This window comes from Nocardioides sp. IC4_145, assembly GCF_011250565.1.
Taxonomy (GTDB): Bacteria; Actinomycetota; Actinomycetes; order Propionibacteriales; family Nocardioidaceae; genus Nocardioides.
On record NZ_JAANMS010000041.1, the window covers coordinates 1 to 43,697 of the forward strand.

Annotated in this window: 46 protein-coding genes; 21 read left to right on the plus strand and 25 right to left on the minus strand. The window is 74.1% G+C overall.

Features of this window, described 5'->3' with window-relative positions; genetic code table 11:
- Positions 1-1,768: hypothetical protein (locus G6553_RS15960; protein WP_166195130.1), on the plus strand; the 1,768-nt coding region annotated here is incomplete at its 5' end.
- A gap of 40 nt (positions 1,769-1,808) precedes the next feature.
- Here G6553_RS15960 and G6553_RS15965 read toward each other — a convergent pair.
- From G6553_RS15965 to dut, 4 genes are read right to left on the minus strand one after another with little or no spacing between them, the layout of a single operon-like run.
- Positions 1,809-2,513, minus strand: coding sequence for a DUF3159 domain-containing protein (locus G6553_RS15965; protein ID WP_166195133.1), 705 nt, complete (start codon positions 2,511-2,513; stop codon positions 1,809-1,811).
- The gene (locus G6553_RS15970; protein WP_166195136.1) at positions 2,510-2,863 is read right to left on the minus strand and encodes an OB-fold nucleic acid binding domain-containing protein; all 354 of its coding nucleotides are present in this window, start codon (positions 2,861-2,863) and stop codon (positions 2,510-2,512) included. The genes G6553_RS15965 and G6553_RS15970 overlap by 4 nt, the downstream gene beginning before the upstream one ends.
- Positions 2,860-3,492, minus strand: a complete 633-nt coding sequence (locus G6553_RS15975; RefSeq protein ID WP_166195138.1) for a DUF3710 domain-containing protein — start codon at positions 3,490-3,492, stop codon at positions 2,860-2,862. The genes G6553_RS15970 and G6553_RS15975 overlap by 4 nt, the downstream gene beginning before the upstream one ends.
- Positions 3,493-3,520: 28 nt before the next feature.
- Positions 3,521-3,997 (minus strand): dUTP diphosphatase, encoded by a 477-nt coding sequence (gene dut, locus G6553_RS15980; protein WP_166195141.1) that lies wholly within the window; start codon positions 3,995-3,997, stop codon positions 3,521-3,523.
- 51 nt (positions 3,998-4,048) lie between these two features.
- Here dut and G6553_RS15985 point away from each other — a divergent pair, with 51 nt between their 5' ends.
- Together G6553_RS15985 and G6553_RS15990 are read left to right on the plus strand one after the other, a co-directional pair.
- Complete coding sequence (locus tag G6553_RS15985) at positions 4,049-4,564, plus strand: DUF3093 domain-containing protein (RefSeq protein ID WP_347565756.1); 516 nt, start codon at positions 4,049-4,051, stop codon at positions 4,562-4,564.
- A gap of 20 nt (positions 4,565-4,584) precedes the next feature.
- On the plus strand, positions 4,585-4,881 hold the full coding sequence (locus G6553_RS15990; protein ID WP_166195144.1) for a DUF4235 domain-containing protein: 297 nt from the start codon (positions 4,585-4,587) through the stop codon (positions 4,879-4,881).
- A gap of 85 nt (positions 4,882-4,966) precedes the next feature.
- On the opposite strand, the gene G6553_RS15995 is transcribed toward G6553_RS15990, so the two are convergent.
- The 3 genes from G6553_RS15995 to G6553_RS16005 all read right to left on the minus strand — a co-directional run bounded on the left by G6553_RS15995 (position 4,967) and on the right by G6553_RS16005 (position 7,383).
- Positions 4,967-5,257 carry a DUF4193 domain-containing protein gene (locus tag G6553_RS15995; protein ID WP_154611873.1) on the minus strand — a complete coding sequence of 97 codons (291 nt, stop codon included), beginning with the start codon at positions 5,255-5,257 and terminating at the stop codon, positions 4,967-4,969.
- A 120-nt stretch (positions 5,258-5,377) separates the two neighbouring features.
- Positions 5,378-6,238, minus strand: a complete 861-nt coding sequence (locus tag G6553_RS16000; protein WP_166195147.1) for an inositol monophosphatase family protein — start codon at positions 6,236-6,238, stop codon at positions 5,378-5,380.
- The gene (locus G6553_RS16005) at positions 6,235-7,383 is read right to left on the minus strand and encodes a ferrochelatase (RefSeq protein ID WP_166195150.1); all 1,149 of its coding nucleotides are present in this window, start codon (positions 7,381-7,383) and stop codon (positions 6,235-6,237) included. Before G6553_RS16005 ends, G6553_RS16000 begins: the two co-directional genes overlap by 4 nt.
- 78 nt (positions 7,384-7,461) lie before the next feature.
- On the opposite strand from G6553_RS16005, the gene G6553_RS16010 reads away from it, so the two are divergent.
- The 4 genes from G6553_RS16010 to G6553_RS16025 all read left to right on the plus strand — a co-directional run bounded on the left by G6553_RS16010 (position 7,462) and on the right by G6553_RS16025 (position 12,867).
- Complete coding sequence (locus G6553_RS16010) at positions 7,462-8,643, plus strand: MFS transporter (protein ID WP_166195153.1); 1,182 nt, start codon at positions 7,462-7,464, stop codon at positions 8,641-8,643.
- 81 nt (positions 8,644-8,724) lie between these two features.
- Complete coding sequence (locus tag G6553_RS16015; RefSeq protein ID WP_347565758.1) at positions 8,725-10,026, plus strand: D-arabinono-1,4-lactone oxidase; 1,302 nt, start codon at positions 8,725-8,727, stop codon at positions 10,024-10,026.
- A gap of 72 nt (positions 10,027-10,098) precedes the next feature.
- The gene (locus G6553_RS16020; protein WP_166195158.1) at positions 10,099-12,045 is read left to right on the plus strand and encodes a matrixin family metalloprotease; all 1,947 of its coding nucleotides are present in this window, start codon (positions 10,099-10,101) and stop codon (positions 12,043-12,045) included.
- Positions 12,046-12,201: 156 nt separating this feature from the next.
- Entirely contained in the window at positions 12,202-12,867 is a 666-nt protein-coding gene (locus G6553_RS16025; protein WP_166195160.1) for a DUF998 domain-containing protein, read from the plus strand.
- Here G6553_RS16025 and G6553_RS16030 read toward each other — a convergent pair.
- The 5 genes from G6553_RS16030 to G6553_RS16050 form a co-directional block, all read right to left on the minus strand.
- Positions 12,821-13,213 (minus strand): ASCH domain-containing protein, encoded by a 393-nt coding sequence (locus G6553_RS16030; protein ID WP_347565759.1) that lies wholly within the window; start codon positions 13,211-13,213, stop codon positions 12,821-12,823. The genes G6553_RS16025 and G6553_RS16030 overlap by 47 nt on opposite strands.
- Positions 13,210-13,911, minus strand: a complete 702-nt coding sequence (locus G6553_RS16035) for a VOC family protein (RefSeq protein WP_166195241.1) — start codon at positions 13,909-13,911, stop codon at positions 13,210-13,212. Before G6553_RS16035 ends, G6553_RS16030 begins: the two co-directional genes overlap by 4 nt.
- Before the next feature lie 16 nt (positions 13,912-13,927).
- Positions 13,928-14,782 (minus strand): ABC transporter permease, encoded by an 855-nt coding sequence (locus G6553_RS16040; protein ID WP_166195162.1) that lies wholly within the window; start codon positions 14,780-14,782, stop codon positions 13,928-13,930.
- Positions 14,779-15,780, minus strand: a complete 1,002-nt coding sequence (locus G6553_RS16045; protein WP_166195165.1) for an ATP-binding cassette domain-containing protein — start codon at positions 15,778-15,780, stop codon at positions 14,779-14,781. Before G6553_RS16045 ends, G6553_RS16040 begins: the two co-directional genes overlap by 4 nt.
- Positions 15,781-15,914: 134 nt before the next feature.
- Entirely contained in the window at positions 15,915-16,532 is a 618-nt protein-coding gene (locus G6553_RS16050; RefSeq protein WP_166195168.1) for a trimeric intracellular cation channel family protein, read from the minus strand.
- 88 nt (positions 16,533-16,620) lie between these two features.
- Here G6553_RS16050 and sepH point away from each other — a divergent pair, with 88 nt between their 5' ends.
- Positions 16,621-17,604 (plus strand): septation protein SepH, encoded by a 984-nt coding sequence (sepH, locus tag G6553_RS16055; RefSeq protein ID WP_166195171.1) that lies wholly within the window; start codon positions 16,621-16,623, stop codon positions 17,602-17,604.
- Between the two features lie 139 nt (positions 17,605-17,743).
- Here the strand turns inward: sepH and G6553_RS16060 are convergent, their stop codons facing one another.
- Entirely contained in the window at positions 17,744-18,568 is an 825-nt protein-coding gene (locus G6553_RS16060; protein ID WP_347565761.1) for a sulfurtransferase, read from the minus strand.
- Between the two features lie 79 nt (positions 18,569-18,647).
- On the opposite strand from G6553_RS16060, the gene G6553_RS16065 reads away from it, so the two are divergent.
- The 5 genes from G6553_RS16065 to G6553_RS16085 all read left to right on the plus strand — a co-directional run bounded on the left by G6553_RS16065 (position 18,648) and on the right by G6553_RS16085 (position 23,939).
- Entirely contained in the window at positions 18,648-20,003 is a 1,356-nt protein-coding gene (locus tag G6553_RS16065) for a hypothetical protein (RefSeq protein WP_166195174.1), read from the plus strand.
- Positions 20,004-20,026: 23 nt separating this feature from the next.
- Positions 20,027-20,680: a thymidine kinase gene (locus G6553_RS16070; protein ID WP_166195177.1), complete on the plus strand. Its 654-nt coding sequence runs from the start codon at positions 20,027-20,029 to the stop codon at positions 20,678-20,680.
- A 58-nt stretch (positions 20,681-20,738) separates the two neighbouring features.
- Complete coding sequence (locus G6553_RS16075) at positions 20,739-22,406, plus strand: AMP-binding protein (protein WP_207619874.1); 1,668 nt, start codon at positions 20,739-20,741, stop codon at positions 22,404-22,406.
- A 28-nt stretch (positions 22,407-22,434) separates the two neighbouring features.
- Positions 22,435-22,938: a hypothetical protein gene (locus tag G6553_RS16080; RefSeq protein WP_166195179.1), complete on the plus strand. Its 504-nt coding sequence runs from the start codon at positions 22,435-22,437 to the stop codon at positions 22,936-22,938.
- A gap of 134 nt (positions 22,939-23,072) precedes the next feature.
- Complete coding sequence (locus G6553_RS16085) at positions 23,073-23,939, plus strand: PRC and DUF2382 domain-containing protein (protein WP_166195181.1); 867 nt, start codon at positions 23,073-23,075, stop codon at positions 23,937-23,939.
- Between the two features lie 59 nt (positions 23,940-23,998).
- On the opposite strand, the gene G6553_RS16090 is transcribed toward G6553_RS16085, so the two are convergent.
- The 4 genes from G6553_RS16090 to G6553_RS16105 form a co-directional block, all read right to left on the minus strand.
- The gene (locus tag G6553_RS16090; RefSeq protein WP_166195183.1) at positions 23,999-24,178 is read right to left on the minus strand and encodes a hypothetical protein; all 180 of its coding nucleotides are present in this window, start codon (positions 24,176-24,178) and stop codon (positions 23,999-24,001) included.
- A gap of 107 nt (positions 24,179-24,285) precedes the next feature.
- The gene (locus G6553_RS16095; RefSeq protein WP_166195186.1) at positions 24,286-24,756 is read right to left on the minus strand and encodes a DUF2382 domain-containing protein; all 471 of its coding nucleotides are present in this window, start codon (positions 24,754-24,756) and stop codon (positions 24,286-24,288) included.
- On the minus strand, positions 24,753-25,409 hold the full coding sequence (locus tag G6553_RS16100) for a hypothetical protein (RefSeq protein ID WP_166195189.1): 657 nt from the start codon (positions 25,407-25,409) through the stop codon (positions 24,753-24,755). Before G6553_RS16100 ends, G6553_RS16095 begins: the two co-directional genes overlap by 4 nt.
- A gap of 320 nt (positions 25,410-25,729) precedes the next feature.
- Positions 25,730-26,440 (minus strand): GAF and ANTAR domain-containing protein, encoded by a 711-nt coding sequence (locus G6553_RS16105; RefSeq protein ID WP_166195191.1) that lies wholly within the window; start codon positions 26,438-26,440, stop codon positions 25,730-25,732.
- A 318-nt stretch (positions 26,441-26,758) separates the two neighbouring features.
- Between G6553_RS16105 and G6553_RS16110 the strand changes: the two genes are divergently transcribed.
- A complete protein-coding gene (locus G6553_RS16110) occupies positions 26,759-27,124 on the plus strand; it encodes a hypothetical protein (protein WP_166195194.1) in 366 nt (121 codons plus the stop codon).
- 219 nt (positions 27,125-27,343) lie between these two features.
- Entirely contained in the window at positions 27,344-27,661 is a 318-nt protein-coding gene (locus tag G6553_RS16115; protein WP_166195196.1) for a DNA gyrase subunit A, read from the plus strand.
- Positions 27,662-27,716: 55 nt separating this feature from the next.
- Here the strand turns inward: G6553_RS16115 and G6553_RS16120 are convergent, their stop codons facing one another.
- Positions 27,717-28,037: a hypothetical protein gene (locus G6553_RS16120; RefSeq protein ID WP_166195199.1), complete on the minus strand. Its 321-nt coding sequence runs from the start codon at positions 28,035-28,037 to the stop codon at positions 27,717-27,719.
- Between the two features lie 220 nt (positions 28,038-28,257).
- Entirely contained in the window at positions 28,258-28,581 is a 324-nt protein-coding gene (locus G6553_RS16125; protein WP_166195202.1) for a DUF2511 domain-containing protein, read from the minus strand.
- Between the two features lie 524 nt (positions 28,582-29,105).
- Here G6553_RS16125 and G6553_RS16130 point away from each other — a divergent pair.
- Positions 29,106-29,897 (plus strand): hypothetical protein, encoded by a 792-nt coding sequence (locus tag G6553_RS16130; protein ID WP_166195205.1) that lies wholly within the window; start codon positions 29,106-29,108, stop codon positions 29,895-29,897.
- Positions 29,898-29,934: 37 nt separating this feature from the next.
- Here the strand turns inward: G6553_RS16130 and G6553_RS16135 are convergent, their stop codons facing one another.
- The 3 genes from G6553_RS16135 to G6553_RS16145 are packed head-to-tail and all read right to left on the minus strand — an operon-like array spanning position 29,935 to position 34,436.
- The gene (locus G6553_RS16135) at positions 29,935-31,089 is read right to left on the minus strand and encodes a nucleotide pyrophosphatase/phosphodiesterase family protein (protein WP_166195207.1); all 1,155 of its coding nucleotides are present in this window, start codon (positions 31,087-31,089) and stop codon (positions 29,935-29,937) included.
- Positions 31,090-31,099: 10 nt separating this feature from the next.
- The gene (locus G6553_RS16140) at positions 31,100-31,684 is read right to left on the minus strand and encodes a DUF5998 family protein (RefSeq protein WP_166195210.1); all 585 of its coding nucleotides are present in this window, start codon (positions 31,682-31,684) and stop codon (positions 31,100-31,102) included.
- Positions 31,685-31,739: 55 nt separating this feature from the next.
- Positions 31,740-34,436, minus strand: a complete 2,697-nt coding sequence (locus G6553_RS16145; protein ID WP_166195212.1) for a bifunctional GNAT family N-acetyltransferase/acetate--CoA ligase family protein — start codon at positions 34,434-34,436, stop codon at positions 31,740-31,742.
- Between the two features lie 72 nt (positions 34,437-34,508).
- Here G6553_RS16145 and G6553_RS16150 point away from each other — a divergent pair, with 72 nt between their 5' ends.
- Genes G6553_RS16150 through G6553_RS16165 form a run of 4 tightly spaced genes read left to right on the plus strand, consistent with a single transcriptional unit; the run spans position 34,509 to position 40,089 of the window.
- Positions 34,509-37,034 carry a DNA topoisomerase IV subunit A gene (locus G6553_RS16150; RefSeq protein WP_166195215.1) on the plus strand — a complete coding sequence of 842 codons (2,526 nt, stop codon included), beginning with the start codon at positions 34,509-34,511 and terminating at the stop codon, positions 37,032-37,034.
- Positions 37,035-37,038: 4 nt separating this feature from the next.
- Positions 37,039-37,770, plus strand: coding sequence for an LppX_LprAFG lipoprotein (locus tag G6553_RS16155; protein WP_207619875.1), 732 nt, complete (start codon positions 37,039-37,041; stop codon positions 37,768-37,770).
- On the plus strand, positions 37,767-39,566 hold the full coding sequence (locus G6553_RS16160) for an MFS transporter (RefSeq protein ID WP_166195220.1): 1,800 nt from the start codon (positions 37,767-37,769) through the stop codon (positions 39,564-39,566). Before G6553_RS16155 ends, G6553_RS16160 begins: the two co-directional genes overlap by 4 nt.
- Before the next feature lie 22 nt (positions 39,567-39,588).
- Complete coding sequence (locus tag G6553_RS16165; protein WP_166195223.1) at positions 39,589-40,089, plus strand: carbonic anhydrase; 501 nt, start codon at positions 39,589-39,591, stop codon at positions 40,087-40,089.
- Between the two features lie 32 nt (positions 40,090-40,121).
- Here G6553_RS16165 and G6553_RS16170 read toward each other — a convergent pair whose 3' ends face one another.
- Entirely contained in the window at positions 40,122-41,813 is a 1,692-nt protein-coding gene (locus G6553_RS16170; protein ID WP_166195225.1) for a glycoside hydrolase family 3 N-terminal domain-containing protein, read from the minus strand.
- A gap of 58 nt (positions 41,814-41,871) precedes the next feature.
- On the minus strand, positions 41,872-42,447 hold the full coding sequence (locus tag G6553_RS16175; RefSeq protein ID WP_166195228.1) for a TetR/AcrR family transcriptional regulator: 576 nt from the start codon (positions 42,445-42,447) through the stop codon (positions 41,872-41,874).
- 77 nt (positions 42,448-42,524) lie between these two features.
- On the opposite strand from G6553_RS16175, the gene G6553_RS16180 reads away from it, so the two are divergent.
- On the plus strand, positions 42,525-43,166 hold the full coding sequence (locus tag G6553_RS16180) for an NAD(P)H-dependent oxidoreductase (protein WP_166195231.1): 642 nt from the start codon (positions 42,525-42,527) through the stop codon (positions 43,164-43,166).
- A 142-nt stretch (positions 43,167-43,308) separates the two neighbouring features.
- On the opposite strand, the gene G6553_RS16185 is transcribed toward G6553_RS16180, so the two are convergent.
- The gene (locus tag G6553_RS16185; protein ID WP_166195233.1) at positions 43,309-43,533 is read right to left on the minus strand and encodes a hypothetical protein; all 225 of its coding nucleotides are present in this window, start codon (positions 43,531-43,533) and stop codon (positions 43,309-43,311) included.
- Positions 43,534-43,697 lie beyond the last annotated feature (164 nt).

Sequence of the window (43,697 nt, forward strand, 5' to 3'; positions counted from 1 at the left end):
GTCGCCGACCCCCGTCCCGGTCCCGCCGCCGACCGTCGCCCAGCCGTTCCGGGCCTTCACGCTCAACGTCTGCTACTGCCTCGGCCCGGCCAAGGCGATCGCCGACGTGCGCAAGGTGCTGCCGCTCGGCGACGCCGGCGTGCTCCAGGAGTTCTCCGACGCGGTCGACCGCCGCAACCTCGTCTCGCTGCTGACCGCCGAGGACTGGGGCTGGTACATGCCCACCACCGGCGGCGGCACCATCCCGATCATCTGGGACCGCTCGCGCTTCCGGCTGATCGAGGGGCGCACGATCACGGTCCACCCCGCCGAGAAGGGCGTCACCCCCGCGCGCCACATCAACTCGGTGCGGCTGCGCGAGATCGCCACCGGCGAGGTCTACGGCCTGGTCAACGCCCACACCATCGCCCGCGCCTCCAAGGACGCGCGGCTCAGCGACATGCGCCGCATCCCGCGGCTGCGCAAGCACCTGCAGCTGATGCGCGGCGAGATCGAGCGGCTCTTCGGCACCACCGAGCACGTCTTCGCCGGCGGCGACCTCAACGTCAACTACCTGGCCGACCGCAACCGCCGCAACGCCGGCCTACCGACCAGCGCGCTCGGTGACCTCGTCCGCTTCGACATGCCGCTCGTCGGCTCGCGCGGCACGAAGTCGTTGCTCGACTACACGATGAGCGTGCGCGACGCCGGTGGCCTCCTGCCGACCGACCGGCGCGTGGTGCGCGGCTTCAACTCCGACCACGACGCCGTCGTCGTCACCTACCAGCCGCAGCAGCTGCTCGCCGACGGCCCGGTCTTCAACGACCCGACCGCCGACCCGGCCGACCGCACCGTCGTCCGCGACCGCCAGGTCCGCGCGGTGCGCAACGCCGAGCCCGGCGACACCGTCCGGCTGGCGACCGCCCGCCTCGCCGACCCGGTCCTCGAGGAGGCGCTGCTCGCGGCCGCCGCCGAGGGCGTCGGCGTCCGGGTCGTCGCCGGCGCGACCAGCCCCGCGCTCACCCGGCTCCAGGCCGCGCTCGGCACCGACGCCGCCGCGACGTCGTCCGCCCTCGCCTGCGCCGCGGGATGCCTCGACGGCGGCCGCCACGAGGTCGAGGCGCTGCTCGTCGACCGGCTGAGCCGGACCACCGACCTGACCGTCGTCGCCAGCGCGGCCGCGGTCCCCGCCAGCACCAAGGCCTGGACCACCGGCTTCATCTCGACCGACCCGACGACGTACGACGCGTACGGCGCGGTCCTCGACCAGCTCGTCGCCGCGGCCGCACCCGCGCCGTTGCCCGAGGTGCCGACCGACCCGGCCGCGCCGACCGGGCCCGCACGTGCCCTGGCCGCGATGTCCTACCCCGTCGCCAGCGGCTCCACCGACCCCGTGCTCGACGCGCTGGCCCCGGTCGCGTGTGCGCCGGCCGGCCAGGGCGCCACCCGGGTCCGCGCCGTCGTCCGCTCCTGGGCGGGCGCCCGCGGCCGACTCGTCGCCGACCGCCTCGCCGACCTGCGCCGCGCCGGCTGCGACGTCGCCGTCGTCGTCGGCCCCGGCGTGCTGGGCGGGATCCGCAGCCGCCTGACGACCGCCGGCGTGCCGGTCACCGCCGCAAAGGTCGCCCAGACCACCCTCGTCGTCTCCGGCGGCTCCACCACCCGCGCCTGGGTCGGCGGCCCGCCGTGGACCGACACCGGCGCCACCAGCACCGGCCTCGCCCTCGAGGTCGCCGACGCCGGCGTCGTCGGCCGCTACCTGGACCAGTTCACCCGCCTCACCCGCTGACCCGGCGGTCGACCCCGGCTGGTCAACGGTGCGCCGCGGCTCAGGCGGCGGAGGGGGTGACCGGGGTGCGGTCCCGGCCGAGGACCCACGCCATGCCGGCGAGGGCGGCGAGCTGGAGGGGCCAGCCGAGGGCGATCTTGAGGATGCCGAGGGTGGCGACGACGGTATCGGCGTCCATGGCCCCGCTGTTCCCGGCGAGCCACAGGGGCGCCTGGACGACCACGCGCAGGAAGCACGGGACGACGAGCAGCCAGGTGAGCGTGCTGCAGAGCCGGACGACCTGCCGGTCGTCGTGCCAGGCGGTGGGGTCGCCGGTGACGCTGCCGACCATGAAGCCGACGAGCGGCCACCCGATGAGGCAGGTGAGCGCGAGGACGAGGGTGTAGCCGCCGTTGTAGAGGATGCCGGGCAGGAAGTACGCCAGCGCCTGCTCGTCCTCGCTGCCGCCGCGGCTCGCGGCGAGGCGGACGAAGAGCCAGCCGATGCCGATGCCGAAGAGCGCGTTGAGCGCGAACTGGATCGTCGAGCGCTGCACGAGCCGCACGACGAGCATCACGACCGCCGCCGCGACGCTGATCGTGAGCGCGAGCACGAGCTCGCGGGTGGTGAGCCACAGCGCGGTGAAGAGGATCGTCGGCACGGCGGCCTCGACCATGCCGCGGCGGCCGCCGAGGGCCTTCGCGAGCTGGGCGCGGACGACCGACTCGACGGTCTCGACGGTGGGCTGCTCCTGCTCGGTCGTCATGGGAGGAGCTCGTAGCGGGGGTTGTAGATGACGCGTGCGCCGTCGTGCGTGCCGATCCGCCCCTTCACGTCGATGGAGCGGCCGGGGGTGATGCCGGCGATCTGGCGCCGACCGAGCCACACGACGGTGAGCACGCCGGAGCCGTCGAAGAGCTCGGCCTCCAGGGCGGGCACGCCGCCACGCGGGCGGAGGGTGACGGTCCGCAGCGTGCCGCGCAGGTGGACGCGTTCGCGGTCCGGCGCGGTGGCGACCGTGGAGCAGTCGGGCGCGGCGTACGTCTTGCGCAGGTCGCGCGCGTGCTGGTCGCTGGTGTCGGCCCAGCGGCTCAGGCTGCGTCGCAGGCGGCTCATGCCAGCCGCCTGGCGCTCTCCGGCATGGTGACCGGCAGCGGCTCGCCGGGGGGCACGGCGCCGGCGCCGCGGCGTACGGCGACCGTGGTGATGACGTCCTCCCACTCCTGCGCCTGGGGGGACTCGGGCTCCATCGCCGGGCGGCCCAGCAGCGTCGCGCGCAGCAGCCAGCGGTCGCCGGTGATGCCGATGATCCGCGAGGGCTGGGTCGCGGCCTGGCCGTCGGTGCGGGTGACGGGGAGCTCGCAGAGCAGCTCGGTGCCGAAGCGGCCCTGGCGCTCGCTGGCGGTGCCGCCGCGCTGCGCCATCTCGGCGGCGATCCGCGGCCGCAGCTCGCTCCAGAGGTCGTCGTTGCGGGGCGCGGCGAACGCGCGCAGCTCGAGCGCGCCGTCCTCGCCGGTCAGCAGGACCGCCTGGACCTCGCCCGAGCGCTCGTCGACCTGCAGGCGCAGCTCCCGCCCGGGCACCGCGCCGATGAGCAGCGAGCCGAGGTCGACCCGCTCGCCGTCGCCGGGAGGCAGGTCGGAGGCGTCGTAGGGACCGACCGGAGCCGCGGCCGTCCCGGCCTCGTCGGTCGATCCGCCCTCGCTGGTGGGCTCGACGGACTTGCGGCGGAACTTCACGTGCATCTCCCTCGACTGGCGGGTCAGGGGCGGGTCACGGACGACCGAACCCCCCGGTAGAACCGTAACCTCCGGTCCCCCGCTGCGAGGAAGGCAGGACGTCGACCTCGACGAAGGTCGCGGTCTCCACGCGCTGCACGACCAGCTGCGCGATCCGGTCGCCCCGGTGCAGCTCGACCGGCTCGCTCGGGTCGAGGTTGACCAGCAGCACCTTGACCTCGCCGCGGTAGCCCGCGTCGATCGTCCCCGGCGCGTTCACGACGGTCAGGCCGTGCCGCGCGGCCAGGCCCGAGCGGGGATGGACGAGCCCGACGTACCCGTGCGGCAGGGCGAGCGCGATGCCGGTCGGCAGCAGGGCCCGCTCCCCCGGCGCCAGCGTGACGTCGACGGTGGTGAGCAGGTCGGCGCCGGCGTCGCCGGGGTGCGCGTACGCCGGCAGCGGCAGGTCCGGGTCGAGCCGGATGACGGCGATCTCCAGCGGGCTGTCCGACGTCTGCTGCGGCTCGGTCACGGCCGGACCCTAGAGCATCCCGGCACCGACCGGGATGGGAGGCTGTGTGCCGTGCCCGAGCCTGTCCCGACCCCTCCCGCCGACCGTCGCGAGCTCCACCGCGAGCGGTTGAGGGTGCCGCTGCGCTGGTGGGTCCAGTGGACGATGTTCGTGGCGTCCCTGTGGCTCGCGCTGGTCGTCGCGGTGCCCGGCCCCCTCGCGTGGAGCGTGTCGGCGGTGCTGCTGGCGGTGTCGGTCACCCTGCTCGTGGGGTACGGCGCCGCGCCGGTGGTCGTGTCCGACGGCGTGCTGCGTGCCGGGCGCGCGCGGATCGGGGTGGAGCACCTCGGCGAGGCCCGTGCGCTCGACGCCGCGGAGACCAAGCACGTCCACGGCCCCGGCGCTGACGCCCGCGCCTACCTGCTGCTGCGGCCCTACCTCAAGCGGGCCGTGCGGGTGGAGGTCACCGACCCGGCGGACCCGGCGCCGTACTGGCTGATCGGCACCCGCCGGCCCGACCGGCTCGCCGCCGCCATCACCGCCGCCCGCGAGGGCTACGTGGCCGGTCGCGACGACATGCCGGCCTGAGGCCTGGGTACTGTCCCGCCATGGCATCGGACTCCTCCAAGGTGTGGTCGGTCTTCTCCCTCGTCTCCGCCCTGGGCGCCGCGGCGCTCGCGAAGCAGGGCCTGGACAAGACGTGGCGGGTGGCGACGGGGAAGAAGCCGCCGGAGAACCCGGCCGACCCCGACGTCGAGCTCCGCGAGGCGATCGCCTGGGCGATCGCGAGCGGTGTCGCCGTGGGCATGGCGCGGATGCTCGCCCAGCGCCGGGCCGCGGCGTACTACGCCCGTTCCACCGGCCACCTGCCGCCGGAGCTGCGCAAGGACAACCAGAAGGGCTGACGGCCCTCACCCACCCCGGGCAAGCCCAGAGAAGGCGAAAGGCCCGCGACCACCAGGTCGCGGGCCTCTTGCATGCGGTGTCGTGTCACACGCAGTCGCGGCAGATCATCTTCTTCTCGTCGGCCAGCTGGCTGCGGTGGTGGACCAGGAAGCAGCTCATGCAGGTGAACTCGTCGTCCTGCTTGGGCTTCACCTCGACGGCGAGCTCCTCGTGCGAGAGGTCCGCGCCCGGGAGCTCGAAGGACTCGGCGGCTTCGGCCTCGTCCTCGTCGACCTTCCCGGAGTTCTTGTCGTGGCGACGCGCCTTGAGCTCCTCGATGGACTCCTCGGACTGCTCTTCCTCGTTCTTGCGCGGTGCGTCGTAGTCCGTCGCCATGCGTCGCTCACTCCCCTCGGGCTCGATGTGCCACCAACGGCGCGCCAGATTGTGCACCATCGGCCGGCGGTTGCCCACACCGGGCGGTGGGGCGTGTGCGGAACGTCGCCTGCAGGTGCCCTATTCCCCCGGCGACCAATCCGCCGCGAAGCCCGCGTCCAGGACCGCCGCGAGCAGCTCGTCGAACCCGTGCGCCGGCGCGGCGACGAGCAGGTCGCGGCCCCCTACGCCGGTCATCAGCTGCGTGCGAGCACCCGCGGCGCGGGCCACCAGGCCGCCCGCGGCGTGGTCCCAGAGGTGGACGCCCTCCTCGACGTAGCCGTCGAGCAGACCCTCCGCCACGTGGCACAGGTCCAGTGCGCAGGACCCCAGCCTCCGCACGTCGCGCACGCGCGGCAGGAACCGCACGAGCGCCTGCGCCTGGAGCGCGCGGAGGTCGCTGTCGTAGGAGAACCCGGTCGCGACCAACCGCTGCGCGAGCGGGGTCGGGCCCGCCACGGACAGGGGTACGCCGTCGCGCGTCGCGGTCGCGCGGCCGTCGACGCCGACGTGGGCGGCGTACTCCACCCCGGTCGCGGCGTTGACGACCACGCCGGCGACCACCTCGGGCCCCTCGCCCGAGGTGACCTCGGCGGCGACCGAGACGGCGTACTGCGGGATGCCGTAGAGGAAGTTGACCGTGCCGTCGATGGGGTCGACCACCCACCGGACCCCGGAGGTGCCGGCGCGGTCCTCGCCCTCCTCGCCGAGCACCGCGTCGTCGGGGCGCCGCTCGCGCAGCAGGGAGCGGATCAGCGCCTCGCTGGCGCGGTCGGCCTCGGTGACGACGTCGACGTCGCTGGACTTGGTCGCCGCGACCCCGACCCCGCGCGCGGCGTGCTCGCGGACCACCTCGACGGCCGCCCGCGCCACCTCGAGGGCGACGTCGAGCAGCGCCTCGCCGGTCGGCGGGGAGGCCGGCGGGCTGGCCGGCGCCGTCACTGGTCGATCGGCTCGCGCTCGCCGGTCAGCGTGGGCACGGCGCCGCGCGGGTTGGCGCAGCAGCCGACCGGGCAGCGGTCCCACATCGGGCCGGTGGTCCCGACCGCGGGGCGCTCGACCGCCTCGCCGCGCTCGGCGGCGGCCCGCTCGAGCAGCAGGTCGCGGACCGCGCGGACGAACCGCGGGTCGGTTCCGGCCGTGCCCGCGCGCCGGGCGGGGAGCCCGAGCTCCTCGGCGGTGGTCATCGCCTCGGTGTCGAGGTCGTAGATGACCTCCATGTGGTCGGAGACGAACCCGACCGGGACCATCACGACCGCGGGCACGTCCTGCTCCGCGAGCGCGGTCAGGTGGTCGTTGACGTCCGGCTCGAGCCACGGGACGTGCGGGGCGCCGGAGCGGGAGCAGTAGACGAGCTCGTGCGGGTGCTCGCGGCCGGTCTCCTCACGGACCCGCTCGGCGACGACGGCGGCGACGTCGAGGTGCTGGCGGACGTAGGCGCCCCCGCCCTGCTCGGGCGGGCCGCTCGCGTCGTTCATCTGGGTCGGGATCGAGTGGGTGACGAACGCCAGGTGCGCGCCGTCGCGCACGTCGTCGGGCAGGTCGGCCAGGGCGGCGAGCGTCGCGTCGACGACCGGCTCCACGAACCCCGGGTGGTTGAAGTAGTGGCGCAGCTTGTCCAGCCTCGGCGCCGCCGGGGAGTCCTCGGGGAGGGCGTCGACGGCGGCGAAGAGGTTCTCGCGGTACTGCCGGCAGCTCGACCACGACGAGTAGGCGCTGGTCATGAAGCACGCGGCACGGCGGACGCCGTCGGCGGCCATCTGCGCGAGCGTGTCGGTGAGGTAGGGGTCCCAGTTCCGGTTGCCCCAGTAGACCGGGATGTCCACGCCCGCCTCGGCCAGGTCCGCGCGCAGGTCCTCGAGGAACGCGCGGTTCTGGTCGTTGATCGGCGACTTCCCGCCGAAGAGGTAGTAGTGCTCGCCGACCTGCTCGAGCCGCTCGCGCGGGATGCCGCGGCCGCGGGTGACGTTCTCCAGGAACGGCACCACGTCGTCGGGCCCCTCCGGGCCACCGAAGGAGACGAGCAGGAGGGCGTCGTACGGCGTGGGATCGGTGCTGGATTCGGCGGCGGGGCCGGGGCTGGACATGGCCACATCGTAGGGAGAGCGACCAACGCTCCCGCGATTGGTCGGCGCCTCGCGGACGGCTCTAGGTTGACCTCCGCCATGACCGCCCTCGCCACCTACCGCCGGGTCCTGGCGCACCCCGGCGCGGCACTCTTCAGCGCCACCGGGCTGGTCGCCCGGCTGCCCATCTCGATGGTCGGCCTGGGCATCGTGCTGCTCGTCGAGTCGTCGACGGGGTCCTACGGCCTCGCCGGGGCGGTGTCGGCGGCGTACATGGTCGCCAACGCCCTGCTCGCGATCGTCCAGGGCCGCCTGCTCGACGCGCTCGGCCAGGGGCGCGTGCTGGCGACGGCGAGCGTCGTCTTCGGCGTCGCGATGGTCGCGGTGGTCACCTCGGTGGAGGCGGGCTGGCCGCTCGCGTCGACATACGTCGCCGCCGCGTTCGCCGGCGGCTCGCTGCCGCAGATCGGCTCGTGCGTCCGGACCCGCTGGTCGTTCGTGCTCGACGCGCCCGAGGACAAGCAGACGGCGTACGCGCTCGAGGCGGTCGCCGACGAGGCGGTCTTCATCCTCGGCCCGATCCTGGTCACCCTGCTCGCGACGACGGTCGACCCGGTCGCGGGGCTCGCGGTGGCGATCGTCGCCGGCGTGGGCGGCAGCCTCGCCTTCGCCTCCCAGCGCGCCACCGAGCCGCCCCCGCACCGCCACGACCGCACGACCGGCGCCCGGCCGCCGCTCCCCTGGCGCACCGTCGTGCCCCTGGCGATCGGCAGCGCCGCGCTCGGCGTGCTCTTCGGCGCCGCCGAGGTGACGACGGTGGCCTTCGCGGAGGAGCAGGGCAACGAGGCGTACGCAGGCGGGCTGCTCGCCCTCTGGGCGCTCGGCAGCCTCGTGGCCGGCTTCGTCACCGGCACGATCGCGTGGAAGCGCGGGCCGGCCGTCCGGGTCCGGTGGGGCGCGGCCGCGATGGCCTGCGCGATGGCCCCACTGTTCCTCGTCGACTCGGTCTGGCTGATGGGCCTCGTGCTGCTCGCCGGCGGCCTGGCGATCGCCCCCACCCTGGTGGCGACCATGTCCCTGACCGAGCGGGTCGTGCCCTCGAGCCGGCTGACCGAGGGCATGGCGATCATGCAGACCGGCCTCGTCGCCGGTGTCGCCCCGGGCGCCACGATCAGCGGCTTCGTCGTGGACCACTCCGGCGCCTCCGCCGCCTACCTGGTCAGCCTCGTCGCAGGCCTCGTCGCCGCCCTCGCCGCCCAGACCCTCCCCCGCGACTCCTGACGCCCGCCTCGGCTGGTCGAGGAGGGTCGCCAGGCCCGTCTCGAGACCCGCGCAGCCGGTGCGCCGGATAGGTTGCGCTCCGTGGAGTGGAGCAACTGGTCGGGGCTGGAGCAGGCGCGCCCGAGCCGGGTCGTGCGGCCCGGCGACGTCGCGGGGATCGTCGCGGAGGTCGAGCGTGCCCGGGAGCGCCGCAGCACGGTGAAGATGGTCGGCACCGGCCACTCCTTCACCGGCATCGCCGCCCCCGAGGAGACGATGCTCGTGCCGTCGGGCATGGCGGGGATCGTCGCGGTCGACCGCGAGGCGATGACGGTCACCGCGCTGGCCGGCACCCGGCTCCAGGACCTCAACGAGGCGCTCGAGCGGCTCGGGCTGAGCCTGCACAACATGGGCGACATCGCCGAGCAGACCCTCGCCGGGGCGGTCTCCACCGGCACGCACGGCACGGGTGGCCTCGCGGGCGGGCTCGCCGCGCAGCTGGCCGGGCTCGAGCTGGTCACCGGCACCGGCGAGGTGGTCCGCGCGACGGCCGAGGACGACCCGGAGCTGCTCGACCTGGCGCGGGTCGGGCTGGGCGCGCTCGGGGTGCTGACGACGCTGACCTTCCGGGTCGAGCCGCTGTTCCTGCTGGAGGCCCGCGAGGAGCCGATGGCGTGGGACGCCGCGCTGGCGACGTACGACGAGATGACGGCGAGCAGCCACCACGTCGACCTCTACTGGTTCCCCCACACCGACCGGACGATGGTCAAGCGCAACGACCGCCTGGCCGCCGACGTCTCCGAGGCCGAGCCGCTGGCGCAGTGGCGCTCGTGGCTGGACGACGACTTCCTGTCCAACTCCGTCTTCGGCGTCCTCAACGCCGCGGCCAACCGCGTGCCGGCCGTGATCCCGCGGATGAACCAGGTCAGCGCGCGCGCCCTCTCCGCCCGCACCTACAGCGACGTCGCGCACCGGGTCTTCACCTCGCCGCGGAAGGTCGTCTTCCGCGAGATGGAGTACGCCGTGCCGCGCGCGGACGGCCTCGAGGTGCTGCGGGAGTGCCGCCGCGTCATCGACGCCTCCGACGTGCGGGTGACCTTCCCGGTGGAGGTCCGCTCGACGCCGGCCGACGACGTGGCGCTGTCGACCGCGTCGGGGCGCGACTCGTTCTACCTGGCGTTCCACACCCACCGCGACGCCGACCACTGCCGCTACTTCGCGCTGGTCGAGCCGGTGCTGCGCGCGGCCGGCGGCCGCCCGCACTGGGGCAAGGTGCACACGATGGCGGCCGAGGACCTCGCGCCGGCGTACCCGCGCTTCGCCGACTTCCTCGCGCTGCGCGACCGGCTCGACCCCGACCGGGTCTTCGCCAACGCCTACCTGCGGCGCGTCCTGGGCGACTGAGGCCGTCCCTCGATCTGGGGATGTCGCGCCCCCGCGGGCGATCCGGCGGGCTGCCGGACGCACCGTCGGCGGATGAGGTCGAGCAGCGGGGGTCGAGGAGCCGGCACGTCGAGGACGTGGCGTGGTCGCATCGGGTCGGCCGGGTTCATCGGGTTGGTCGGGTCGGTGGTCACGGCCTGCCTGGTGGTGGGCGGCGCCGGTCCGGTCACGGCCGCGCCCGCGCGCACCCAGGCGCCGTCGAGCGCCACCGCTGCGCCGGACGGACCGGTCCCGGACCGGATCGACCTGGCCGACGACGTGGTCGTGCCGGCCCCGACCGGCGCTCTGCAGCGCTGGAAGCCGCGCCGCTGGCCGGGCCGCACCATCCGCTACCACGAGACCCTGCCGGCGAAGTGGGACTGGAGCCTCGACCGGGCCGTCGAGCGCTGGAACCGCTCCGGCGGCAACATCCGGTTCGTCGAGGTCCCGCGCTCGAAGGCGCGGCTGACCATCCGGTACGGCGACACCGGCGGGGCGGACGGCGTCGGCACGCTCGGCTACCAGGCGACCAACTACGTCCACCTCGCCCCCTTCTACAAGCAGGCCGACGCCCTTCGCGCGGAGACCCGGGTCTGGGTCGGCCGGCTGCTGGCGCACGAGCTCGGGCACGTGCTCGGCTTCGACCACACCGGCGGTCGGTGCTCGCTGATGTACCCGGTCTTCGACATGGGCGGCTGCCCGCTGCTGTCGGCCACGCCCGGCTCCTACGAGTGCCGGTGGATCGACAAGCCGCTGCTGCGCCGCTTCGTCGCGTGGTACGGCGGCCGGGCGCGCCTCGCCCCGCGTCGCTGCCTCATCGAGCCGCTGCCCGCGCCACTGAGGGACGTGAACTTCTCGGGCGGCCAGCCGGCCGACCGTCCGGTGCGGATCACCTGGCGACCGGTCTCCGGCGCCCGGCCCGGCACGAAGGTCTTCGTCACCGTCTGGAAGGCGCCGACCTGCGGGAGGAGGCCGCGGAGCTGGGACCTCCGCGTGGGGCTCGCGCCGTCGGTGGGCACCTGGAGCGACCCGCGCTACGGCACGGGCGCGTGGTGCTTCGGCGTCGAGGTGGCCAACCGGTACGGCGGTGCCCGCTCCGGCGGCGTACGCCGGATCGAGCGGTGGGCGCCCGTCCCGCCCGCGCCGGCTGTCGGCACCCCGACCTGGGTGGCCTCGGAGAGCGCCTGGCGCTTCACCTGGTCCGGCTCCCCGGGCGTCGACCTGGCCGTCGTCCGCAGCTGGGAGGACCCCACGACCTGTCCGACCGGCACCACCGACTGGATGGCGCTCGACCGCGGGCCGGGGGGTGGCTACCTGCTCCACGCCTCGCGCGCCGCGGAGTGCGTGCTCCTGGTGGCCGTCACCGACTGGGGCACCGTGAGCCCGCCGACGCGGCTGCTCCTCGAGGTCCCCGGCGTCGGCTCCGAACCGCAGGTCGGCACCCCCGCCTGGGTGCCGGCCCGGTCGGCGTTCCGCGTGTCCTGGACGCCGCCCGACCCGGGCACGCGCCTGGAGGTGGTCCGCGGCGACGGGTCCGGCGCCTGCCCCGTGTCGATCGGCGACGGCTGGAGCGAGGCGCTGGAGCAGGACGGGCCGTCCACGTGGCTGGTCCCCACGTGGTCCGCCTCGGAGTGCGTCGCGTTCGTCGCCGTCACGAGCTGGGGCGCCGTCAGTCCCGCGACCACCCTCACCCTGACCGTGCCGCCGCCGACCGTCCGCCCCACGGTCGGCGAGCTGACCTACGACCCGGACGCCGGCAGCGCGCGCGTCGCGGTGGACCTGTCCGAGGACGCCGGCAGGTTGGGGATCCAGGTGCTTCCCGGGTCGTGCCCGGCCACCCCGCCGGCGGACGCGACCTGGTCCGACGGCTTCGCGAACGGCGACGGCACCTGGACCGTGCACCCCGCCTCCGCGGAAGCGCCGAGCTGCGTCCTCTTCGCCGCCCTCTACGACTTCGGACGGCCCGGGCCGGTGGTCGAGCGCGAGCTCGTCGTCCCGTGACGTCGGGCGCGGACGCTCGGACCAGCGGGAACCGGTGGCGCCCGATCGGGGGCCGACCGCTTCTCCGCGCCCCGCGACCGGCCCGATCCCGACCGGGTCCGAGCCGACGCCCACCCGTGCCGCGTGCTCGGCGCCTGACGGTCCTACGGTGGGCCCGTGCCGGCCACCTCGATCCTCCCGTCCGTCGGGTCCCGCGCAGCGCGCTGGGGAGCGCTGGCGCTCCTCGTCCGGCCCACGTACGTCGCGGCGGAGCTGTTCGTCGCGGCAGCGGCCACCGGCGACTACAGCCTCGTCGCCGACTCGATCAGCCGGCTCGGCGAGTCGAGCTGCTCGGCGGGATCCTGCTCGCCGCGCCACGACGTCATGAACGCCGCGTTCGTCGTCTCCGGCGCACTGCTGGCCGGCAGCGGGGCGTTGCTCAGCAAGGCCTGGGGACCGACGGTCACCGGCCTGCTCGTCGTCTCCGGGCTGAGCTCGGTCGCCACCGGCCTCGCCCCCCTGGACCGCGACGTCACCCTGCACGTCGTCGCGGCAACGCCGCTGTTCGTCGCTCAACCGCTCGCGCTGGTGGCCCTCGGCCTGCGGCTGCGCAGCGACCGGCCGCGCCTGGCGCGTGCCCTGGTGGCGACCGGGGCGGTCACCGGCGCGGCAGCGGCGGCGTTCGTCCTGGCCGGCGACGGCGCGGCGGCCGGTGCCCTGGAACGCCTAGCGATCTGGCCCGTGCTCGTCGCCCTGGCCGGCGCGGCCGGGGCCGTGGCACGGCCCCGGGCGGTGCTCAGACCAGCCGGAACCGGAGGCACACGATCGGGGTCTCGTCGGTGACCGGCGTGCCGAGACGCTCCCAGTAGCGGCGGTGCCCGGCGCGCCACTCCTCCAGGTCGGCGTCGCCCTCGCCCTCGGCGTGCGCGAACTCCCACGGGACCTCGGCGAAGGCCACGGTCCCCACCGCGGTGACCTCGACCGTGCCGACCTGCCCTCCGTCGTCGTCCAGCAGCGCGAGCCGCTCGCCGACGTGCTCGAGCTCCTCGCCCTCCTCGTCGTACTCGGCCCGCAGCCCGGCCGTCGCCTGCTTCTCCCCGGCCAGGACGAGCCGGTTGAGCTCCTCGCGCAGCCCGCCGGGCGTCCCGAGCTCGAGCGCACGCAGCCCGCCGACCCGCGGCCAGGTCACGACCCGCCCTCCGGGGACAGCGAGGTGCACACGCACGCCTTGTTGCCGTCCGCGTCCGCCAGGACGACGTACGACGGCGCCTGGCTGTCGTCCACGACGGTCGCGCCGGCGGCGACGGCCGCGGCGATCCGCTCCTCGGCGACCTCGGGCGCCACCCACACGTCGAGGTGGAACCGTTGCCGCGGCTCCTCGTGCGGGTCGGTGCGCTGGAACCAGAGGTAGGGCACCTGCCCGGTCGCGTCCCGCACGTCGTCGTCGATGCTGCCGCGCCCGACGGAGTCCGCCGACCCGGTCAGCAGCGCGGCCCAGACCGGCGCGAGCTCAGAGGCACGGGCCGTGTCGAGGGCGAGCTCGATCGCGGTGATGCCCCGCGGCTCGGGGACCGCGCCGGCCTCGGCCGCGACCGCGCTGAGCACCCGGGCGAGGTCGACGTCGCGCTGCGTCACCCACTCGACGACGTGGTCGACCCCGGTCTCGTCGCGGTAGACCGCGTCCGGGCTGACCAGCCGCAGGTCGACGTGGCCGCGGTCGAGGGTGACCCGGAGGTCGGACGCGGTCCCGGCGGCCGCCTCGGCCACCACGGCGGCCAGCCGCGCCGCCGCCGCGAGGTCCGCGACGGCGTACCGCGCGTGCAACGCCTGGCCGAGCTTGCGCCAGTCCGCGAGCCCGGCGGCGGCGATCTCCGCGTTCCTCAGCATCTGCACCGGCAGCCCCTCAGGTCTTGTTGTTGTAGAGCCGCAGCGCGATCGGCGCGAAGACCGCGGTGATCACCGCCGACAGCAGCACGACCAGGAGGATGTCGCCGCCGTCGGCCGCGTCGTTCATCAGCCCGCGGGCGGCCTCGACGAGCAGGGTGACCGGGTTGACGTCGACGAACGCCTGGAGCCAGCCGGGCATCGTCTCCGGCGGAGCGAAGACCGAGGAGACGAAGGTGAGCGGGAAGAGCACCATCATCGAGGTGCCCATGACAGCGTTCGGCGTGCGGACCTTGAGCCCGACGATCAGCCAGACCCAGGTCAGCGCGACGCAGAAGAGCACGAGCAGCGCGACGGCGGCGACCACGCCGAGCACGCCGCCCGGCGCGCGGTAGCCGATCGCGAGACCGACGGTCAGCACGACCGCCGAGGCGATGACGTACCGCAAGGCGTCGCCGAGCAGCGCGCCGACCAGCAGGGCCGGACGCCACACCGGCAGCGAGCGGAAGCGGTCGAAGACGCCCTTCTCGATGTCGGTGTTGATGGTGAGCGCGGTGTACATCGTGATGAACACGACCGTCTGGGTGAGGATGCCGGGCAGTGCGTACTGGAGGTACTCCCCCGGCGAGCCCGCCATCGCCCCGCCGAAGACGTAGGTGAACATCAGCGTGAACATGATCGGGAACATCGTCACGTCGAAGAGCTGCTCGGGGACGTGCTTGATCTTCAGCAGCGCGCGCCAGCCGTAGGTCATCGACGCGCCCACCGGTCCGGCGTGCCGGGGTCGCTCGGCCCCGCCGACGGCGGCGATGACGGAGGCGTCGAGCGCGGGCGGCTGCGAGCTGGTGGTGTCGGCCCGGGTCGTGGTCGTCATGCCGGGACCTCCTCTGCGGTGGGTCGGGTCGGGTCGTTCGTGGCGGGTGCGGTCTCCTCGGCCGGCCGGCCGGTCAGCGCGAGGAAGACCTCGTCGAGGCTGGGCTGGCCGAGGGAGTACTCGCTGATCAGCAGCCCGTGCTCCCCCGCCCGGTGCAGCGCGCCGGCGACGACGGTCGGGTCGGCCACGCGGAAGGACAGCGAGGCCGGGTCGGAGTCGAGGACCGGCTCGGCGTCGAGCGACTCGGCCAGCAGCGTCGCGAGCGCCGGCCGGTCGGTCGGGTCGGCCACGCGCACCTTGACCGCGCCCGAGCCCACCGAGGCCTTGAGCTGGCCGCTGGTGCCCTCGGCGATCACCCGTCCGTGGTCGATGACGGCGATCCGGTCGGCCAGCTGGTCGGCCTCCTCGAGGTACTGCGTGGTCAGCAGCACCGTCGTCCCCGCCCGCACCAGCGCCCGGACGATCTCCCACACCTGGTTGCGGCTGCGGGGGTCGAGGCCGGTCGTCGGCTCGTCGAGGAACATCAGGTCGGGCCGGACCACGATGGACCCGGCGATGTCGAGGCGCCGGCGCATGCCGCCGGAGTAGGCCTTGACCTGCTTGCGGGCGGCCGCCGTGAGGTCGAACGCCTCGAGCAGCTCGGCGGCCCGCTGCTTGGCCGCCGAGCGGGAGTAGCCCTGGAGCCGCGCGATGAGCACGAGGTTCTCGGTGCCGGACAGGTCCTCGTCGAGCGAGGCGAACTGGCCGGTGAGGGCCACCCGGGACCGGACCTGCGCCGCCTCGTGGACGACGTCGTGGCCCAGCACGTACGCCGTGCCGCCGTCGGGCGGCAGCAGCGTCGCGAGCATCCGGATGGTCGTGGTCTTGCCCGCGCCGTTGGGCCCGAGCACGCCGTACACGCCGCCGGCCGGCACAGCCAGGTCGACGCCGTCGACGGCGCGGGTGTCGCCGAAGGTCTTGACGAGCCCTGAGGTCTCGATCGCCAGGTCGGATGTCATGGGGGTCACGCTGCCACTCCCCACCGACAGTGGGCACTGCATTTCTCGTCCGGTCGCATGCCCGTCCGACCGGCGCCGCCGTCGAGACTCATCGGGGCCGCGGGTCGGAACGGGTCGGAACGGGTCGCAACGGGTCAGACGCTCGCCATCCCCGGCGGCCGCGGCGCCTGCCAGCCGCGCCACAGCGCGAGCAGCCGCCAGGTCAGGCACACCGTGGCGCCGACGACGCTGACCAGCTCGCGCGACAGGTCGAGCTCCACGCCCAGGACCACGACGAAGGCGCCCGCGAGCGCCGGCGTGGCGTACAGCTCGCCCCGGAAGACCACCGGCACCCGCCCCGCCAGCAGGTCGCGCAGGATCCCGCCACCGATCGCGGTCGTCATGCCCAGCAGCGCCGCCGGCACCGGACCGAGGCCGTGGTCGAGCGCCTTGAGCGCGCCCGCGGCGCAGAACAGCGCCAGCCCGAAGGCGTCGAAGACGTTGACCGTGCGCTCCATCCGGCCCAGCGTCGGGTGGTACCCGAAGGTCAGCAGCCCGGCGACGGCCGGCACGACCAGGTAGCGCCAGTCGGCCAGCGCGGCCGGCGGCGCCGCGTCGATCAGCAGGTCGCGCAGGAACCCACCGCCGAGCCCGGTGGTCCCCGCGAGCAGCAGCACCCCGAACACGTCGAGGTCCTTGCGCACCGCGACCAGACCACCGGAGATCGCGAAGACGAAGATCCCGACCAGGTCGAGGACGACGAGCGTCGGCACGCTCGGAGGTTACCGGTCCTCCGGCCGTGGCTGGCGTAGGCTCTGGGCCCACGACCAGCAGGAACGACCGGGCAAGGACCACACACCCATGGCGCACCTCCAGCTCACCGGAGTGAGCGAGGACGGCAAGCGCCTGCTGCTGACCGACGACACCGGTGCCGAGCACGAGCTCGTCATCGACCAGCGCCTCCGCAGCGCGCTGCGCGAGTCCCCGCCGAGACGTATGGAGAAGCAGATGGAGAGCACCCTGCGGCCCCGCGACATCCAGGCCCGCATCCGGTCCGGGGAGTCCGCGGAGGACGTCGCCGCCGCTGCGGGCACCTCGGTCGACAAGATCATGGCGTTCGCCGGGCCGGTCCTGGCCGAGCGGCAGCACGTCGCGGAGCGGGCGCAGAAGTCCTCGGTACGTCGCCGGGCCGGCGAGGCCGCGGGGACGGCGCGCACCCTCGGCGAGGCCGTCGAGGCGCACCTGCGCTCGATGCACGTCGCCCCCGACGGCGTCGAGTGGGACGCCTGGCGTCGCGACGACGGTCGCTGGGCCCTCGTCGCGGCGTACGAGACCTCGAAGCGGAGCGGCATCGCCGAGCTGACCTACGACGTGCCCGGCAACTTCGTCCTGCTCGACAACGACGACGCCCGCTGGCTGGTCGGGGAGGCCCTCCCCGAGCCGGCGCCGGCCCGTGACGACCTCCAGCAGGCCCGCCAGCGGCGGCTCACCACCGTCGACCTCACCGACCAGGAGCTCCCGCTCGGCGACGACGCGATCTCGCTGGTCCACGACGAGCCGGTCGACGCGTTCCGCGACACCGAGGCCCCCACCGAGCCGACCGCCGCCGCCCGCGAGCGCGACCTCGTCGAGCAGGCGGCCGACGCCGCCGCGCTGGACACCCCTGACGAGGCGCCCACCACCGAGCAGCCCGCCGTCACCGCCGAGGCCCCCACCGAGGCATCCGCCGACGAGCCGGCTCAGGAGGAGCAGCCGCCCCCGCGCCGTCCGGTCCGCAAGAGCCGCGGCCGCGCCTCGGTCCCCAGCTGGGACGAGATCATGTTCGGCGGCGGCAAGCAGGACTGACCGCGCGACGCACCCCACGCCTCCACCGCTGGTCGAGCAGCGAAGGCCGCCCGGCGGCCTCAGCGGGCGAGATCCGGTGAGGGACCCACGGCCGCGACCACGGTCACCGGGAGTTTCGAGACGGCGCTGGCGCGCCTCCTCAACCGGCGGGACCCACGACCGGCCGCGACGGGTCGGCCACCCACTCGCTCCAGCTGCCGGGCCACAGCGCGGCGCGGATGCCGGCGACCTCCATCGCCAGGACGTCGTGGGTGGCGGTCACCCCCGAGCCGCAGTACGCCGCCACGTCGGCGTCCGGCGCCACCCCCTCGGCCGCGTAGAGCGCGCGCAGCTGGGCCGGGTCGCGGAAGCGCCCGTCGGCCCGCAGGTTGATGCTGGTCGGCACGTTCACCGCGCCGGGGACGTGCCCGGCGACGGGGTCGACCGGCTCGACCTCCCCGCGGTACCGCTGCGGCTCCCGCGCGTCGACGAGCACCCCGACGTCCAGCACGCCGTCCACCTCGACCACCGGCATCCCGCCCGGCTCCGCGCAGAAGTCCCCCGGCTCCACGATCCCGGACCCGGTCTCGACCGCCCCGCCGGACGCCAGCCACGCGGACCAGCCCCCGTCGAGCACCCGCACGGCCGGGTGCCCGTGGAAGCGCAGCAGCCACCAGGCCCGGGCAGCGGCCCGGCCCGCCCAGTCGTCGAGCACGACCACGGGCCGGTCGCCCGAGACGCCCGCGGCACGCATCGCGGCCTCGAACACCTCGACCGGCGGCAGCGGGTGGCGCCCCCGCGGACCGGCCGGCGCGGCGAGCGCGGAGTCGAGGTCGACGTACGCACTGCCCGGCACGTGCCCGCGCTCGAACTCCTCACGCCCGGGCGGACCGCCCAGCCGCCAGCGCACGTCCAGCACGGTGGGGCCGGCGCCGGTCCCGACGGTGGCGGCCAGCTCGTCGACGGACATCAGGGGTGAGGACACCGGGCCATCCTGCACCGCAACGCCCGCCGTCGCAGCGTGCTCCCTGGCGGAGCGGACCGGGCCCGCCTACCGTCGGTGGATGACCCCGCGCCGCACCAGCCTCGTCGTCGGTGCCTGCGCGGCCGCGGCCGTCTTCCTGGCCGGCCCCCTCCTCGCCGACGGTGCGCCGTCGACCCGCGGGCCGGCCGTCCTGCCCGACCGCCTGGCGGGCTACTCGCTGCTGACCGGCGACGTCGAGGACTCGCCGCCGGGACGGGCCGTGGCCCTGTTCCAGCACGGGTACGGCGTCGAGTTCCTGGACTTCCCGCAGGCGATCGTCGTGGGCTGGCGCGGGGACGCGGTCCGACGGGTCGACGAGGCGGAGGACCGGGCGGGGCCGGAGACCCAGGGCGACCCCGCGCCGATGCTGCTCTCCCCCGACGGCCGGTCCGTGGCGGTCGGCGACCACGACACGGACGAGCCGGACCTGGCGCTCGTCGACCTGGGCGGCAGCGGCACGACGTACCACGACCTGCCCGAGGGCGGCAGCATCCAGCCGGTCGCCTGGGCGCCCGACGGCCGGCGGGTCGCGTACCTCGTCGGCGCCCCCACGAACCCCTACCGGGGTCGCTCGCCCGAGCAGGCCCTCGCCGTCCTCGACCTCGGCACCGGCCGCTCGGAGACGGTCGCCGACAACGCCGTGTCCGCGGCCTTCGACCCCTCCGGCGAACGGCTCGCCGTGCAGCACCGCCGGGCGGGACGCGGCGCTCCCGCTCCCCTCGCCGTGCTCGACCTCGCCGACGGGCGCAGCCGGGTGCTCAGCCGCACGGCGGCCCTGGCCGGGCCCGCCTCCTGGTCCCCGGACGGCCGCCTGCTCGCCGTCGTGCTCGGCGGTGGTCACACGGCGTCGCGGGTGACGTTCCTCGAGGCCGACACGGGCGCGCAGGTGCCGGGTCCGGTGCTCCGCCTCGGCCGCGGGATGGTCGGCTCCGCCGCGGTGCTCGGCTGGACCGCTCCGGACGAGGTCGTGGGAGTGCTTCCCGACGACGACGGGGACGACGACAGCGGAGCCGGCGACAGGCCCGACACCGCGTGGTTGGCGGCCGTGCCGGTCGACGGCTCCGCGCCCCGACCGCTCACCGAGACCAGCGACCTCGACTCGTTCGGCGTCGGCCGCTGGCAGGTCGCCCAGGAAGCGCTGACGGACCTCGAGGTGCGAACCGTCGCCGACGTCGACCGCGGGCCGTGGCCCTGGCCGTGGCGGCTCGTGCTCGCGGCGGCGGTCGGGGCGCTGGCCGCCTGGGTCACCGGCCGGCTGCTGCGCCGGACCCCGCGGCGTACCGACGGGTCGGACGGCGCGCCGGGCGAGCCTGCAGCTCCGGCCGCCGGTCCCGCCGACCGCGTCGACCCCGACGACCGCTGGCCGGACGGGGTCGAGGCCGGCCAGCGGACCTGACCCGCCCGTGGGAGGATCCGCCGGTGGCGGAACTGCACTTCTTCACCGGGACGATGGACTCCGGCAAGTCGACCCTGGCGCTCCAGACCAACCACAACCACGCCGCCCGCGGCCGGGCCGGCCGGATCTTCACGGCCAACGACCGCGCCGGCCAGGCGCAGATCTCCAGCCGGCTGGGCCTGACGCACGAGGCGCTCGAGGTGGGCCCGGACTTCGACTTCTGGCGCTACGTCGTCGAGTCCCTCACCCACGGTGGGCGGATCGACTACCTCATCTGCGACGAGGCGCAGTTCTACACGCGCGACCAGGTCGACCAGCTCGCGAAGGTGGTCGACGAGCTGCAGATCGACGTGTTCGCCTTCGGCATCCTCACCGACTTCCGCACCGCGCTCTTCGAGGGCTCCCAGCGGCTCGTCGAGCTGGCCGACCGGATGAACGTGCTGCAGGTCGAGGCGCTGTGCTGGTGCGGCAAGCGCGCCACCCACAACGCCCGCACGGAGAACGGCGCGATGGTCGTCGAGGGCGAGGTCATCGTGGTCGGGGACGTCGACGATGCCGGCGCGGCGCCCGCCGACGTGGCCTACGAGGTGCTCTGCCGCCAGCACCACCGGCGCCGGCTCACCGCCGCCCGCGCGAAGGCGGTCTCGCTCGCGCCGGAGCCGCTGCCCTTCGGCTAGTCCCGCTCTCCGGGATCGCCGCCGTCCCGCCGCCCCGGCGAGCCGGTGCAATGCCGGCGTGAACGACGCCACGATCCCCGACCTCCCTCACGCCACCATGGCCGAGCTCCTCCTCGCGCGCGCCGAGGACGACGGGACCGCGCTGCTCTTCGAGGGGCGCCGCTGGACGTGGCGCGAGCTGCTCGCCGAGGCCGCGGTGCGCTCGGGCGTGCTCCAGGAGCTGCGCCCGGCCGAGGGTCCCTGGCACGTCGGCGTGCTGCTGGAGAACACCCCGGAGTACCTCTTCCTCGTCGCCGGCGCCGCCCTCTCCGGCGCCACCGTCATCGGCGTCAACCCGACCCGCCGCGGGGCGGAGCTGGCCGCCGACGTACGCCGCACCGACTGCGCCGTCCTCCTCACCGCCGAGCCGCACGGCTCGCTGCTCGACGGGATCGACCACGGTGCGAAGACGGTGCTCGACGTCGAGGGCGAGGAGTACGCCGCCGCGCTGGCGCGCCACGCGGACGCCCCCGTCGCCGCCACCCCCGCGGGGCTCGACCCGAGCAGCGTGCTGCTCCTCCTCTTCACGTCCGGCTCGACCGGCGCGCCCAAGGCGGTGATCTGCTCGACCGGTCGCTGGGCGCGGATCTGCCAGCTCACCCCCATCCCGGTCGGCCGCGACGACGTGGCCTACAACGCGATGCCGCTCTTCCACGGCAACGCGCTGATGGCCGCGTGGGGCCCGTGCGTCAACCACGGCGCGGCGTTCGCGCTGCGCCGGAAGTTCTCGGCCTCGGGCTTCCTGCCCGACGTGCTCGAGACCGGGGCGACGTTCTTCAACTACGTCGGCCGCTCGCTGGCCTACGTGCTCGCCCAGCCCGAGCACCCCGACGAGGGCCGGACGAAGCTGCGGTTCGGCTTCGGCACCGAGGCCTCGGCGCGGGACCGGTCGGAGTTCCTGCGCCGCTACGGCGTGGCGGTCTCGGAGTCCTACGGCTCCTCGGAGGGGACCTGCTACATCATCCGCACCCCCGAGACGCCCGACGGCGCGCTCGGCGTGCCGCAGGTCGGCTTCACGATCGACGTCGTCGGTGAGGACGGCCAGGTGTGCCCGCCGGCCCGCTTCTCCCCCGACGGCGAGCTGCTCAACGCGGCGGAGGCGACCGGCGAGATCGTCTCCCGCGGCGCAGCCGCCCGGTTCGAGGGCTACTACAACAACCCGGAGGCGAGCGCGGAGAAGCTGCGCGACGGCGACTTCTGGACCGGCGACCTCGGCTACCGCGACGAGGACGGCTTCTTCTACTTCGCCGGCCGCACGGCCGACTGGCTGCGCGTGGACTCCGAGAACTTCGCCGCCGCCCCGGTCGAGCGGATCCTCTCCCGCTTCCCCGGCGTCGCGGTGGCCGCGGTCTACCCCGTCCCCGACCCGCGCACCGGCGACCTGGTGATGGCCACCCTCCAGGTCGACGACCCGACCGCCGTCGACCCCGACGACCTCGCGGGCTTCCTCGCCGAGCAGGCCGACCTCGGCACGAAGTGGGCGCCGCGCCTGGTCCGCCTCACCGACGACCTGCCGGTCACCGCCACTCGCAAGGTCGACAAGCCGACGCTGCGCCGCCAGCTGTGGCGCGGCGGCGACCCGGTCCTCGAGCGGGTCGACGGCGCGTACCGCCGTCTCACGCCCGACCGCGCCGCCGCCCTCGAGGCGGAGTACGCCGAGCACGACCGGCTCTCGCTCCTCGGCTGAACCCCCTGCTGGTGGCACACTCGCCCGGGTGACGGTCGACGCAGCCACTCGGGGACAGACGTGCACCGTCCCGCCCTCGGCGTGGGTGCTCGCGTGGGCCTCGGTCGTGATGCAGCTCGTGACCCTGGCCGACCGCGGCACGGCCGGCGAGCAGTCGGCACTGGTCTCGATGCCCCTCGCCGCGCTGCTGGTAGCCTACGTCTCCGCCGGCGTCATCCGCGCCCGGATGGTCCGCACCTGGCTCGCCGGGATCGTCCTGGTGCTGGTCGTCCTCGCCAGCGTCATAGACCTGGTCACCGGCCCGTCCCTGACCGAGCTGCTCGGGACCGGCGCCGCCGTCGTCGCCCTCGGCGCGTTCGTCTCCTACCTGCGCAGCGACTGCTTCGCCCGCCTCCGCGCGGACCGCGACGCCTCCCCCGCCGGCCTCGGCGGGCTCGTTGCTCTCGCGGCGCTCGTCGGCGCGCTCGGCGGACTCACCGCGCCGGTGGAGCCCGGCCAGGAACCCGGCGTGCACCTGCGCATCCAGCCCTAGCCGCCTCGGCCGCAGCCGGTGGGTCATCACCCGACAGGATGATCTGGGCGGCGCCCCCGGGCGTGTCGCGCATGGCCATGGTCCGAGGGGAGATGGGGGTGGTGGCAACCATCCCGATCGGAAGGAACCACCCCATGATCAGCGAGACCCAGGCGCACGACGTCATCGGCTCGACCGCGTACGGCTCCGACGGCGAGAAGATCGGCAAGGTCGGTCAGCTCTTCCTCGACGACCAGACCGGTCGTCCGGAGTTCGTCACCGTCAACACCGGCCTGTTCGGCATGAAGGAGTCCTTCGTGCCGGTCGCCGATGCCCACCTGGACGGCGGCGACCTGCGTCTGCCGTTCACCAAGGACCGGATCAAGGACGCGCCCAACGTCGACCTCGACGCCGGCCACCTCGACGAGGCCGAGGAGGCCCGTCTCTACGAGTACTACGGCTCGGGCGGCGCCGGTGTCGGCGGTGTCGGCGGCACCTACGGTGACGCCGGCACGACGTACGACACCGGGACCACCACCGGCACGGGCACGTACGACACCGGCACGACCGGCACGGGCACGACGGGAACGACCGGCACCGCCGGCGTCACTCCCGCCGGGCACGACGTCTCCGGCCGCAACACCGACGACGCGATGACCCGTTCCGAGGAGCACCTCGAGGTCGGCACGACCAGCCAGGAGGCCGGCCGCGCCCGGCTGCGCAAGTACGTCACCACGGAGACCGAGACGCGCACCGTCCCGGTCGCGAAGGAGCGCGCGGTCGTGGAGACCGAGCCGGTCACCGCCGGCAACGTCGACGACGCGCTCGACGGTCCGACGATCTCCGAGGAGGAGCACGAGGTCGTGCTGCACGAGGAGCGGGCGACCGTGGACAAGACGGCCGAGCCCGTCGAGCGCGTGCGCCTGGGCACCGAGACGGTCGTCGACGAGGAGACCGTCACCGAGGACGTGCGCAAGGAGCACATCGAGGTCGAGGGCGACGTCGACGACCGTCGCGTCTGATCCCTCACGTCGCAGCGACGCCCGCACCCGCCCCGGGTGCGGGCGTCGCTGCGTCCTGGTCAGGCCACGGGCGCAGCGGGACCGGCGGGGAACCCCGCCGCCACGCGGTGCACGACGTACCCGCACTCGGGGTCGAGCACCTGCACCCGCAGGCCGACGCCGTCGGAGTGGCCGTGGGAGCCGGCGCCGTCCGGTCCGAGGACGACCTGGGCGACGCAGCTGCAGCGCACGAGTGCCATGCCGCGCAGGCTAGGCACCGCGGGGACCGGTCGGCGGCAGAACGCGGCAGCCGGTGGCCGGTTGTGACCAGGCTCGCGCCCGGGGCCGGCCAGGGCTGCGGAGTCGCTCAGGCGTCGGGGGTGGCGCGCCGGTCCTCGACCTCGACGCCGTCGTCGCCCTCGACCGTGACGTGCTCACGCCGCAGATCGGTGCGGAGCGTGTGCTCGTCGACGACGGTGTGCTTGCGGACGATGACCCGCTCGCGGACGACCAGCTTCTTGGTCACCACGAGCACCTCCTCGAAGACGGGGATGGAGATCGACCCGTCCGGGAGGGTCTCGACCTCTCCGCTGTCACCCTCGGTCGCGGGAACCCGCTCGGAGGTGTCGGCGTGCTCGACGCCGCGGCTGACGGTCTCCTCGACCGGGTGCGTCTCGACGTGCTTGCGCACGCGGACCCGTCCGGACTCGTGGACCTCGGTGCCGACCTCGGCGCGCTCCTCGTGCCGGACGACGGAGGCGTCGTCCTCGGCCAGCGGAGTGCGCGGGTCGAGCGGGTCGGGCTGGTTCGGCCGGTCGTCGGGGTGCTGCTGGGTCATCGCCCGACCTCCGTGTCGATGCCGCCCTGGCGGGTGCGCACCTTGCGCCGGGTCCGGACGAGCTCGACGTCGCCGTCGTGGCGGTGCCGGTCCGCCAACCGACCGCCGAGCCAGCCACCGAGCAGCATGAGCAGGAGCGCCACCACACCGGTGACGACGGCCGCCGTGCCGAGGGCGTCGGAGCTGAACCAGTCCGGCAACCCGACCTTCTCCCGCACGTCTGCGTCGTCGCCCGCCAGGGCGGCCAGCCCGGCCAGCACCGCGGCGAGCACGACCAGCCAGACCACCGCGAGCAGACCGTGCAGCGGGCCGCGGGCGTGGGCGACGCGGCCTGCGACCCAGCCGCCGACGAGGCAGGCGAGGAGGAGGACGACGAGCCCGGCGACCAGTCCGCCGATCGACAGGTCGCGTCCCTCGACCCCACGCTGGAACCCGATCGTCCCGATCGTGCCGACCAGGCTGGACAGGAGCAGGAGGGTGCCGAGCGCCGCCAGGGCCCCGGCCAGGGTCGCCGGGACGTCCAGTGCGCGCCTGCGCGAGGCACCGACGACGTCGCTGTCCCCGGCCCGGAGGACCATCTGCTCCTCCGCCGGGCGCGGCATCGAAGGGCGGCCGGACGAGCGGTCGCCGGCGGGCGGGTGGACGTCGGTCATGGCTGCTCCTCGGGACGACGGGCTGGGTCGCGGTACCCGGGGTCGGAGCGCACATACGACGGGTCGACGGTGCGCCATCGAGGCGAGCCGGTTGCCAGAGCCCGACCTGCCGACCACCGGGATGCGTTCCATGCCTCCGAGACCTCGGAGGGGAAGCGCGCTCTGCCGTTGCGTCAAGCTCGCGACCAGCGCCGTGGGCTCGCGGGTCGGAGTCGCGTGCGGTGGGCACCCTCGGAGGAGCGCTGCTGAGGTGGGCCCGCCCCGGCTGCGTCAGGCCCGGGGACTTCAGCAGAGGGGTTCCCGGGCCGCCCCGGGGGCCTCTACGCCGGTGACGTCTCTTCGGATGCTCCGACTCGGCGGGTGCGGACGATCTCCTCGGCCACCTCGAACAGCCTGCGGTTCGACTGCGAGCTGAGGCGCGACAGGACTGCGAACGCGGCGTCGTCGCTGAAGTCGTAGCGCTCCATCAGGATGCCGAGCGCCTTCCCGATCACCGTGCGGCGGGCGACTGCGGTGTCAAGCTGCTCGATCTTCTGTGCCGCCGCGACGGCCACGGCGACGTGCGCGGCAAAGGCCAGACCGTCGTCGCGGTCGACCGCATCAAAGGCGTCCGGCGTGGTCGCGTAGAGGTTGAGAGCGCCGACGGTGTCCTCGTTGGTGAACAGCTGGAAGCACATCATGCTGCGCACGCCGAAGTCCTCGGCGATCCGCGGCGCCCACCGCGGCCAGCGACCCTCGGTCGTCAGGTCCGGCGCGTGGACCAGCTTCTCCCGGAAGATCGCGTCGAGGCATGGCCCCTCGTTCAAGTCGTTCTGCAGCTCGTCACTGCGCTTGACGTAGTCCTCGGTGAACGCCGGCGACTCAACCCGACGGCGGCGACGCACCAGCGAGAGGCCGGCCGCATCGGCGCCGTGCACGTTGTTGACCGCCAGGCGAACCGCATCGTCCATCGTCTCCTGCGGTCCCACACCCTGCAGCTCGCGGGCAGCGTTCGACAACCGCTGTGCAAGGTCAGCCCGATCGCTCGCCATGCCAGGACCCTCGCACACCCCGTCCCTGGTGCGCACGGGTTGGCAACCGGTGACAGCCAGGCGGCACCTGCTCGGCGGCGGCCGAGCAACCATCGTCGCCCCACCGCCGACCCCGCCAGGCGCTGAAGCCGCGCCATTGCGCGACAGTGTCCAGTCCGGGATCGCGGTCGTGTGCTTGAGAGCGCGCCTGGGCGCGTCGCCAGGCACACGGCCCCGGTCATCGCTCCTTGCTCACTCGGACCGAGATGCCTGAGGTCGGCTCGATGGCCGCTGCCCAGCAGCGGCGCAGTCGACGCCCGGCACAGGCATGATGGCTCCATGAGCCTGACGAGCGACGGAATCCCTGCGGAGGTCAGGGAAGCGTTCTGGGCTGACGTCCTCGAGTGGTTGTCGGGGGTGGCATGGATCCATCACTCCGATGACTCCAGCACCATCTTCACGTTCCGGGGAGAAGGCGGCAAGGAAGTGCTTGCCTTCGGGCCGGAGGGCTGGGCTGACTTCGTGCTGCACGGCGCTTGGTTCCAGGGTGACGTCGACGAGGTCTACGACGGTGTCATCTCGGGGAGCGCAGTCGATGAGTTGGCGGAAGCGCTGGGCAGCAAGGGCTCGCCGCTCACCTTGCAGGCGGGGCAGATCCTCCGCATCGATGGCACCCGCGGGCCCATCTCACCGCGGTCAGACTGAGCCCTCCGCGAGCACAACGGTGAACGGTGGGCGCAGTTCCTCCGCAACACGAGTCCGGACTGCGTGCGTAGGTGCAACAGTAGATGAGCGGTCGCCTCACTCGGCCCGGAGTGCGTTGGCCTGAGTGTTGACGAGTGCTCCGCGTCTGAGTCCGGACGGGCGAACGGCGTGTGCGACCGGTCGCCCGACAGGCGGTCCTCGTCGTGGCAAGGTGCTTCCATGACCTCCGGACGCTCCGTGAACGACGTCCGTGATCAGCTGCGAAACGCGCAGGATCACATCCAGGTCATCGAGGCCATCCTCGTCGCGGCGAACGACGCACACGAAGTTCTTGATGTTGTGCTTCTGGCGTCGGGTCGGCCTGCCGCCAGGCGCGCCCTCGAGGAGCGGTACGGCCTGACGGAGATGCAGGCGACTGCGGTGCTGGACCTGCAGGTCGGGCGCCTGAATGCCGTCGACGTCGCGGAGCTCGAGCGGCACCGCCAAGAACTCGTCGAACGTGTGGCAACGCTGACCGCGGAGCTGGCCGCCCGATGACTTCGCGAGGTCCGCGAGCTCGCTCACTCGACCCGCTGTGCGCTGCCCCTGCGTCCTACTCGGCGCGGTAGGTGACGAGCCCCGCGCCGAGGCACGAGCTGGGGATCGTCGGTGACTGCGGTCCTTGGGGGTTCCTGGCGAGCCCGTAGCCCCCGGCACCCTCCACGTAGTCCCCGACGGTCACCGAACCCAGCCCCGGCACGTCGATGACCGGTCCGGCCTCGGCGGTCACGCGCGTCCCGGCTGGCCATATGGCGACGTCATCGCCGATGGCGAGACAGCCCTTGATGATGCCGATCTCGCCGCTGACCAAGGCGTCGTCCCCGCCATCGGCAGGCGCCGCCACCAGCACGGCGGCCTTCGGGGTCTCGATCACGGCGGGAGAGTCGTCGGCGCAGCCGCCCAGCAGCGCGACGACGAGCAGGCACGAACCAGCGGTCCAGGGTTCGGGCCTCGCTGACACGCTCACAGAGCAGGGACGGACGTCGAGCGCTGGCGGTTCCGCGAGAGGTTCGCGGTGGGTCTTCAGGGCACGGGGCCGACCGGGGATCGCCGCAATCGGCGACCCGGAGCCTGCGGGAGCGGCGAGGAGCAGGTCAGTCGCAGAGCGACCGCCCCGCGTCGACCAGGGCCGACAGGTCCTTGCGTCCATCGAGTCGTTCGGGGTCGGTCGCCCACAGTCGCCGGAAGCCTGGATGGGCGTCGTCCGGACCCGCGATGCCGTCGATCCGGAAGGAGTTGCCGTCGACCTGGACCAAGACGTATCCGTCGTCGCACGTGAGCAGAGCCGACTCGACCGTCAACGGCCACGCGTCTCCGAGGTCGTCATCGCTCACCCGCTCGGTCTCGCCCAGGCCCTTGTCCGAGGAACACGCGGCCAGCACCGGCCCGATGACGAGGAACGCAAGCAGGCGGCGCACCACGGAACGGTACGCCGCCGGGCAGCATCCGCCGTCCACACAGCCGGGCCACCCCCGCCCGGGTCGTGTGCTTGACGACGCACACCGACGCGTCGCCGGGCACACAACTGCGACGACGAGCTCACCGGCATGCTGGAGGCGCCGTTCGTCCGGTGACGGAGGTCGGCGCGCGCCTCCTACGACGGACGACGCCGCGGCCGGGCACGTTCTTCGTGTCCGTCGACGCCGCGGTCGCCCGCGGCCCGATGGGCGCCCAAGCCCAGTCGAGGCACTGCGCGCTCGGGATGCACCAAGAACTCCGGGCCCGACACCGGACGGCGTGGCGAATGTCGAGGAGGCGCCGGCGCAGTCAGCCCGGCGTGCCGACGATCCCCGTCCCCCAGTGGACGCCGCCCCCAGGGAGGCGGATCGCCGAGACGGTCCGACCGGTGCTCGACCGGAGGGTCAGGTACGCGGTCCGGCTGCGCCACGGAGCGCCGACCCCTGCCGGTTTACGTTGGGCCGGGGCAGGAGATGTAGTCCCCGTGACGCACCGACTCGATCGCCCGATCGCCGCGTTGGCAGCCGCCGCTCTCCTGGCAGCGTCGTTGACGGCGTGCGGGCAGGACGACGGCCCTGACACCTCGACCGGTCCTGGCAAGGCGGCGGCCTCGTCGTCCGCGTCAGCAGGACCCACGACGAGCTACGACCAGTACGACCTCGCCGACACCAAGGGCCTGTACGCCGAGGCGGCCGAGAACCTGGACGCCGTCACTGACGTCTCCCTCTCCGTCGCCGGTCCCGGCGAGACCCAGGTCTACGTCTTCACCGGCGAGGACGTGCTGCTCAAGGTCCTTTCCAGCAACGGGGCGATGGTCGAGACGCTCGCCGTCGACGGACGCATGTACGTCAAGGCCCCCGCGAGGTGGTGGGACGAGCGGCCGCTGGTGACCACCAAGGACGCCCGGCTGATGGCCGGCACGTGGATCGGGTACTCCAGCGACAGCAGCAAGGACGTGCCACAGATCGTCACGCGGGACCAGGTGCTCGAGATGGTCACCGGCGGCCTGACGAAGGCCCGGGCGACCGAGACCGAGGAGCCGATGACCGAGATCGACTTCGAGGGCGTGCCCGCGCTCCTCAACGAGGGCCAGACCGGCCGGGCCGTGCTGGCCGGCGACCCGCTGCTGCCGTTGTCGCTGGGTCCGGCTGATGGAGGCGAAGGCACCATCACGTTCTCCTACGACGTCGAGCCGCTGACCGCACCGACCGACGTCGTGCTCTACAAGGACATCATGCGCGAGAGCCTTCGCCTCGACGACCTCTCCGACCTGTAGGCAACCACGCAGCGGCACGACGCGGCTGCTGCGAGGCTCAGTCGACGAGCACCGGGATGAGCATCTCCTCCGGCGTCAGCGACCCGTGCAGGCCGACGAGCGTCTTCTCGTAGGCGAAGTCGGTGGTGGAGAAGATGCCGTGGTCGCCGGTGGAGGCGACGACGACGTCGCCGAGGCGGGGCAGGACGGACGCGTCGACGGGGCCGAACCAGCCGCGGCGGATCGCCTGGTCGCGGGTGAGGACGTCGGCCCGCTCCCCCAGCACCGAGGACCAGGTGGCGGCGACGTCGTCGACGGCGCCGCGCTGGCAGTAGAGGTGGCGGAAGCGGGCCTCGCCGCCCAGCAGCGCCACGCCGTCGCGGAGCTCGGGGTGGTCGTCGACGTCGAGGCGGTGGTCGGGCGGGCAGTCGACCATGCCGTGGTCGGCGACGATGACGAGCCGCACGTCGGCGGGAAGCGCCTCGCGCAGCTGCTCGGCCTCGGAGTCGATGCTGGAGAGCTGCTGGAGCCACTGGCTGGAGGAGACGCCGTACCGGTGGCCCGTCCAGTCCAGGTCGCTGTCGTAGAGGTAGGTCAGCGAGGGCCGCTCGATCGAGGCGGCCACCGCGGCGGCGACCCGTTCGCCGACCTTGTCGGCGCCGACGTACTCCGCACCCCGCGAGCCGGCGAGCGTCAGCCCGCTGCCGGCGAACTCCCGCTTGTTGACCACCGTCGTCGTGACGCCGGCCGAGCGCAGCCGCGCGAACGCGGTCGGGTGCGGCTGCCACTCCAGCGGGTCGATGTCCTTGGACCAGAAGAGCGCGTTGAGCAGCCGGTCGGTCCCGGGCACGCGCGAGGTGAAGCCGACCAGCCCGTGCACGCCCGGCACCAGCCCGGTGCCGAGCGAGGTCAGGCTGGTCGCGGTCGTCGACGGCACCCCGGCGGTGGCGGGCTCGCGCCCGAGCAGCGAGGAGAGGTACGGCGCGGCGTGGGCGTGACGCTCGAGCAGCCGGTGGCCGAGGCCGTCGACGAGGAAGACGACGTACGACGACGCAGGCGGCAGCTCGAGCCGGGTCGGCGCGGCCCGGTCCAGCGCCGAGCCCAGGTCGATCCCCAGCGCGACCGCGACCGCGGGCACGACGTCGGAGAGCGACCGCTGCCCGTAGGCCGGCTCGTGGAACTCCCCCACCGGACCCGGTCCGAGCCCCGACATGCCCCGTCCCTCAGGCGTGCGTGGCGGCCGAGAGCGACTCGGCGAAGGACAGCAGCCCGTGCACGGCGTCGGCGCCGTCCGCGGCGGCCGATACCCGCAGCGAGAAGTCGTCGGAGGAGAGCACGCCGGTGTAGCCGTGGTCGGCCTCGCACTCGGGGTCCGAGCAGCCGGCCGGCTCGAGGTCGATCCGGGCGACGCCGCCCCAGCCGATGGTCATGACGACCTCGGCGGGCCGCGACGGGCCGGAGGTCGGGTTGGCGATGTTGCGGGTGACGACGACGGACTTCACCGCCGAGAGGCTGACCGCCTCGGTCGAGGTGGAGGTGTAGGGCTCCGGGAGCAGGTCGTCGCCGGGGTGCTCGTCGGTGTGGGCGAGGACCAGCCGGGTCGGGGTGAGCACCACGACGGAGAGGTGGCGGCGCACCTCGTCGCGCTCGAACGTGGGCTCGTGGTGGACGAAGAACGACACGACCTGCTCGCCCGCCACCGCCGCGGCCACGCCGTCCGCGACGACCTCGGGGTAGTAGCCCGTGCGGTCGATGGCGTGCCGGAGCTCGGTGGCCCGGTCCCGGTCGTCGGTGGTGCGGGTGCGCATGGTCCGAAGTGTGTCACGCGGCACCCCCCGCGACCCCAACGGCACGGGAGGCGGGTCAGCCCGGGATCGTGTCGCCCGGCGCCTGCGGGAGCCGCCGCACGTACCAGTCCGAGCGCGGGTCGGTGACCGGCTCCACGCGGGCGCCCGCGGTGAGCACGCTCGAGCCGTGCGCGCCGGCCAGCACCAGCGACAGCTCCAGCGAACGGACCTGGGGCAGGTCGTTCTGCAGCTGCGAGATCCGCAGGATCAGCCGCTCCACCTCGGCGACGTCGACGACCTCGCTGCCGCGGTAGCCGAAGAGCATCGGCGCGGCCTTGATCTCGCGCACCATCGCTGCCGCGTCCCGCTCCGAGAGCGGCGGGATCCGGAAGGACCGGTCGGTCAGCAGGTCGGTGATCGCTCCGGAGATGCCGAAGGAGACCACCGGTCCGAAGAGCGGGTCCTCGATCGAGCGGATCGAGACCGGCACGCCCGGCTGCGCGACCTTCTGCACCACGAACCCGGCGCCCCCCGGGTCCCCGATCACCGACGACAGCGAGTCCCAGGCGTCGGCCATCTCCTCGGCGTCGTCGATGTTGCGCCACACGTGGGCGAGGTCCGGCCGCTCGCGCAGGTGGTCGGCGGTCGCCTTGAGCACCACGTCCCAGCCCAGCTCCTCGCCCGCGGCACGTGCCTCCTCCAGCGACGCCACCTTGCGCACCGGCCACAGCTCCACGCCGTACGCCGCCAGGAGCTCCGCCAGCGTCTCCTGGCTCAGCTCGGTGCCCTCGGGGTGCTGCACCAGCACGCGGTCGACGACCGCCTTCGCGGCCCGCCGGTCGACGGTGTCGCCCACGCGGGGCGGCGCGTCCGGCGTCCGCAACCACACGGCGTACTCCACGACCCGCGCGAGCGCCCGCACGGCGTACTCCACCGCGGGGTAGGACGGCACCGAGCCACGACCGGCCGTCGAGCCGGCGACGTCGGGGACGCGCAGCAGCTCGGGGACACCCTCGGCACCGAGGAAGGAGGAGACCAGCGGCTTGTCGGACTGCTCGCCGACGGCGGCCAGGACGTTCGCGACGTCCTCGCCGGAGACGTTGAGCGGCGGGATGTAGACGGCGACGACCGAGTCGATCTCGGGGTCGTCGATGGCGGCGTCGAGCGCGTCCTCGAAGTCGTCGGCGGTCGCGTCGGCACCCAGCGCGACGGACTTGTTGACGACCAGCCCGACGGCCGCGGCGGCGTCCGCGGCGAGCAGGCCGAGCGCGTCGGAGTTGCCGACGATCGCGACCCGGCGCCCGCGCGGCAGCGGCTGGTGGGCCGACAGCTGGGCGACGTCGAACATCTCCTCGAGCGTGTCGACCTGGATCACCCCGGCCTGGCGGAACATCGCGTCCACGGCCTGCGGCGGCGCGGAGATCCGGCGCACGGCGTGGCCCATCGGCACGCCCTGGGTGGTGCGGCCCGATCGCACGGCGATGATCGGCTTGCGCAGCGAGACCCGGCGGGCGATGCGGGAGAACTTGCGCGGGTTGCCGATGGACTCCAGGTAGAGCAGGACGACCTCGGTGGAGTCGTCCTCCTCCCAGTACTGCAGCAGGTCGTTGCCGGAGACGTCGGCGCGGTTGCCGGCGGAGACGAAGGTGGAGAGGCCGAGGCCGCGGTTCTGCACCTTCTCCAGGATCGCCGAGCCCAGCGCGCCGGACTGGCAGAAGAAGCCGGCACGGCCGCGCGGCGGCATCACCGACGACAGGGAGGCGTTGATGGAGACGGCCGGGTCGGTGTTGATGATGCCCAGGCAGTTCGGGCCGATCAGCCGCAGGCCGTAGGAGCGGGACAGGCCGACGAGCCGGCGCTGCCGCTGGCGACCCTCCTCACCGGTCTCGGCGAAGCCCGAGGAGATGACGACCAGGCCGTGGACGCCCTTGGCGGCGCAGTCCAGGACGACGTCCTGCACCGACTCGGCCGGGACGGCGACGATCGCGACGTCGACCTCGTCGGGGATGTCGCCGACGGTCTTGTACGCCGGCATGCCGGACACCGCGGCGGCCGTCGGGTTCACGACGTACACGCGTCCGGTGAAGTCGCCGGTCACCAGGTGCCGCACGAGCGCCTGGCCGATGGTGTCCTGGCGCCGCGAGGCACCGATGACCGCGACCGAGCGCGGGTTGAAGAACCGCTCGATCGAGGCGGCCTCGGCCTTGTGCTCGCGCCCCTGCATCAGCCCGATCGCGGTGTCGGTGGCGGTGATGGGGAACTCCAGCGCCAGCACGCCGTCCTCGTACTCGCTGGCCACGTGGTAGCCGGCGTCGCGGAAGGTCTGGATCATCCGGGTGTTGTCGGGCAGCACCTCGGCGACGAACCGCTCGACGCCGCGCTCGCGGCCGGCCTGCGCGAGGTGCTCGAGCAGCAGCTGGGCGATGCCGCGGCCCTGGTGCCTGTCCTCGACGAGGAAGGCGACCTCGGCCTCGCCCGGGCGGACCACGTCGTAGCGGCCGACCGCGATCATCTGACCGCTCAGCGTCAGCACGAACGCCACCCGGTCGTGGTGGTCGACCTCGGTGAACCGCTTGACGTCGCGGTCGGAGAGCCGCGGCATCGGCGAGAAGAACCGGTAGTACTTCGAGGTGTCGGAGACGCGGCTGTAGAACTCGACCATCAGCTCGGCGTCGGACGGCACGATCGGGCGGATGTGGGCGGTGCGTCCGTCGCGGAGGAGGACGTCGGCCTCCCAGTGCCGGGGGGCGGTGGGGACGTCCTGCTCGGTCACGGGAAGGAATCTAGCCGGTCGCCGGGCGTGCCCCCGGCCGGTCCGGGCGGCCCGGCGGGGAGAATGGGCGCCATGGCACGACGTACGACTCCCCCGCCGCCCGAGGACTTCGAGGAGCACATCCTCGACACCGACATCCAGCAGGAGATGGAGTCGTCGTTCCTGGAGTACGCCTACTCCGTCATCTACTCCCGGGCGCTCCCCGACGCGCGCGACGGCCTCAAGCCGGTGCAGCGGCGGATCCTCTACACGATGAACGACATGGGCCTGCGGCCCGACCGCGGCCACGTCAAGAGCGCCCGCGTCGTCGGTGAGGTCATGGGTCGGCTGCACCCGCACGGCGACGGCGCGATCTACGACGCGATGGTCCGGATGGCCCAGCCGTGGTCGATGCGGCTGCCGTTCATCGACGGCCACGGGAACTTCGGCTCGCCCGACGACTCCCCCGCCGCCATGCGCTACACCGAGGCCCGGATGGCGCCGGCCGCGGTGGCGATGACCGCCTCGATCGACGAGGACACCGTCGACTTCCGGCCCAACTACGACAGCCGCGAGCTCGAGCCGTCGGTGCTGCCGGCCGCGATCCCCAACCTCGTGGTCAACGGCACCACCGGCATCGCGGTCGGCATGGCCACCAACTGCGCGCCGCACAACCTGGTCGAGGTGGTCCAGGCGCTGCGCCACCTGATCAAGGACCCGAGGGCCACGCTCGACGACCTGATGCGGTTCATCCCCGGGCCGGACCTGCCCACCGGCGGCAAGATCGTCGGCCTCGACGGCATCCGCGACGCCTACGAGACCGGCCGCGGCACGTTCAAGATGCGCGCCAGCGCCCGCGTCGAGAACGTCACCGCCCGCCGCAAGGGCATCGTCGTGACCGAGCTGCCCTACGGCGTCGGCACCGAGAAGGTCGTCGAGCGGATCAAGACCCTCGTGCAGGCCAAGAAGATCCAGGGCATCGCCGACATGAAGGACCTCACCGACCGCGAGCACGGCCTGCGGCTGGTCATCGAGGTCAAGAACGGCTTCGTCCCCGAGGCGCTGCTCGAGCAGCTCTACCGGCTCACGCCGATGGAGGACAGCTTCGGCATCAACAACGTCGCGCTCGTCGACGGCCAGCCCCGCACGCTCGGGCTCAAGGAGCTGCTGGAGGTCTTCCTCGCCCACCGCTACGACGTCGTACGCCGTCGCTCGGCGTTCCGCCGCGGCAAGGCCGCCGACCGGCTGCACCTGGTCGAGGGCCTCCTGGTCGCGATCCTCGACATCGACGAGGTCATCCAGCTCATCCGCTCCAGCGACAACGCCGACCAGGCGCGCGGCCGGCTGATGGACGTCTTCGAGCTGACCGAGCCGCAGGCGACGTACATCCTCGAGATGCAGCTGCGCCGGCTGACGAAGTTCAGCCGGATCGAGCTGGAGAAGGAGCAGTCCGAGCTGCAGCGCACCATCGAGGACCTCGACGCGATCCTCGGCGACGACGCGCTGCTGCGGAGGGTCGTCTCCGACGAGCTGGCCGAGGTCGCCAAGACCTACGGCACCCCGCGCCGCACCGTGCTTCTGGAGTCCGCCGGCTCGCCGGTCAGCAGCGCCGTGCCGCTCGAGGTCGCCGACGACCCGTGCTTCGTCTACCTCTCCTCCTCCGGCCTGCTCGCCCGCACCGCGACCGACGAGCCGCCCGGCAGCGGCGGCGGCCGCGCCAACCACGACGTCGTCGTCTCCGCGGTCCGTGCGACCGCCCGCGGCGAGGTGGGCGGCCTGACCAACCTCGGACGGTTGGTGCGGATCGGCGTGCTCGAGCTGCCGCAGCTGCCCGGCACCGCCAACGACCCGCACCTGGCCGGTGGCCTGCCGGTCAGCGAGATCCTCGCGCTCGAGCCGGGTGAGCGGCTGCTCGCGCTGTGCACGCTGGCCAGCGAGGGCCCCGGCCTCGCGCTGGGCACCAAGCAGGGCGTGGTCAAGCGGGTCAACCCCGAGGTGCTGAACAAGGACGACTGGGAGGTCGTCCGGCTCGCGGACGGCGACGAGGTCGTCGGCGCGGTCGAGCTGACCACCGGCGACGAGACGCTCTGCTTCGTCACCACCGACGCGCAGCTGCTGCACTTCGGCGCCGACGCGGTCCGACCGCAGGGCCGCTCCGGTGGCGGCATCGCCGGCGTCCGCCTGGCCGCCGGCGCGACCGTGCTGTGGTTCGGCGCGGTCGACACTGCGCCCGAGGGCTCGGTCGTCGTCACGGCGTCGGGCTCCTCCACCGCGCTGCCCGGCACCGAGCCGGGCGCGGTCAAGGTGACGCCGTTCTCGGAGTACCCGCCCAAGGGCCGCGCCACGGGCGGCGTCCGCTGCCACCGCTTCCTCAAGGGCGAGGACGCGCTGGTCTTCGCCTGGGTCGGCACCGCGCCGGCCCGGGCCGCAGCCGACAGCGGTGCGCCGGTCGAGCTGCCCGAGGCCAACGGCCGCCGCGACGGCTCCGGCGTGCCCGGCGCCCAGCCGATCGCCGCGTGCGCCGGCCCGGTCGCCGCCCGGCTCGGCGGTGGCGACGGCGGTGACGGCGGTGGCGACAGCGACGGTCCCGAGACCGCTCCCGCCGGTGTGGAAGGCTGATCGCGTGCTGCGCTCCCTCCGTCCTGTCGTCATGCCCGCACTCGCCCCCGCGCTCGGCCTGGTGCTCACCGCTGCCGTCGTCGCCGGCTGCTCCGGCGGGGACGACGAGTCCTCTCCGGTCGGCGAGGAGCAGACCCCGGCCGAGGTGATGGAGCTCGCGAAGACCACCTTCGACGAGACCAGCGGCCTGTCGATCACGCTGACCACCGACGACCTGCCCGAGGGCGTCACCGGCATCGTCGACGCCTCCGGGGTCGGCACCCACGCGCCGGCCTTCGAGGGGTCGATCACCGTCGTGCTCCTGGGCCAGCAGGTCGAGGTGCCGGTCGTCGCCGTCGACGACAAGGTCTACGCGCAGGTGCCGTTCACCGACGGCTGGCAGGAGATCGACCCGACCGAGTACGGCGCGCCCGACCCCGCCGGCCTGATGAGCACCGACGCCGGCTTCTCGGCGCTCCTGCCCGCGACCACCGGCCTCGAGGAGGGCGAGTCGGTCCGCGGCGGCGCGAACAACGACGAGGTGCTGACCGAGTACACCGGCACGGTCCCCGACACGGCCGTCAAGAACGTCATCCCGAGCGCGTCGGGCGACTTCGACGCGACGTACACGATCACCGCCGAGGGCGAGCTGCGCGCGGCCGTGCTCACCGGCGTCTTCTACGCCGACTCCCCCGAGATGACCTACACGATCGGGTTCGACGACTACGGCACCGAGCAGGACATCACCGCCCCGTGAGCGACACCGTCGCCGGGGCGGGCCGGGGGGCCGGGGGACGCTCGCCGCGGCTGCTGCTCGTCCTGGCGTCGGTCGCGGTCGCCTTCGCGGCGGCCGACACCTACGTCGTCGTGCTGGCGCTGCCGGACATGATGACCGGCGCCGGGATCTCGGTGGAGCAGCTGCAGAAGGCCGCGCCGATCATCTCCGGCTTCCTGCTCGGGTACGTCGCGATGCTGCCGCTCATCGGGCGGATCGCCGACCTGCGCGGCCGCACCCCGGTGCTCGTGGCCGCGCTGGTGCTCTTCGCCCTGGGCTCGCTGGTGACCGCGGCGGCGTACGACCTCCCCAGCATGGTCGCCGGCCGCTTCCTCCAAGGTGTCGGCGGCGGCGGGCTCGTGCCGGCCACCCTCGCGCTGGTCGCCGACCTCTACCCCGCCGAGCGGCGCGGCGTGCCGCTCGGGCTGGTCTCGGCCGTCCAGGAGATCGGCAGCGTCCTCGGCCCGCTCCTCGGCGCGGTCGTGCTCGCCGTCGCCGACTGGCGCGCGATCTTCCTGCTCAACCTCGCCGTCGGCCTGGTGCTCGCCGCCGCGATCCGGTCGGTGCGCGGCGCCTCCGTGGTCGGGCCGGGCGAGCCGCCACCCCGACGCGGGCTGCCCGACCTGCTCGGCGTGCTCCTCGCGCTGGTCGCCATGGTGGCGGGCGGCCTGGTGTTCCTCCGGCCCAGCCAGCTGCTGCGCGACCTGACCTGGGGCGAGATGTTCGTGCCGTACGTCGGCGACGGCCGCTGGCTGACGCCTGTCGGCCTGGTGGCGATCGGCGCGTCGCTGCTGTTCCTGGTCCGCTGCGCCCTTGCCCGCCGGCCGCTGGTGGACCTGCGCGCCTGGTGGCGCAGCGCCCGCGAGGCCGACCTGACCGGCGCGCTGCTGCTGGCGATCGCTCTCGGCGGCGTCATCCTCGCCTTCGCGACCGCCGACCCGAAGGTGCAGGTCTTCTCCGACCAGGGCCTCTGGTACCTCCTCGGCGGCGCCCTCGGTGCCGTCGCCTTCGTCGTGCACGTCCGCCGCGCCGACGCGCCGCTCGTGCCCGCCGGGGCGCTGCGCCGGGTGCCGGCCTGGGGCGCGGTCCTCGTCAGCTTCTTCATCGGCGCCGCCCTCATCGCCGCCCTGATCGACATCCCGCTCTTCGCGCGCACGACCATCCACCGCGACTCCCAGCTGATGGCGGCGCTCGTCCTGCTGCGGTTCCTCGTCGCCCTCCCCGTCGGCGCGGTGGTCGGCGGCTGGCTGACCCGCCGGGTGGGCGCGGGCGTCATCACCGCCGCCGGCATGGGTCTCGCCGCGCTCGGGTTCGCGCTGATGACGCAGTGGGAGGTCGACAGCCTCGAGCACCTCTCCTCGGACCTGACGCTGGTCGTGTGCGGCTTCGGCTTCGGACTGGCGCTGGCGCCGGTGAACGCCGCGATCCTGGCCAGCACCGACGACGACGTCCACGGCGTCGCCAGCGCGATGGTCGTCGTCGCACGGATGGTCGGCATGCTCGTGGGCATCTCCGCACTCACCGCCCTCGGCCTGCGGCGCTACTACGACCACCTCGAGGACAACCCGCTGCCCTCGGCCCGGGAGGTCTGCGGCGACCGCACCCGCTGCACGGCGTACTCCGACCTCATCGCCGCCGCCGGCATCCCCCAGGAGCACGCCGTCTTCGCCGGTGCCGCCGTGGCCGCGGTGCTCGCGGGGCTCATCGCGCTGGTCGTCTTCCGCGGCGCGGCGACCAAGGCCGTCTCGACCGCCGAGGTGCTGCGCGCCGGTGCTTGAGGGTTCCGCTAGGTTCCGGTCCGTGGCTGACTCGGACTTCGACGACCTGCTCGACGCGAACCGACGCTTCGCGGAGACCTTCGACCTCGCCGGCTTCGACGGCGTCGCCCACGCGGGCGTCGCGATCGTGACCTGCATGGACTCGCGGATCGACCCGCTCGGCATGCTCGGGCTCAAGCCGGGCGACGCCAAGATCTTCCGCAACCCCGGCGGGCGCGTCACTCCGCAGGCGCTCGAGGCGCTCGTGCTCGCGGTGCACCTGCTCAACGTCGACCGCGTCCTCGTGGTGCCCCACACCCGCTGCGCCGTCGCCTCCAGCACCGAGGAGGAGCTGCGCGAGCGCGTCAGCGCCTCCGCCGGCACGGACGCCACCTGGCAGCAGTTCCCGGTCGTCGCCGACCAGCGCGCCACGCTCGCTGACGACGTGCACAAGGTGAGCAGCCACCCGCTCGTCCCCGACACGGTGAAGATCGGCGGGTTCGTCTACGACGTCGACACCGGGCTGCTCGACCGCGTGGTCTGACGCGTCGCTCCCGCCGGCGGCCGGCTGATCGGCTAGCAGCCCCGGCGCTCGACGCCGGAGACCTCGACCGGCAGGCGGCCGGGTGCCTCCGCGCGCCCGAGGAGGACGTCGACGAGGGCTGCCATGGCGCCCGGGTTCGTCCCGTACGTCGCGATGCGGACGGCTGCTGCCGAGCCGCCCAGCACGCTCGGCCGGTCGGTGGCGACGACGATCCCGCTGCCGGGCGCCGCGCCACCGCTCACCAGGTGCACCGGCGTGCCCCGGACGACCTGGTGCGGCTCGGCCCGTCGCCACGCGCGCAGGCGGCGCCGGTCCTTCTTCCTGTTGCCGGTCCGCTCCGGTCTGGGCGGCTTGACGAGGTCGACCCTGCCGAGGGCCATGCCGGCGCGGGTCGCCGCCGCGCGGAAGCCGGCCACCGCCGTGCTGCTGCCCAGCGGCACCACCGGGCCCTCGACCAGCCGACCCTCGCAGGGCCCGGCCACGACCGTGACCGCCGCGGCCGACAGCTTGCGGGCTGCCTCGGCTGCCGACCCCGGTGCCGCTCCCCTGCGTGCGGTCGCCGCCCGGTGCTCGAGCAGGGCGACCATCCGGGTCGCGGCCTGCTCGAGCCGCCGCCGCGGCAGCCGGCCCTCGCGGACCGCGCGCACGATCGAGGCGCGCGCCGCGGCCGGGTCGACCGGCATCAGCACCACGTCCCCGCCCGCCCGCAGGAACCGCACCGCGGGCTCGCGACGACCGCGGACCGCCGCCATCTCCAGCGCGTCGCTGACGACCAGCCCGTCGAAGCCCAGCCGCTCGCGCAGCATCCCGTGGACCACCGGTCGCGACAGCGTCGCAGGCACACCCGGATCGACCGCCTGCACCGCGATGTGACCGACCATGACGGCCGGCAGGCCCGCGTCGACCGCGGCGCGGAACGGTTGCAGATCGACCCGACGCAGCTGCGGCACCGTGCGCGTCTGGACCGGCAGCGCGACGTGGCTGTCGGTCGTCAACGACCCGTGGCCCGGGAAGTGCTTGACCACCGGCACCACCCCCGCGTCCCGGAGACCCAGCGCCGCCGCCACCGCGTGGGTCGCCACGGTCCCGGGGTCCGACCCCGGCGAGCGCGAGCCGATCACCGGGTCGGCCGCGCCGACGGTCACGTCAGCCACCGGAGCCAGGTCGACGTTCAGCCCGATCCCGGTCAGCTCGGCGCCGAGTGCCCGGTGGGCCCAGCGGGTCAGCCGCCGGTCGTCCGCCGCGCCGGCGCTCATCAGCGCGGGGTACGCCGTGACCGCCCCGCCGACCCGCTGGACCAGCCCGCCCTCCTGGTCGACCGCCGTCATCAACGGCCAGCCGCGGCCCGAGCCGCGCTGCAGCCGCCGCAACGACCCGGCGAGCGCCTCCGGACCGGCGACGTTGTCGTCGAAGACCACCACGCCGCCCAGGTGGAGGCGGCGCACCAGCTCGGTGGGCGCCCGCGTGCCGGCGTACCTCGTCACGACGACCTGGCCGGCCAGCTCCGGCAGCGCCAGCCGCCCGACCTTCCGGGCGGCGCGGTCGAGCTCGGCGCGGCTCGGGCCCCAGCCGGTGCTCAGGCCGAGGCGCTCCGACGGGCTCCGCGGCACCGCCTGCTCCGTCGCGCCCGCTCCCGTGCCGGCCGGCGGCTCCCCGTCGCCGCTGGTGCACCCCGCGACCAGGGCCAGCACCGCCACGACGGCGACGACCAGACGGGAGGGCACCCGTCCCATGCTGCCAGCCCGGTGCGTCCGCCGGTCGCGCGCGGAGGTGTCCCAGGGCCTAGCGGACGAGCGCGCGGAGCGCCGGCGCCACCTGCTCCCGCCCGAGCTGGCCCTCGCCGACCAGCGCGGCCAGCCCGTGGACCGCACCCCAGAACGCCGTCGACAGCGCCTCGAGGTCCTCCGGGCCGCGGCCGCGGGCGGTCAGCCAGGCGGCGACGCACTCGGCGAGGAGCTCCTCGTTGCGCGCGATGAGCGGCGCGCGCTCGGGGCTCGGGTCCTGCGGCGGGCACAGCTCGGGGTCGAAGACCAGCGCGAAGGCGTGCGGGCGCTCGGCGGCGAAGGACACGTAGGCCTCCCCGAGGGCCACGATCCGGTCGGCGGGGTCGCTCTGGGTAGCCGCGGCGTCCTCCTGCCGGGCGAGGAAGTCGCCCATGCAGGCGTCGCCGATCGCCTTGAGCAGGCCGCCGCGGTCCCCGAAGTGGTGGTACGGCGCCGCGTGGCTCACCCCGGCGCGGCGCGCCACCTCCCGCAGGCTCACCCGGGCGGGTGCCTGCTCCTCCAGCAGGGCCGCCCCGGCCTCGAGGAGGGCGCGACGCAGGTCGCCGTGGTGGTAGCCCGTCGAGGATCTTGACACGGGAAAGATCGTACCGCAGGCTGGCTGCACCCCATCTTTACACCGTCAAGACCGACGGTCGTCAACCAGGAGACGCCATGACCCGCACCCTCGTCATCGATGCCCACCCCGACAGCGGCTCGCTCTGCGCCGCCCTCGCCGAGCGGTACGCCGCCGGCGCCTGCTCCGCCGGCGCGCAGGTCGAGCTGCTCGCCCTGCGCGACCTGCACTTCGACCTCGACCTCCGCCGCGGCCTGCGCGCCGAGCAGCCGCTCGAGCCCGACCTGCTCCGCGCGCAGGCCTCGCTCGTCGCCGCCGACCACGTCGTCGTCGTGGCGCCCGTGTGGTGGGGCTCGGTGCCCGCGGTGCTCAAGGGCTTCCTCGACCGGACCCTCGAGCGTGGTTGGGCCTACCGGTACCGCGACAACGGGCTCCCTCAGGGCCTGCTCGCCGGCCGGTCCGCGCGCGTGGTCATGACGACCGACTCCCCCGGCTGGTGGCTGCGCGGGCTCATGGGCGACTCCGCCGTGCGCCAGCTGCGCCGCAGCACCTTGCGCTTCTGCGGTCTCAAGCCGGTGCACGCCACCAGGCTCGGCCCGGTTCACGGCAGCTCTGCCGAGCAGCGCGAGTCGTGGCTCGAGCAGCTCGCCGACCTCGGCCGGACCGACGCCCGTCGTGCTCCTCGCGCCGACAAGCTCATGCCGGTCGTGCGCGTCCCTGCGCCCGACCTCGCCGCCTGAGCCGCCCGGATCCCGGGGCCTCCCCAATGCCCCGCGCCCGCCGACCGGGTAGTAACGGTGAGAAACGTCCGTCACGGTCACCGTGACGGTCAGATCCGTCCGTTACTACCCCGGCTCCCCCGCTCCTGGGACTCCGCGGGCGTCAGCCGACGCCCGACGCGCGCTCCGCCCGGACCTGGGACTCCACGACCAGCACGACCAACGAGTTGCCGACCAGCAACAGTCCGAGGGTGGTGAGCACCCACACCGCGCTCGCGTGCACCCCGTCCGGCTCGCCCTCGATGTAGCAGAAGAAGGCGACCAGGAGCGTGAGGCAACCCGACATCAACAACGAAGCGCCCAGCGCGCGAGCGAGACGGTTATCCATGGACCCGACCTACCCGGCTGCGGGCGCGCCGACACCCGAGCGGCTCACTGGTGGACGTTGGGTGCAGACAGGAGTAGGTCTCTTGTCTGCACCCCGGGTCTGCCGGGTCACTGCCGAGCTGAGCCAGTCGCTCTTCGGGGATGACCTGCCTGAGAGTTGCAGGG

Coding starts and splice junctions, on each gene's coding strand:
- G6553_RS16010 (WP_166195153.1), top strand. CDS start 7,462: ATGACCGCCCTCGCCACCTACCGCCGGGTCCTGGCGCACCCCGGCGCG.
- G6553_RS15975 (WP_166195138.1), bottom strand. CDS start 3,492: ATGCACGTGAAGTTCCGCCGCAAGTCCGTCGAGCCCACCAGCGAGGGC.
- G6553_RS15970 (WP_166195136.1), bottom strand. CDS start 2,863: ATGAGCCGCCTGCGACGCAGCCTGAGCCGCTGGGCCGACACCAGCGAC.
- G6553_RS16005 (WP_166195150.1), bottom strand. CDS start 7,383: ATGTCCAGCCCCGGCCCCGCCGCCGAATCCAGCACCGATCCCACGCCG.
- G6553_RS16095 (WP_166195186.1), bottom strand. CDS start 24,756: ATGACCCAGCAGCACCCCGACGACCGGCCGAACCAGCCCGACCCGCTC.
- G6553_RS16180 (WP_166195231.1), top strand. CDS start 42,525: ATGACCCGCACCCTCGTCATCGATGCCCACCCCGACAGCGGCTCGCTC.
- G6553_RS16045 (WP_166195165.1), bottom strand. CDS start 15,780: ATGACATCCGACCTGGCGATCGAGACCTCAGGGCTCGTCAAGACCTTC.
- G6553_RS16100 (WP_166195189.1), bottom strand. CDS start 25,409: ATGACCGACGTCCACCCGCCCGCCGGCGACCGCTCGTCCGGCCGCCCT.
- G6553_RS16135 (WP_166195207.1), bottom strand. CDS start 31,089: ATGTCGGGGCTCGGACCGGGTCCGGTGGGGGAGTTCCACGAGCCGGCC.
- G6553_RS16040 (WP_166195162.1), bottom strand. CDS start 14,782: ATGACGACCACGACCCGGGCCGACACCACCAGCTCGCAGCCGCCCGCG.
- sepH (WP_166195171.1), top strand. CDS start 16,621: ATGGCGCACCTCCAGCTCACCGGAGTGAGCGAGGACGGCAAGCGCCTG.
- G6553_RS15995 (WP_154611873.1), bottom strand. CDS start 5,257: ATGGCGACGGACTACGACGCACCGCGCAAGAACGAGGAAGAGCAGTCC.
- G6553_RS16035 (WP_166195241.1), bottom strand. CDS start 13,911: ATGCTGAGGAACGCGGAGATCGCCGCCGCCGGGCTCGCGGACTGGCGC.
- G6553_RS16090 (WP_166195183.1), bottom strand. CDS start 24,178: ATGGCACTCGTGCGCTGCAGCTGCGTCGCCCAGGTCGTCCTCGGACCG.
- G6553_RS16110 (WP_166195194.1), top strand. CDS start 26,759: ATGAGCCTGACGAGCGACGGAATCCCTGCGGAGGTCAGGGAAGCGTTC.
- G6553_RS16140 (WP_166195210.1), bottom strand. CDS start 31,684: ATGCGCACCCGCACCACCGACGACCGGGACCGGGCCACCGAGCTCCGG.
- G6553_RS16105 (WP_166195191.1), bottom strand. CDS start 26,440: ATGGCGAGCGATCGGGCTGACCTTGCACAGCGGTTGTCGAACGCTGCC.
- G6553_RS16020 (WP_166195158.1), top strand. CDS start 10,099: ATGAGGTCGAGCAGCGGGGGTCGAGGAGCCGGCACGTCGAGGACGTGG.
- G6553_RS16085 (WP_166195181.1), top strand. CDS start 23,073: ATGATCAGCGAGACCCAGGCGCACGACGTCATCGGCTCGACCGCGTAC.
- G6553_RS16115 (WP_166195196.1), top strand. CDS start 27,344: ATGACCTCCGGACGCTCCGTGAACGACGTCCGTGATCAGCTGCGAAAC.
- G6553_RS16185 (WP_166195233.1), bottom strand. CDS start 43,533: ATGGATAACCGTCTCGCTCGCGCGCTGGGCGCTTCGTTGTTGATGTCG.
- G6553_RS15990 (WP_166195144.1), top strand. CDS start 4,585: ATGGCATCGGACTCCTCCAAGGTGTGGTCGGTCTTCTCCCTCGTCTCC.
- G6553_RS16065 (WP_166195174.1), top strand. CDS start 18,648: ATGACCCCGCGCCGCACCAGCCTCGTCGTCGGTGCCTGCGCGGCCGCG.
- G6553_RS16150 (WP_166195215.1), top strand. CDS start 34,509: ATGGCACGACGTACGACTCCCCCGCCGCCCGAGGACTTCGAGGAGCAC.
- G6553_RS15965 (WP_166195133.1), bottom strand. CDS start 2,513: ATGACGACCGAGCAGGAGCAGCCCACCGTCGAGACCGTCGAGTCGGTC.